At 69.0% G+C, this 54,428-nt stretch carries 57 protein-coding genes (2 of these 57 running past the window's edge); 30 read left to right on the forward strand and 27 right to left on the reverse strand.

The genetic code is table 11. The features are described 5' to 3' along the window. The 3 genes from AB5S17_RS09400 to AB5S17_RS09410 form a co-directional block, all read left to right on the forward strand. On the forward strand, positions 1-80 hold the final stretch of the coding sequence (locus AB5S17_RS09400) for a chemotaxis protein CheB (RefSeq protein WP_369238560.1). Its footprint begins 946 nt before the window's first position; only the last 80 of its 1,026 coding nucleotides appear in the window; the start codon falls outside the window, past its left edge; the stop codon is at positions 78-80. A gap of 130 nt (positions 81-210) precedes the next feature. Then, complete coding sequence (locus AB5S17_RS09405; protein WP_369238562.1) at positions 211-3,750, forward strand: CheR family methyltransferase; 3,540 nt, start codon at positions 211-213, stop codon at positions 3,748-3,750. Beyond that, on the forward strand, positions 3,747-4,118 hold the full coding sequence (locus AB5S17_RS09410) for a response regulator (protein ID WP_369238564.1): 372 nt from the start codon (positions 3,747-3,749) through the stop codon (positions 4,116-4,118). Before AB5S17_RS09405 ends, AB5S17_RS09410 begins: the two co-directional genes overlap by 4 nt. Before the next feature lie 12 nt (positions 4,119-4,130). Here AB5S17_RS09410 and AB5S17_RS09415 read toward each other — a convergent pair whose 3' ends face one another. Further along, positions 4,131-5,492: a sensor histidine kinase gene (locus tag AB5S17_RS09415; protein ID WP_369238566.1), complete on the reverse strand. Its 1,362-nt coding sequence runs from the start codon at positions 5,490-5,492 to the stop codon at positions 4,131-4,133. Beyond that, entirely contained in the window at positions 5,479-6,156 is a 678-nt protein-coding gene (locus AB5S17_RS09420; protein ID WP_369238568.1) for a response regulator transcription factor, read from the reverse strand. The genes AB5S17_RS09415 and AB5S17_RS09420 overlap by 14 nt, the downstream gene beginning before the upstream one ends. 251 nt (positions 6,157-6,407) lie before the next feature. Between AB5S17_RS09420 and AB5S17_RS09425 the strand changes: the two genes are divergently transcribed. Both AB5S17_RS09425 and AB5S17_RS09430 read left to right on the forward strand, forming a co-directional pair. After that, positions 6,408-7,115, forward strand: coding sequence for a manganese catalase family protein (locus AB5S17_RS09425; RefSeq protein WP_369238570.1), 708 nt, complete (start codon positions 6,408-6,410; stop codon positions 7,113-7,115). An 81-nt stretch (positions 7,116-7,196) separates the two neighbouring features. Beyond that, positions 7,197-7,658, forward strand: coding sequence for a hypothetical protein (locus AB5S17_RS09430; RefSeq protein ID WP_369238572.1), 462 nt, complete (start codon positions 7,197-7,199; stop codon positions 7,656-7,658). Between the two features lie 33 nt (positions 7,659-7,691). Here the strand turns inward: AB5S17_RS09430 and AB5S17_RS09435 are convergent, their stop codons facing one another. Then, complete coding sequence (locus AB5S17_RS09435) at positions 7,692-8,168, reverse strand: MarR family winged helix-turn-helix transcriptional regulator (RefSeq protein ID WP_369239084.1); 477 nt, start codon at positions 8,166-8,168, stop codon at positions 7,692-7,694. Positions 8,169-8,475: 307 nt separating this feature from the next. Here AB5S17_RS09435 and AB5S17_RS09440 point away from each other — a divergent pair, with 307 nt between their 5' ends. The 3 genes from AB5S17_RS09440 (at position 8,476) to AB5S17_RS09450 (ending at position 10,473) form a co-directional block, all read left to right on the forward strand. Then, positions 8,476-9,198, forward strand: a complete 723-nt coding sequence (locus AB5S17_RS09440; protein ID WP_369238574.1) for a DUF899 domain-containing protein — start codon at positions 8,476-8,478, stop codon at positions 9,196-9,198. Positions 9,199-9,252: 54 nt separating this feature from the next. Further along, on the forward strand, positions 9,253-10,023 hold the full coding sequence (locus AB5S17_RS09445; RefSeq protein ID WP_369238576.1) for a VOC family protein: 771 nt from the start codon (positions 9,253-9,255) through the stop codon (positions 10,021-10,023). Positions 10,024-10,221: 198 nt separating this feature from the next. Then, positions 10,222-10,473: a SemiSWEET family sugar transporter gene (locus AB5S17_RS09450; RefSeq protein WP_369238578.1), complete on the forward strand. Its 252-nt coding sequence runs from the start codon at positions 10,222-10,224 to the stop codon at positions 10,471-10,473. Positions 10,474-10,486: 13 nt separating this feature from the next. Here AB5S17_RS09450 and AB5S17_RS09455 read toward each other — a convergent pair whose 3' ends face one another. Together AB5S17_RS09455 and AB5S17_RS09460 are read right to left on the reverse strand one after the other, a co-directional pair. Then, the gene (locus AB5S17_RS09455) at positions 10,487-10,714 is read right to left on the reverse strand and encodes a YrhK family protein (RefSeq protein ID WP_369238580.1); all 228 of its coding nucleotides are present in this window, start codon (positions 10,712-10,714) and stop codon (positions 10,487-10,489) included. 225 nt (positions 10,715-10,939) lie between these two features. Next, a complete protein-coding gene (locus AB5S17_RS09460; RefSeq protein ID WP_369238582.1) occupies positions 10,940-11,341 on the reverse strand; it encodes an acyl-CoA thioesterase in 402 nt (133 codons plus the stop codon). A 212-nt stretch (positions 11,342-11,553) separates the two neighbouring features. On the opposite strand from AB5S17_RS09460, the gene AB5S17_RS09465 reads away from it, so the two are divergent. After that, the gene (locus AB5S17_RS09465; protein WP_369238584.1) at positions 11,554-12,531 is read left to right on the forward strand and encodes an NAD(P)/FAD-dependent oxidoreductase; all 978 of its coding nucleotides are present in this window, start codon (positions 11,554-11,556) and stop codon (positions 12,529-12,531) included. 2 nt (positions 12,532-12,533) lie between these two features. Here the strand turns inward: AB5S17_RS09465 and AB5S17_RS09470 are convergent, their stop codons facing one another. Both AB5S17_RS09470 and AB5S17_RS09475 read right to left on the reverse strand, forming a co-directional pair. Next, entirely contained in the window at positions 12,534-13,448 is a 915-nt protein-coding gene (locus AB5S17_RS09470) for a DMT family transporter (protein WP_369239086.1), read from the reverse strand. A gap of 185 nt (positions 13,449-13,633) precedes the next feature. Then, a complete protein-coding gene (locus AB5S17_RS09475; RefSeq protein ID WP_369238586.1) occupies positions 13,634-14,158 on the reverse strand; it encodes a DUF1499 domain-containing protein in 525 nt (174 codons plus the stop codon). A 251-nt stretch (positions 14,159-14,409) separates the two neighbouring features. Here AB5S17_RS09475 and AB5S17_RS09480 point away from each other — a divergent pair, with 251 nt between their 5' ends. Together AB5S17_RS09480 and AB5S17_RS09485 are read left to right on the forward strand one after the other, a co-directional pair. Then, positions 14,410-15,450 (forward strand): mechanosensitive ion channel family protein, encoded by a 1,041-nt coding sequence (locus AB5S17_RS09480; RefSeq protein WP_369238588.1) that lies wholly within the window; start codon positions 14,410-14,412, stop codon positions 15,448-15,450. A 66-nt stretch (positions 15,451-15,516) separates the two neighbouring features. Further along, positions 15,517-16,377: an MBL fold metallo-hydrolase gene (locus AB5S17_RS09485; protein ID WP_369238590.1), complete on the forward strand. Its 861-nt coding sequence runs from the start codon at positions 15,517-15,519 to the stop codon at positions 16,375-16,377. 91 nt (positions 16,378-16,468) lie between these two features. Here the strand turns inward: AB5S17_RS09485 and AB5S17_RS09490 are convergent, their stop codons facing one another. Beyond that, positions 16,469-17,086, reverse strand: a complete 618-nt coding sequence (locus tag AB5S17_RS09490; RefSeq protein WP_369238592.1) for a glutathione S-transferase family protein — start codon at positions 17,084-17,086, stop codon at positions 16,469-16,471. 289 nt (positions 17,087-17,375) lie between these two features. Between AB5S17_RS09490 and AB5S17_RS09495 the strand changes: the two genes are divergently transcribed. Next, entirely contained in the window at positions 17,376-18,578 is a 1,203-nt protein-coding gene (locus tag AB5S17_RS09495; RefSeq protein ID WP_369238594.1) for a pyridoxal phosphate-dependent aminotransferase, read from the forward strand. Positions 18,579-18,971: 393 nt separating this feature from the next. Here the strand turns inward: AB5S17_RS09495 and AB5S17_RS09500 are convergent, their stop codons facing one another. Both AB5S17_RS09500 and AB5S17_RS09505 read right to left on the reverse strand, forming a co-directional pair. Beyond that, positions 18,972-19,421 carry an MgtC/SapB family protein gene (locus AB5S17_RS09500; RefSeq protein ID WP_369238596.1) on the reverse strand — a complete coding sequence of 150 codons (450 nt, stop codon included), beginning with the start codon at positions 19,419-19,421 and terminating at the stop codon, positions 18,972-18,974. A 115-nt stretch (positions 19,422-19,536) separates the two neighbouring features. Beyond that, positions 19,537-20,475 carry an alpha/beta fold hydrolase gene (locus AB5S17_RS09505; protein ID WP_369238598.1) on the reverse strand — a complete coding sequence of 313 codons (939 nt, stop codon included), beginning with the start codon at positions 20,473-20,475 and terminating at the stop codon, positions 19,537-19,539. A gap of 194 nt (positions 20,476-20,669) precedes the next feature. Between AB5S17_RS09505 and AB5S17_RS09510 the strand changes: the two genes are divergently transcribed. Together AB5S17_RS09510 and AB5S17_RS09515 are read left to right on the forward strand one after the other, a co-directional pair. Further along, positions 20,670-21,794 (forward strand): ribonuclease, encoded by a 1,125-nt coding sequence (locus AB5S17_RS09510; protein WP_369238600.1) that lies wholly within the window; start codon positions 20,670-20,672, stop codon positions 21,792-21,794. A gap of 349 nt (positions 21,795-22,143) precedes the next feature. Next, positions 22,144-23,094 (forward strand): diguanylate cyclase, encoded by a 951-nt coding sequence (locus AB5S17_RS09515; RefSeq protein ID WP_369238602.1) that lies wholly within the window; start codon positions 22,144-22,146, stop codon positions 23,092-23,094. A 30-nt stretch (positions 23,095-23,124) separates the two neighbouring features. On the opposite strand, the gene AB5S17_RS09520 is transcribed toward AB5S17_RS09515, so the two are convergent. From AB5S17_RS09520 to AB5S17_RS09555, 8 genes are all read right to left on the reverse strand, one after another. Next, positions 23,125-24,033 carry a hypothetical protein gene (locus tag AB5S17_RS09520; RefSeq protein WP_369238604.1) on the reverse strand — a complete coding sequence of 303 codons (909 nt, stop codon included), beginning with the start codon at positions 24,031-24,033 and terminating at the stop codon, positions 23,125-23,127. Between the two features lie 135 nt (positions 24,034-24,168). Next, positions 24,169-24,951 carry an ABC transporter permease gene (locus AB5S17_RS09525; protein WP_369239088.1) on the reverse strand — a complete coding sequence of 261 codons (783 nt, stop codon included), beginning with the start codon at positions 24,949-24,951 and terminating at the stop codon, positions 24,169-24,171. Positions 24,952-25,028: 77 nt separating this feature from the next. Continuing rightward, positions 25,029-25,796: an ABC transporter ATP-binding protein gene (locus AB5S17_RS09530; protein WP_369238606.1), complete on the reverse strand. Its 768-nt coding sequence runs from the start codon at positions 25,794-25,796 to the stop codon at positions 25,029-25,031. A gap of 115 nt (positions 25,797-25,911) precedes the next feature. Then, positions 25,912-26,541: a hypothetical protein gene (locus AB5S17_RS09535; protein WP_369238608.1), complete on the reverse strand. Its 630-nt coding sequence runs from the start codon at positions 26,539-26,541 to the stop codon at positions 25,912-25,914. 60 nt (positions 26,542-26,601) lie between these two features. Next, positions 26,602-27,576, reverse strand: a complete 975-nt coding sequence (locus tag AB5S17_RS09540) for a PQQ-dependent catabolism-associated beta-propeller protein (protein ID WP_369238610.1) — start codon at positions 27,574-27,576, stop codon at positions 26,602-26,604. 235 nt (positions 27,577-27,811) lie between these two features. Continuing rightward, positions 27,812-28,450, reverse strand: coding sequence for a response regulator (locus tag AB5S17_RS09545; RefSeq protein ID WP_369238612.1), 639 nt, complete (start codon positions 28,448-28,450; stop codon positions 27,812-27,814). After that, positions 28,447-29,850 (reverse strand): histidine kinase, encoded by a 1,404-nt coding sequence (locus AB5S17_RS09550; protein ID WP_369238614.1) that lies wholly within the window; start codon positions 29,848-29,850, stop codon positions 28,447-28,449. The genes AB5S17_RS09545 and AB5S17_RS09550 overlap by 4 nt, the downstream gene beginning before the upstream one ends. A gap of 122 nt (positions 29,851-29,972) precedes the next feature. Further along, positions 29,973-31,217, reverse strand: coding sequence for an ABC transporter substrate-binding protein (locus AB5S17_RS09555; RefSeq protein WP_369238616.1), 1,245 nt, complete (start codon positions 31,215-31,217; stop codon positions 29,973-29,975). A 144-nt stretch (positions 31,218-31,361) separates the two neighbouring features. On the opposite strand from AB5S17_RS09555, the gene AB5S17_RS09560 reads away from it, so the two are divergent. The 12 genes from AB5S17_RS09560 (at position 31,362) to AB5S17_RS09615 (ending at position 41,824) form a co-directional block, all read left to right on the forward strand. After that, entirely contained in the window at positions 31,362-31,910 is a 549-nt protein-coding gene (locus AB5S17_RS09560; protein WP_369238618.1) for a DUF3280 domain-containing protein, read from the forward strand. Then, the gene (locus tag AB5S17_RS09565) at positions 31,907-32,989 is read left to right on the forward strand and encodes a (5-formylfuran-3-yl)methyl phosphate synthase (protein ID WP_369238620.1); all 1,083 of its coding nucleotides are present in this window, start codon (positions 31,907-31,909) and stop codon (positions 32,987-32,989) included. Before AB5S17_RS09560 ends, AB5S17_RS09565 begins: the two co-directional genes overlap by 4 nt. A gap of 200 nt (positions 32,990-33,189) precedes the next feature. Further along, the gene (locus AB5S17_RS09570; RefSeq protein ID WP_369238622.1) at positions 33,190-33,846 is read left to right on the forward strand and encodes an amino acid kinase; all 657 of its coding nucleotides are present in this window, start codon (positions 33,190-33,192) and stop codon (positions 33,844-33,846) included. 88 nt (positions 33,847-33,934) lie between these two features. Then, positions 33,935-35,335: a DUF6513 domain-containing protein gene (locus AB5S17_RS09575; protein WP_369238624.1), complete on the forward strand. Its 1,401-nt coding sequence runs from the start codon at positions 33,935-33,937 to the stop codon at positions 35,333-35,335. A 53-nt stretch (positions 35,336-35,388) separates the two neighbouring features. Next, a complete protein-coding gene (locus tag AB5S17_RS09580; protein ID WP_369238626.1) occupies positions 35,389-35,973 on the forward strand; it encodes a DUF447 domain-containing protein in 585 nt (194 codons plus the stop codon). Between the two features lie 88 nt (positions 35,974-36,061). Next, positions 36,062-36,322, forward strand: coding sequence for a DUF2171 domain-containing protein (locus AB5S17_RS09585; protein WP_369238628.1), 261 nt, complete (start codon positions 36,062-36,064; stop codon positions 36,320-36,322). Positions 36,323-36,473: 151 nt separating this feature from the next. Beyond that, entirely contained in the window at positions 36,474-36,752 is a 279-nt protein-coding gene (locus tag AB5S17_RS09590; RefSeq protein WP_369238630.1) for a hypothetical protein, read from the forward strand. A gap of 3 nt (positions 36,753-36,755) precedes the next feature. Then, positions 36,756-37,229 (forward strand): PIN domain-containing protein, encoded by a 474-nt coding sequence (locus AB5S17_RS09595; protein ID WP_369238632.1) that lies wholly within the window; start codon positions 36,756-36,758, stop codon positions 37,227-37,229. A 165-nt stretch (positions 37,230-37,394) separates the two neighbouring features. After that, positions 37,395-37,934 (forward strand): 2Fe-2S iron-sulfur cluster-binding protein, encoded by a 540-nt coding sequence (locus AB5S17_RS09600; protein ID WP_369239090.1) that lies wholly within the window; start codon positions 37,395-37,397, stop codon positions 37,932-37,934. Beyond that, positions 37,931-38,917: a xanthine dehydrogenase family protein subunit M gene (locus AB5S17_RS09605; RefSeq protein WP_369238634.1), complete on the forward strand. Its 987-nt coding sequence runs from the start codon at positions 37,931-37,933 to the stop codon at positions 38,915-38,917. The genes AB5S17_RS09600 and AB5S17_RS09605 overlap by 4 nt, the downstream gene beginning before the upstream one ends. After that, a complete protein-coding gene (locus AB5S17_RS09610) occupies positions 38,917-41,151 on the forward strand; it encodes a xanthine dehydrogenase family protein molybdopterin-binding subunit (protein WP_369238636.1) in 2,235 nt (744 codons plus the stop codon). The genes AB5S17_RS09605 and AB5S17_RS09610 overlap by 1 nt, the downstream gene beginning before the upstream one ends. A 217-nt stretch (positions 41,152-41,368) precedes the next feature. Further along, positions 41,369-41,824 carry a GFA family protein gene (locus tag AB5S17_RS09615; RefSeq protein ID WP_369238638.1) on the forward strand — a complete coding sequence of 152 codons (456 nt, stop codon included), beginning with the start codon at positions 41,369-41,371 and terminating at the stop codon, positions 41,822-41,824. Positions 41,825-41,999: 175 nt separating this feature from the next. Here the strand turns inward: AB5S17_RS09615 and AB5S17_RS09620 are convergent, their stop codons facing one another. Together AB5S17_RS09620 and AB5S17_RS09625 are read right to left on the reverse strand one after the other, a co-directional pair. Beyond that, complete coding sequence (locus AB5S17_RS09620) at positions 42,000-42,212, reverse strand: cold-shock protein (RefSeq protein WP_369238640.1); 213 nt, start codon at positions 42,210-42,212, stop codon at positions 42,000-42,002. Positions 42,213-42,510: 298 nt separating this feature from the next. Beyond that, a complete protein-coding gene (locus tag AB5S17_RS09625) occupies positions 42,511-43,545 on the reverse strand; it encodes a hydantoinase/oxoprolinase family protein (protein ID WP_369238642.1) in 1,035 nt (344 codons plus the stop codon). 158 nt (positions 43,546-43,703) lie between these two features. On the opposite strand from AB5S17_RS09625, the gene AB5S17_RS09630 reads away from it, so the two are divergent. Beyond that, positions 43,704-44,408, forward strand: coding sequence for a HisA/HisF-related TIM barrel protein (locus AB5S17_RS09630; protein ID WP_369238644.1), 705 nt, complete (start codon positions 43,704-43,706; stop codon positions 44,406-44,408). A gap of 269 nt (positions 44,409-44,677) precedes the next feature. On the opposite strand, the gene fae is transcribed toward AB5S17_RS09630, so the two are convergent. The 7 genes from fae to AB5S17_RS09665 form a co-directional block, all read right to left on the reverse strand. Further along, complete coding sequence (gene fae, locus AB5S17_RS09635; RefSeq protein ID WP_369238646.1) at positions 44,678-45,187, reverse strand: formaldehyde-activating enzyme; 510 nt, start codon at positions 45,185-45,187, stop codon at positions 44,678-44,680. A gap of 239 nt (positions 45,188-45,426) precedes the next feature. Then, complete coding sequence (locus tag AB5S17_RS09640; RefSeq protein ID WP_369238648.1) at positions 45,427-46,305, reverse strand: triphosphoribosyl-dephospho-CoA synthase; 879 nt, start codon at positions 46,303-46,305, stop codon at positions 45,427-45,429. Beyond that, positions 46,302-47,234, reverse strand: coding sequence for a RimK family alpha-L-glutamate ligase (locus AB5S17_RS09645; RefSeq protein WP_369238650.1), 933 nt, complete (start codon positions 47,232-47,234; stop codon positions 46,302-46,304). The genes AB5S17_RS09640 and AB5S17_RS09645 overlap by 4 nt, the downstream gene beginning before the upstream one ends. Positions 47,235-47,240: 6 nt before the next feature. Next, positions 47,241-48,212: a methenyltetrahydromethanopterin cyclohydrolase gene (mch, locus tag AB5S17_RS09650; protein WP_369238652.1), complete on the reverse strand. Its 972-nt coding sequence runs from the start codon at positions 48,210-48,212 to the stop codon at positions 47,241-47,243. Then, positions 48,209-49,333 carry an ATP-grasp domain-containing protein gene (locus AB5S17_RS09655; protein WP_369238654.1) on the reverse strand — a complete coding sequence of 375 codons (1,125 nt, stop codon included), beginning with the start codon at positions 49,331-49,333 and terminating at the stop codon, positions 48,209-48,211. The genes mch and AB5S17_RS09655 overlap by 4 nt, the downstream gene beginning before the upstream one ends. Continuing rightward, positions 49,330-50,226 (reverse strand): NAD(P)-dependent methylenetetrahydromethanopterin dehydrogenase, encoded by an 897-nt coding sequence (locus AB5S17_RS09660; protein ID WP_369238656.1) that lies wholly within the window; start codon positions 50,224-50,226, stop codon positions 49,330-49,332. The genes AB5S17_RS09655 and AB5S17_RS09660 overlap by 4 nt, the downstream gene beginning before the upstream one ends. 81 nt (positions 50,227-50,307) lie before the next feature. Beyond that, positions 50,308-51,282 carry a beta-ribofuranosylaminobenzene 5'-phosphate synthase family protein gene (locus AB5S17_RS09665; protein ID WP_369238658.1) on the reverse strand — a complete coding sequence of 325 codons (975 nt, stop codon included), beginning with the start codon at positions 51,280-51,282 and terminating at the stop codon, positions 50,308-50,310. A gap of 72 nt (positions 51,283-51,354) precedes the next feature. Here AB5S17_RS09665 and AB5S17_RS09670 point away from each other — a divergent pair, with 72 nt between their 5' ends. The 3 genes from AB5S17_RS09670 to AB5S17_RS09680 all read left to right on the forward strand — a co-directional run. After that, positions 51,355-51,726 (forward strand): 4a-hydroxytetrahydrobiopterin dehydratase, encoded by a 372-nt coding sequence (locus tag AB5S17_RS09670; protein ID WP_369238660.1) that lies wholly within the window; start codon positions 51,355-51,357, stop codon positions 51,724-51,726. A 129-nt stretch (positions 51,727-51,855) separates the two neighbouring features. Further along, positions 51,856-52,929 (forward strand): hypothetical protein, encoded by a 1,074-nt coding sequence (locus tag AB5S17_RS09675; protein ID WP_369238662.1) that lies wholly within the window; start codon positions 51,856-51,858, stop codon positions 52,927-52,929. 28 nt (positions 52,930-52,957) lie between these two features. Beyond that, positions 52,958-54,428: the 5' portion of a formylmethanofuran dehydrogenase subunit A gene (locus AB5S17_RS09680; RefSeq protein WP_369238664.1), read on the forward strand. It continues 170 nt past the right edge of the window; the window shows 1,471 of its 1,641 coding nt (coding positions 1-1,471); its start codon is at positions 52,958-52,960; its stop codon lies off the right edge, out of view.

Here is a 54,428-nt window from a genome sequence, read left to right on the forward strand (position 1 = left end):
ACACGATCCGACGGGTGGTCCTGCGGACCATGGCTCGCCCGGCCGGCGGAGGCGCAGACGACGTGACGGAGCAGGAATGACCGGCGGAGCCCGATGTGCCGGGCCGCGCCACAATCGGTTTCGGATTGCTTTTCAAGGGGCTTATCCCGCCTATACGAAGATGAGGAAGAGGAATCGTCCCACCGGGCTCGCATGGAGATGCTCTGAGCAATGACTGCACTGTTTGTCGCGGCCGCTGCATCCGCGGCCGCTACGCAATCGCTTGAGCTGTTCCTTCGGCAGCTCGTCCTGCGCGACGACATGGCGGTCGTCGTGGCGCTGCAGAATCGGGAGGCGCTGGACGAGGAGCGTTTCCGCCGCGTCCTTTCCGAGGCGGACCGTGCGCCGAGCCCCGTGCGTGACGGAGCGCCGATCGAGCCCGGCCACATCTACCTCTCGTCCCCGAATGCGCTGGTCACGGTCGAGAACGGCACGTTTCGGGTTCGGGACTCGCAGGAGGAGCCCGGCGAGCGGGGCACGATCGACAGCCTGCTCGTCTCTGTCGCCAAGGCGGAGGAGGGACATTCGATCGCCGTCCTTTTTGCCGGGATGGGCGGGGACGGCACGCTCGGCGTCACCGCGGTCAAGGAGGCGGGCGGCGTGACGCTCGCGGAAGCGACGGCGGACCTTGCGGAGCACGACCTGGCGGCCAGCAACCTGCCCTCGGCGATCGCCGACTTCCTGGTGCCGGCAGCCGAACTCGCCGGAACGGTCGACCGCCACGCCCAGACCTTCGCCGAGCAACGGCGCAAGCTGGAGACCTCCGAGGAGAGCGACCTGTCGGCGACGCTCTCGGCGGTCGCGACCGTCCTGCGGAACAAGACGGGACACGACTTCCACGGATACAAGCGCGGCACCTTCCTGCGGCGCATCCAGCGTCGCATGCAGGTCGTCCAGATGCCGGATCCGGCCGAATACCTGGAATTCCTGCGCGCCGACGGCGAGGAGGCGCAGAGCCTCTTCAACGACCTCCTGATCGGCGTCACGCAGTTCTTCCGCGACCGCAAGGAGTTCGAGTTCCTGGAGGCGAACGTCGTCCCGCGGCTCTTCGAGGGCAAGGCACGGGCCGACCAGCTGCGGGTCTGGGTGATCGGCTGCTCGACGGGGGAGGAGGCCTATTCGCTGGCGATCCTGCTGCGCGAGCACATGGCGACGCTGGACGAGGTTCCGCAGGTCCAGATCTTCGCCACCGACCTCGACGGCCGGGCGCTCGCCTCGGCCCGGGTCGGGCGCTACCCCGAGACGATCGCGCGCGACCTCTCGCCCGAGCGCCTCGCCCGCTGGTTCGTGAAGGAGGGCGCCACCTATTGCGTGGCAAAGGAGATCCGGGAGATGTGCATTTTCTCCCAGCACAGCGTCATCAAGGACGCGCCGTTCTCGCGGCTCGATCTCGTCTCCTGCCGCAATCTCCTGATCTATCTCGACGCCGACCTGCAGAGCCGGGTGATCCCGCTGTTCCACTTCGCGCTGAAGCCGGACGGCTATCTCTTCCTCGGCAATTCTGAGAACGTCTCGCGGCACACCAATCTCTTCGCACCGGTGGAAAGCCGGCTGCGCATCTTCCAGCGCCTCTCCACCGGCGTACGGGTCCTGCCGGACTTTCCCTTCACGCCGATCGACCGGCGTCTGGTCTCGCCGCCGGCGCAGAATCGCGCCCGGCCCCCCGAAGGCAACGTCGCGCGGGGCGCGGAACGGATCGCCGAGCGCTACGCGCCCGCCTATGTCGTCACCGACACCAGCCTCAACGTCCTGCACTTTTCCGGTCGCACCGGCCGTTATATCGATCCGGCGGGCGGGGCGGCGACGCTCAATCTCCTCAACCTCGTCCATCCGGACCTGCGCCTCGACCTGCGCGTCGCGCTGTCGCGGGCCCTCGAGGAGAACGAGACCGTGCAGGTGAGCGACCTGCGCATGGGCGTCAACGGACACCGCGTGTCGGTCGACGTCGTCATCGAGCCGGTGTCGGAAGGGCCGGCCTCGGCGCACTTCCTGGTCGTCCTGTTCAAGGAGGTGCCGGTCCCGCCGGAGCCGGCCGCCAGCGACAACGCGAACGGGTCGCAGCTGAAGGACCAGCGGGTCCAGCAGCTGGAGCGCGAACTGCGCACCACCAACGAGCGGCTGCAGGCGACGGTCGAGGAACTGGAGAGCACGAACGAGGAGCTGAAGTCCTCCAACGAGGAATACCAGTCGCTGAACGAGGAGCTGCAGAGCGCCAACGAGGAGCTGGAGACCTCCAAGGAAGAGCTGCAGTCGGTCAACGAGGAACTGACCACCGTCAACGGCGAGCTGGCGCACCGGGTGCAGGAGCTCGGCCGCGCCAACAGCGACCTGAAGAACCTCCTCGAAAGCACCCAGATCGCCACTGTGTTCCTCGACAACCAGCTGCGGGTGATGAACTACACCCCCGCGGTGACGGAGCTGTTCCATCTGGTCGAGACCGACCTCGGCCGGCCGATCAGCCACATCAAGTCGCGGATCGCCTACGAGGAACTGCAGGACGACGTGCGGCGCGTCCTGCGCACGCTCGGCAGCGTCGACCGCGAGATCGCCAGCTCGACCACCGGCAACCGCTACATCGTCCGGGTGCTGCCCTATCGCAGCGTCGACAATTTCATCGGCGGTGCGGTGATCACCTTCACCAACACGACGCCGCTGACGCGCGCGCAGGAGGCCCTGCGCGACAGCGAGAAGCGGCTGCGGCTGCTGATGGAAGGCATCCCGCAGCTGGTCTGGCGATCCGGCGACAACGGCCACTGGACCTGGTCGAGCCCGCAATGGATGCGCTTCACCGGCCAGACCGAGGCGCAGAGCCTTGGCCTCGGCTGGCTCGACGCCGTGCATCCGGAGGACCGCGACCGCTTTCTCGAAGCCTGGTCGCGCGCCGGGGAGAAGGGCGCTCTCGACGTCGAGCACCGCGTGCTGCGCGCCTCCGACGGCGCCTGGGTCTGGCATCATTCCCGTTCGATGCCGGTGCGTTCCGAGCCGACGCCGGACGATCCCGAGGGGCGCATCCTCGAATGGCTCGGCACGACGACCGACGTGCAGGAGCTGAAGCAGCTGCAGGAGAGCCAGGCGGTCCTCGTCACCGAACTGCAGCATCGCACGCGCAACCTGATCGGGGTCGTGCGCTCGCTGTCCGACCGGACGCTGAAGAGCAGCGAGTCGATGGACGACTTCAAGGTGCGGTTCAACGACCGTCTGGCGGCGCTGTCGCGCGTCCAGGGCCTGCTGTCCCGCTCCGAGCAGGAGCCGATCACCATCGGCGCGCTGGTGCAACTCGAGCTCGACGCGCTCGGGGCGGAAATCGACGGCGACCGGGTGAAGGTCGAGGGGCCGGACGTCGTGCTGCGCAGCCGCATTGTGCAGACCTTCGCGCTCGCCCTGCACGAACTGGCGACGAACGCCCGCAAATACGGCGCGCTGTCGGGCCCGCGCGGGCGCCTTGCGGTGCTCTGGCGGACCGAGCAGGCCGACGGCGCCGGAACACTACTCCGGCTCGAATGGCTGGAAAGCGGCATCACCCATGGCAGCGCCCTCCGCGACGGGGACGGCGCGGAAATGATCGGCGGCTATGGACGGGAACTCATCGAGAAGGCTCTGCCTTACTCATTGGGAGCCGAGACGGGCTTTCAGTTCAGTGAGACGGGTCTGACATGCACGATCAACTTGCCGCTTTCTGGGCTGCGAGGCGAACAACGAGACGAACCATGAACCGAGGAGGACAGGCACCGAGCCTCGAAGGCCGCCGCATGCTGGTCGTCGAGGACGAGTACATGCTGGCCGACGACATGGCGCTGGACTTCAAGTGCTTCGGCGCCGAGATCTCGGGGCCGGTCCCCACGATCGCCGAGGCGCGGGCGCTGCTGGACGATGATGGTCCCATCGACGGAGCCGTGCTCGACATCAACCTCAACGGGGAGATGGTCTACGAGTTCGCCGATCTTCTGAACGAGCGGGGCATCCCCTTCCTCTTCGCCACCGGTTACGATCGCCATTCGCTGCCCGGACGGTTCAAGGGCACGCTGGTCTGCGAAAAGCCCGTCGACGCGGCGCAACTCGCCGCCGGGCTCTTCGCCTGAGGCAGGCGGCCGCTACGTCGCCGCCGGGCAGTCGATCGCGATGCTGCAGCCGCGCTCGCTCGGCTGGATCGACACGGCGAAGCCGTGCAGGTGGGCGATCGCCGCGACGAGGCTGAGGCCCAGCCCGTGGCCGGGAGCGTCGCGCGCCCGCGAGCGGTGGAAGCGCCGGAAGACCGCTTCCCGCTCGCCCGGATCGATGCCCGGCCCGTCGTCGCTGACCAGCACCCGCAGCCCGGATGGCGTCTCCGCCAGCTCGGCGCGAACCGAGCCGCCGGCGGGCGTGAACTTCACCGCGTTGTCGAGGAGATTGGCGAGCGCCTCCATGAGAAGGTCGGGGTCGCCCCGCACGATGCGATCCGGCGCGATCCGTTCCGACAGGGCGACGCCCTTGCTCTCGGCGATCGGCTGGTAGAGCTCGACCGCGGTCCGAAGGACGCTGCCGAGGTCGACCGGCTCGAAATTGCCCCGCCGCACGCCCTGCTCGATGGCCCGGATGCGCAACAGGGCGCCGATCACGTGCAGCGCCTGATCGATGTCGGAGATCGCGCCGTCGACGAGGAGGCGAACGTCTTCCGGGCTCGAAACGGCGTCGCCGCCGCGCTCGAGCTTGGCGCGCAGGCGCGTCAGCGGCGTGCGCAACTCGTGGGCGATGTCGTCGCCGACCCCGCGCAGCTCCGCCATCAGCGTCTCGATCCGGCCGAGCATCTGGTTCACCCCGGCCGAGATCAGGTCGAACTCGTCCTCGCCGCCGCGGACCGGCAGCCGCGCCTTCAGTCCGCCATCCGTGATCTCGTCGAGATGAAACCGGAACCGCCGCACACGCGCCTGGCCGCGGCGCGCGAGGACGATGCCGCCGAGGACAGCCAGCGCCGCTGCCGGCAAAATGCTCAGCATGAGCGCGCGCCAGACCAGATGCTGGATCATCTGGTAGAAGTCGAGGTCGCGCCCGATGACGAGGAGATCGCCGCCAGCCGTGCGGCAGGCGACGGCCTCCGCCTCGTCCGGCGCAACCCCCGCCGGATCGGCGCGGCGCAGCGTCACGCGATGCGGGCCGGTTCCGGCGCGAAGCTCCGGCGGCGGCGTGAGGATGTTGCCCATGGTCGGCCGCCCGTCCCGGTCGAACAGGCCGATGAAGCCGGTCCGGTGCAGGTCGCCGTTCACCCGGTCGCCGATCGCGTCCGCCAGCCGGTCCGCGGAGAGCCGCGACAGGGCTGCGCAGTCCTCGGACAGCTCCCGCCCGAGGTCGGCCTGCCCCGCACTCACCGTCTGCCACCAGAACAGGGCGGAGAGGAGGATCGCCTGCAGGGCCAGCGCGGCCGCAATGCCCGCGCTCCAGCGGATGGTGATCTTGTCCAGGACGTCAGCCCGGCGCATCGATGCGGTAGCCCTGGCCGCGCACGCTGCGGATCAGCGGCGTCTCGTCGTCGAGATCGACCTTGTGGCGCAGCTTGCCCATGTGGACGTCGACGACGTTGCTCCGCGGCTCGAAGCGGTAGCCCCACACGTCCTGCAGCAGCATCGAGCGCGTGACGACGCGGCCGCCGCGGCGGACGAGATATTCCAGCAGCTGGAATTCGCGCGGCAGAAGCTCGAGCGCGCGCTCGCCGCGAAAGGCGGTGCGCCGCAGGAGATCGAGCTCGATCGGGCCGAGGCGCAGGGCCGTCTCGCCCGCGCCGAGGGGCCGCCGCAACAGCGCCTCCAGCCGCGCCACCAGTTCGACCAGCGCGAACGGCTTGCAGAGATAGTCGTCGCCACCGATGTCGAGGCCCCTGACGCGCTCGCCGAGGTCGGACAGGGCGCTGAGGACGAGGACGGGCGTGCGGTCGCCGTTTTCGCGTAGCCGGCGGACCACTTCCAGCCCGTCGATGTCCGGCAGCATCCGGTCGAGGATGATGGCGTTCCACGAGCCCGCGGAGGCCGCCGCGAGCGCGGTCCGGCCGAAGCGCTCATGCTGCAGCCGGTGCCCGGCCCGCCGCAGCTCCAGCGCGATCTCCTCGGCCGTGCCGGCGTCATCCTCGATCAGCAGAACCTGCGACATCGCCCGCCAACTCCCTCCGTTTTGCCGGCACCTGAAAGTATATCGCCGGCAAACGATCCCGCGGACTGGGTAAATCCGTCGTGATTACTGAAATTGCCTTCATGATATGAAGCAGTCTTTAGCGTCGTCAACGTTGCATGCTGCAGCATCGACGCCAGAATGAACCGTGGTCCTTTGACTTTCTCTTTGCGAGCCGAGCGCGGCGCAGGGAAGTGCAAAGCCGATATCGCCAAGATCAAAGGAGACGCGGCGTGTTCATCCACAAGAAAGAGATCATGGTTCCCGTGGATATCAAGGAGCCGGATCCGCATTTCGGGCAGTACCTGCTCGAGCAGTTCGGCGGTGCAACCGGGGAACTGACGGCGGCGCTGCAGTATTTCACGCAGGCCCAGCACACCGACGACCCGCAGCTGCGGGACATGCTGCTCGACATCGCGACCGAGGAGTTCAGCCATCTGGAGGTCGTCGCCCATCTGATCGAGGCGCACACCAAGGGCGCGCAGCAGGCGAAGGCGTTCGAGAGCACGCTGTTCTCGATCCGCGGCAAGGGACCGCACCTGCTCGACAGCCAGGGCCAGCACTGGACCGCCAGCTATGTCAACGAGGGCGCCAGCCCGGTGCGCGACCTGCGCGCCGACGTCGCGGCGGAAGCCGGGGCGCTCGCCACCTACGAGGCGCTGCTCGACAAGGCCACCGACGAGGGCTCGAAGAAAGCGCTGCATTTCCTGGCGACCCGCGAGGTCGCGCATACCCAGATGTTCATGGACGCGCTGAAGGCGATGAACAAGCTGGACGAGCCGAACTTCGGCAACTTCAAGCCGGACGACACGGTCGACCTCTATTTCAACCTGTCCTCGACCGGCAATCCCTCCGACGACAAGCCGGCGCCCTGGATCGAGAACTCCTCGTTCAAATACATCGCGGATCCCGAGAACGCGAAGCATCCGCGCCAGAAGTAGCCGGACCGCCGCAACGGGCCGGCCGCGGGCGCGAAAGGGCGCGGCGGCCGGCCGATTTTTCCCGGCTCGACGGAGACCTTCATGGCCGACGCCTTCACACTCCACCGGCGCAACCTGCTCAAGGCGGGCGCGATCGGCTCGCTCGCCGCCGTGGCGACGAAATCCTCCGCACTCGCGGCCACCATGCCGGAAGGGCTCGGCAGCGACGCTGCCGCGCTCGCGGCCTGGATCCGCACCAGCCCCGACGGGCGCATCCTGATCAGCATCGGCCAGACGCAGGGCGGCCGCCGGCCCGGCGAGTGGCACACGGCGGGGACGATCGAAGCGCCCGCCGCGGCGGAGGCCGCCGCCCTTGCGCCGCGCCTGGCGCTGACCTCCTACGAGGCCCGGCGGGAGGCGCACGCCTATGCCCGCGACCTGCTGATGGCGGTCGCGGCGCGCGGCTGGAGCGTGCCGCATGGCGAATGCGTCACGCGCTGCGGGCGCATCCTGCACGAGGCGACGGGCCGCCAGATCCCATACCGGCTGTGGATGACGCTCTGAGCGGGCCGGCGCTTGAGGCCGGCGACATCGTCCCTAGCCGAGCGCCTTGAGGTCGTCCCGCAGGCGGTCGAGGTCGCGCCCTTCCAGTTCGGCGTCGATCGCCGCATGGGTGTCGCGCCAGACCGGCAGGGCGTCGGCCAGGCGCCGGCGCCCTTCCTGCGTCAGCGTCAGCAGGCGGCCGCGCCGGTCTCGCGGGTCGACGGCGACCGTCAGAAGACCCTGCCGCTCCAGCGGCTTGAGCGCCGCCGTCAGGGTCGTCCGGTCCATGGCGAGGACGTCGGCGACGGCGCCGAAGGGCGCCGGCTGCGGCCGGTTCAGCGCCATCAGCAGCGAGAACTGACCGTTGGTGAGGCCATGCGGCTTCAGCGCCCTGTCGAAGCGACGCGCCAGCGCCCGCGCCGCCCGCTGCGCATGAAGGCAGAGGCAGTGGTCGCGCACATGCAGCGTGGTCTCGTAGGGGACCGGCGATCCCGCATCATCCGCGCCGTCTCGCGTCTGGAGGAGGGGCAGGGGCCCGCCCGAAGTCTTCGGCTGAGTGGTCACCTCCCGGTCCGTCTCCTTTCCCCGTCGTCGGCAGGGGCGCAAGCCGCCGCTCTGCAACCAGCGCCGCCACGCGCCGTCCGCCGCGCCATACCCCCGCCTACGCGCCCGGCCGCCGCTCGGCAATGCGGTCTTTTCGTCGCCTCCCGCGGGCGCCGCCGCCGGAGCCGAAGCCTCTCGCCGCGGGAGGGGAGGCAGCCCCTTTACTTCCGACGGAAACGTTGATATCAACTTTTCCGTCCATTGAACATACGCTTCGGGGATCAGGGAGGTCGTCATGCCCGATCATGCGGTGGTGTCGCGGGAGGAATGGCTGGTCGCGCGCAGGGCGCTGCTGCAGCGGGAGCGGGAGGCGACGCATCTGCGCGATGCGGTCAATGCCGAACGCCTGGCGCTGCCCTGGGTGCGCGTCGACGTCGACTACCGATTCCAGACGCCGGACGGCGAAAAGACGCTCGGCGACCTGTTCGACGGGCGCAGCCAGCTGGTCGTCTATCACTTCATGCTCGGCCCCGGCTGGAAGGCCGGCTGTCCCGGCTGCTCGTTCCTCGCCGATCATCTGGGTGGGGCGCTCGTCCATCTGAACCACCACGACGTGACCCTGACGGCGGTGTCGCGCGCGCCGCTGGCCGAGATCGGCCGCTACAAGGAGCGGATGGGGTGGCAATTCCCCTGGGTCTCCTCCTTCGGGACGCGCTTCAACCGCGACTTCGGCGTCTCCTTCGATGCCGAGGACCATCTGAGCGGCAAGGTCCGCTACAACTATGCCGACCTGCCGGCCGGCGACGGCACGTCGGAGCTGCCTGGCCTCAGCGCCTTCTACCGCGACCCGGACGGCACGGTGTTCCACACCTATTCCAGCTATGCGCGCGGGCCGGAGGAACTGATCGGCACGCTGATGATCCTCGACCGCGCACCGCTCGGGCGCAACGAGACCTCGACCATGGATTTCGTGCGCCGCCACGACGAATACGACCGCCCCGCCGCCGCGGCGGAATAGCCGGGCCCCGGGCCTTCCAACGCTTTCGCTCATCGACGGAAGGAGATGGATCGCATGACCCCCACACCCGCCCAGTTCGTCTGGTACGAGCTGACGACGACGGATTCGGCAGCCGCCGGCGCATTCTACAACGGCGTTATCGGCTGGGAGCGCCGCGACTCCGGCATGCCCGGCGTCTCCTACACGCTGTTCTCCGCCGCCGGCCGCGATGTCGGCGGCATGATGGAGATCTCTGCGGAGATGCGCGACGCCGGCGTCTGCCCCGCCTGGACCGGCTATGTCCATGTCGACGACGTCGACCGCGCCGCGGAAAGTTTCCGGTCGCATGGTGGCCATGTGCGGCGGGAGCCCGGCGATATTCCCGGCGTCGGCCGCTTTGCCGTCGTTGCCGACCCGCACGGCGCGGTCATCACACTCTTCAAGAGCGAGGGGCCGGGCGAGGGACCGCCGCCGCAGGGCACGATCGGGCACGTCGGCTGGCGCGAGCTCCTCGCAGGGGATCTGGACCAGGCCTTCGGCTTCTACAACAGCGAGTTCGGCTGGCAGAAGGGCGAGGCGGTCGATATGGGCGCCATGGGCGTCTACCAGCTCTTCACGGCCGGCGCCGACGCCATCGGCGGCATGATGACCAAGCCGGCCGCCGTCCCCGCGCCGTTCTGGCTCTACTACTTCCAGGTGGATGGGATCGACGCGGCGGCAGCCCGCGTCACCGCCGGCGGCGGGACGATCGCGAACGGCCCGCACCAGGTGCCGGGCGGCAGCTGGATCGTCCACTGCCGCGATCCCGAGGGCGTGATGTTCGCGCTGGTGGCCGCTGGCCGCTGATCCGCGCCGTCCGCAGCGACGGCGCGCGCGGCACGCTTCGGCCGCCTTGCTCCATGCTTGCGACGCGGCCGTCCTGGGCGCATCCACCCACTTCCCCGGCACCGGCTGTTGGCGTATGGAGAGAGCAAAGCGCGCCGTGCCGTTCCGGGGGGAGAGGGGCGGGCCGCTCACCGGCTCACTTTTCGGAACTGGCCCGACATGTCGCTCGAATGGGTCGGCGCGCTCGCCGCCGCCATGACCACGCTCTGCTGGCTCCCGCAGATCATGCAGCTCGCCAAGACCCGGCAGACCGCCGGCATCTCGCTAGCGACCAACGCCTTCCTTGCGGCGGGAATCGCGCTCTGGCTGATCTACGGCCTGTCGATCGGCTCGGCGCCGGTCATCGGGGCGAACGCACTGACGCTCGTCTTCATCCTCGTCATCGTCGGCTTCAAGCTGCGCTACCACTGACGCCCGTCGCCGGTCAGCTCCGCTGCGTCTTCTCCCGCCGCTCGTAGACGAACTTCACGAGTTCGCCGAGCGAGCCGATGAACATGCCGACCGAGCCGATGACGAAGAGCGAGACGGCGAGCGTGTACCAGGAATCGAAGGTCTTGAAGAACAGCACAGAGCCGACGACGAAGCAGAAATTGCCGAGCAGCCCCAGCCCGAGATGAATCCAGGAATAGTCGCGGACGAGGGTTTGCAGCATCGGGGCGGGGATCTCCTAAGGCGGGACACGGGAACGTTTGCTGGCTGCAAAGTCCCCCGGCGTCCGATGGAAAGCAGGGCGCTCTTCGGCTGCGTCAACCCATGGGCGGTCCAGGTGAGCGCCGTCGCCGGCTGCTGCAGACCGGCCCTGTCTGCCGCCTTCGCCGTCCGGCCGCCGCCCGCAGACCCACTGCGGGACGGCTTCCGCGCGGGTTCGCGAGCGGACTCAGTCGGCCGCCGTCTCCGCCGGCACCGCGGTCGGCCGTCCCTCGTCGTCGATCGCGACCATGACGAAGATCGCCTCCGTCACCTTCGCCCGATCCTGGCGCGCCTGCGGCTTCGCCCAGGCCTCGATCGAGAGGGTGATCGAGGTGCGACCGACCTTCTCGATCTTGGAATAGACGCAGAGCGTGTCGCCGATCTTCACCGGCCGCTTGAAGGTCAGCGCGTTCACCGCGACCGTGGCGACGCGGCCCCGTGCCCGCTCGGCGCCGCGGATGCCGGCCGCAAGGTCCATCTGCGACATGACCCAGCCGCCGAAGATGTCGCCGTTCGCATTGGCGTCGGCCGGCATGGCGGGGATCCGGACCGTGAGTTCGCCCTTCGGCTGCGCGTCGCTTTCGTCCATCTGCAACTCTCCGCAATCTGACATCGAGAGCCATATCAGACGCCTGCGGCTTTGGAAGCCGGCAGCCGCGCCTGTTGCGCCACGCGGGCATCGTGCTCGCCGGATGAGATCAATCGCGTAGCCTCGTCGAGGTTGGTTCGCCGTCGACATTCTTGCCCGGGGCGTCAGCCTGCGACTTTCCGGCGGCCGGCGCGTTGCCCCCGCGAAACCCGATGCAAAGGACGACCATGGACGACCGGACGACACTCGACTGCCTGGTGATCGGCGGCGGGCCCGTGGGACTGACTGCGGCGCTCTACCTCCAGCGCTTCCGCCGCTCGGTGCTGGTGGTCGATGCCGGCGCGAGCCGCGCGCGCTGGATCCCCGAGAGCCACAACATCCCGTTCTTCGCCCGCGGCATCGCCGGGCCCGAGATCCTGTCGCGCGAGCGCGAGCATGCGAGCCGCTACGGCGTGAGGACCCTCGCGGGAAACGTGACCGCGCTGGAGCGCACCGCCGACGGCTTTGCTGCGACCGTCGCGGCAGCGGATGGCGTGGCGGCGGATGGCGCGGCGGGAGACGCCGGGCCGCGCCGCATCCTTTCCCGCAAGATCCTGCTCGCGACCGGCGCGAGGGATGTCGAGCCGGATCTGCCGGACATTGCGAGCGCGGTGCATGACGGGCTGGTGCGCTACTGCCCGATCTGCGACGGCTATGAATCGATCGGCAAGCGGGTGGCGGTGATCGGGCGCGGCGACCGCGGCGTCGGCGAGGCGCTGTTCATCCGGCGCACCTATTGCCGGGACGTCACCCTCCTGTCGCTCGGCAGTCGGCTTGAGTTGAGCGACGACGATGCACGGGAGCTGCGCGAGCGGGGCGTGTCGGTCGTCACCGCGCCGGTCGCCCGGCTGGACCGCGACGAGGCGGGCGTCCGGGTGCTGCCGCGGGACGGGGAGGCGCTGAGCTTCGACATCCTCTACGCCGCTCTCGGCATCACCTATCGCTCCGACCTCGCCCTCGACCTCGGAGCCGCCTGCGACGACCGTAAGGCGCTGATCGTCGACGCGCATGCGCAGACGAGCGTCGAAGGGCTCTACGCGGCCGGCGACGTCGTGACGGGGCTCGACCAGATCGTTGTCGGCATGGGCCAGGCGGCGCTCGCCGCGACGCACATCCACAATCGCTGCGAACCGCGCACGCAGGACGAATAGGCTCAGCCGGTCGCGCGCCGCGGCGAGCTTGCGCGGTTCCTCTCCTTGGGCAGGATAAGCGGAACCAGTTCCACCGCCAGCATGGCCGCAAAGATCAGCGCGCAGCCGAGGAAGCCGATCGGGGCGATCCGCTCGCCGAGGACGAGGCCGCCGAACAGCGCCGCGAAGAGAGACTCCGAGGAGAGGAAGATCGAGGCCTGCGCGGCGCTGGTATGTCCCTGGCCGAGCACCTGCAGCGTGAAGGCAAGGCCGGAGGAGAAGACGCCGCCATAGACGATCTCGGGCCAGACCGCGGCGACGGCGGCGGCCGTCGGCGTTTCCAGGAGGACCGCGCCGATCGCGGCGAGGAGGGCGGTGACCGCGAACTGGACGAAGGAGAGCATGTAGGGGCGGTTGCTGGAGCCGGAGAAGACGCCGACGAAGAGGATCTGCAGCGCCCAGAACAGCGCGCAGACGATCGTCCAGATGTCGCCGGGGCCGAGCGCCGACAGGCTTCCGCCCCCGAGGAGCACGATGCCGCAGAAGGCCGCCAGCGCCGCCGGCCACACGACCCAGTGCGGCCGGTGCTTCAGGAACAGTAGGGCGAGCACAGGCGTCAGCACGACATAGAGCCCGGTCAGGAAGCCCGAATTCGTCACCGTCGTCGTCACGATGCCGATCTGCTGGGTGATCGCGGCGACGAACAGCGCGGCCCCGATCAGCAGGAAGCCGCCGAGCGTCGCGCGCGGGAGCGGCCTCGCGGCGCGGCGGCTCTCGAACCAGGCGAAGGGCAGGAGCGTCAGCGCCGCGAGCGCGAAGCGCACCGCGACGAAGGTCCAGGGACCGAGCGCGCCCATGGCGGTGGACTGTGCGACGAAGCCCATGCCCCAGACAGCACCGGCGAGGAGCAGGAGAAAGTTGGCGCGAAGACGGGACAGGAGAGTTCTCGGCGGCTGAGAGATCGGGAGGCGGATGAACCGGCAGCAGGGGCGTCGGCGGTCTGTCGAGCGCGTCCGCGGCGGGCCGGTGTCTGCGGTTCGTCCGGCTCGTAGCAGAGCAGCCGAGCGTCTGGCCAGAGCTGCCGTGCGTCAGGTCGCCGGCGAATGGCGGGCAGACCCCGTCGTCATCCGGACGGCGCTGGCTGACCGTCGCCGAGCCGCGCGATCCAGGCCTCGAGCCGCGCCCTGTTGGCGCCGAAGTCGCCCCGGCCGAGCAGCGAGCGGGAATAGAGGCGGAGCCCGGTGCCATCCGGCGAAGCGACGGCTTCGGCGTCGACGGTATCGGGAAATTGCAACAGTTTCGTGCGGGCGACGTAGCGGCGATAGTTCGGCCGCGACCGGTTGTCGACGCGGGCGACGTTCCCGTCGTGAAGCGCGGCGCGGTCGAGCCGGTACATCAGTGCGGCGGGCGCTGCGGAGTAGGCCGGAAGCGTCAGGTCCACCGTCAGCCCCCGGCAGAGGCCCGGCGAGCAGGCGAGGGCGTCGTTCGGCACGCTGCGGCGCGTCAGTGCAGCGAAGTCAACCGGCCCCTGGTCGGCGGGCCCGCCGATCCATTCCCAGACGCGGGAAGGTCCGATCACGAGGAAGCCGCCCGACACGATGGCGCCGGCGAGAACCAAGAGGACAAGGATTCGCAGAAGCGTTCGCATCGCCTAGCAATCGTCATCGTCGGGCTTCTCCGCAAGAGCCGGATGGCGCGCGAGCCACATCCGGGACAGGAGGCAAACGACCGGGGAGCGCATCCGTTGCGGGGAAGACCCCGGCGAGGCCGGCCCTGCGACCTCTTCGCGCCCCATCGTCGTCTCCCGCAACCAATTCTCCTCGCGTGGCATTCCCAAACGGCCGCGCCGGGGGAGCGGCGCAGCCTCGCTAAGTTCCGGACCGCAGCATCGGAGAGTTCATGGCTCAAGCATTCGCGCAAGGGGCAAAGCCGGCCCCCGGGGCGCCGCATACGGTCGACCAGGCGGTCAATCTGAATCCGGCCTACGCCCTGTCGAAGGTGGAGAGCTGGGTCGTCGGCTTTCAGAAGCTCCTGCCGAACATCGCCGTCGCCATCGTGGTCCTCGCGCTGATCTGCCTTGCCGGCTGGCTGGTGAACCGCGGCTTCCGCCGCTGGGCGAGACGCCGCAACCGCGACAATCTCGGCGAGGTGCTCGGCTCCTTCCTGCAGTGGATCATCATCCTCTTCGGCGTACTCGTCGCGCTGACGATCGTCATCCCCTCGCTCAACCCGGCCGATCTTCTCGCCGGCCTCGGCGTCGGGTCGGTGGCGATCGGCTTTGCCTTCAAGGACATCCTGCAGAACTGGCTGGCCGGCCTCCTGCTCCTGATCCGCCAGCCCTTCCATGTCGGGGACCAGATCGTCGTCAACGGCTATGAGGGGACGGTCGACTGGATCGAGACCCGCGCGACCATCATCACGACCTACGACCGCCGCCGGGTGATCATCCCGAATGCCGACGTCTATTCCAACGCCGTCACCGTCAACACCGCCCATACCGTGCGGCGCTCGCAATACGACATCGGCATCGGCTACGGCGACCGGATCGACCATGCGCGCGAGGCGATCCTTTCGGCGCTCGCCGAGACACCGGGCGTCGAGGCAGATCCGCAGGCGGAGGTGCTGGTCTCCGACCTCGCCGCCTCCTGGGTGACGCTGCGGGCGCGCTGGTGGACGAACTCCAAGCGCACCGACGTCGTCCACACCCAGGCCGCGGCGCTGGAGCGGATCAAGGCGGCGCTGGACGCGGCCGGCATCGACATGCCGTTCGAGACGCAGGTGCATCTCTTCCACGACCAGACCGAGGAGACCGACGGCATGCGCGGTCGCCAGCGCGAAGGCTGGCCGAAGCGGCCTCAAGGGGAGCAGCCCCGTCCGGCCCGCCTCGCCGACCGCAGCGACCAGGGCCGGATCGCGGAAGGTCGGTCGCCGGCTGCCTGAATTCTGAAGCGGCGTCCGGAACTGCCGGCAGGGCCGCCGGTTGCTGGCCAGCCAAGGAGGTTCCGCATGCCAGACCAGATCCCGCTCAGCAGCGACGCCCGCGCCGAGGAAACCGTCGAGGACGGCCTGCACGAGATCGCCCCGGACATCGCCTATCGCCGGCTGGTGTTCGTCAACATCGTGTTCTTCGGCCGCCCCGATGCCGGCGACCGCGGCTTCGTGCTGATCGACACCGGCATTCCCGGCACGCGCGCCGACATCGTCGCGTCCGCCGAGGCTCGCTTCGGCAAGGGCGCGCGGCCCTCGGCGATCATCCTGACGCATGGCCATTTCGATCACGTCGGCGATCTGCGGGCGCTGGCAGAGGAATGGGACGTGCCGGTCTATGCCCACCCGATGGAGCGGCCCTTTCTCGACGGGAGCCGGCCCTACGCGCCGCCGGACACCAAGGCCGGCGGCGGCATCATGCCGAAGCTTTCGCCGCTGTTCCCTCGCGGCCCGACCGACATCTCGGACCGGCTGAGGACGCTGCCGGAGGACGGCAGCGTGCCGGGCATGCCGGGCTGGCGCTGGCTGCACACGCCGGGTCACGCGCCGGGTCATGTGAGCTTCTGGCATGCGGACAGCAGGACGCTGATCGCGGGCGACGCCATCGTCACGACGGGCCAGGAATCGGCCTACGAGACCGCGGCCCAGAAGCCGGAGATGCACGGGCCGCCGGCCTATTTCACCCCGGACTGGGCCAGCGCACGCGCCTCGGTGCAGACGATCGCCGGGCTGAAGCCCGAACTGGTCGTCACCGGCCACGGCCGCGCGATGCAGGGGCCCGAGATGCAGGCTGCCCTGCAAAACCTCGCCGAGAACTTCGACGAGATCGCCGTGCCGAAGGGCGGACGCTATCCCGACACGGCGGCCGGCGGCAACTGACAGCCACGGCCTGCGGAGCCTCGGGCCGCCGCCCGCGATCTGCGGCTGACAGCAGGGGAAGCCGTAAGCGCCGTCCCGAAGGGCAGAGGTCTCAGTCCTCCGGCAGCCAGGTGATCGGCCGGTAGCCGGGTAGGGTCGCGACCCGGCCCAGCCAGGCGCGGATGCCGGGATAGGGCTGGAGATCATAGCCGCCCTGCGGGCCGAGATGGGTATAGGCGTAGAGCGCGATGTCGGCGAGGCTCGCTCGGTCCCCGGCCAGCCAGTCCGCCTGCGACAGCCGGTGCTCCATGACGCGGAACGCCTTCTCGCCGCCGGCGAGCGTCTCGGCCAGCCGCCCCGGCGTCGCCTTGTCCTTCAGGTGCGGATAGATCATCAGCGAGCGGCGCACGGCGACATGGGGCTCGTGGCTGTACTGCTCGAAGAACATCCAGCCCAGCATTTCGGCGCGGGTGAAGGCGTCCTCCGGCACGAAGCGGCTGCCCTCGCCGAGAAAGGCGAGGATGGCATTCGATTCCGGCAGAGTCCGCCCGTCGTCCAGCTCCAGCAGCGGCACCTTGCCGTTCGGGGTCTTGGCGAGGAAGCCCGGCTGTCTGGTGCCGCCGTCGATCGTCGACACCTCCACATGCCGGAAGCGCCGCCCGAGAAGCGCTATCAACAGCCGCGGCTTGTAGCAGTTGCCGGAGTCGGACATTCCGTAGATCGTGACCATGCGGGCTCCCGTTTTCGATGGCGCCAGTCTGGTGAGGAGCCGCCCCGCCGTCCAATGCAATTTGCGGCGGCGGTCCATCAATCTCCTTGATGTCCGGGATCGCAGCCCCGCCTCGCCGGCGTGTTCTGCCGGCCGTTGCCGCGCGGGTCCTCCAGCCGCCGCCCGCCGCCGGAACATCGTGAAGCGGCGCGTCTGTTCTTGCGCGTGGGAAAGGACGGTTCTAGGGTCCCGCCCGCCTGAACGGGCTTGAAACCTTCAGGCACTTCTTGAGAACCGGAGCATGAGACCCATGGCATTCCTTGCCGACGCCCTCGACCGCGTGAAGCCGTCCGCCACCATCGCCGTTTCGCAGAAAGCGCGCGAGCTGAAGGCGAAAGGCCGCGACGTCATCGGCCTCGGCGCGGGCGAGCCGGACTTCGATACGCCGGACAACATCAAGAAGGCGGCGATCGACGCGATCAACCGCGGCGAGACGAAGTACACACCGGTCTCCGGCATTCCGGAGCTGCGCCAGGCGATCTCGGCGAAGTTCAAGCGGGAGAACCGGCTCGACTACAAGCCGGAGCAGACCATCGTCGGCACCGGCGGCAAGCAGATCCTGTTCAACGCCTTCATGGCGACGCTGAACCCCGGCGACGAGGTGATCATCCCGGCACCGTACTGGGTCAGCTATCCCGAGATGGTGGCGATCTGCAACGGCGTGTCGGTGTTCGTCGAGACCAAGATCGCCGACAACTTCAAGCTGACTCCGCAGGCGCTGGAAGCGGCGATCACGCCGAAGACCAAGTGGTTCCTGTTCAATTCGCCGTCCAACCCCTCGGGCGCGGCCTATACGCATGACGAGCTGAAGGCGCTGACCGACGTCCTGATGCGCCACCCGCAGGTCTGGGTGATGACCGACGACATGTACGAGCATCTCGTCTACGGCGACTTCACCTTCGCCACGCCCGCCGAGGTCGAGCCGGCGCTCTACGACCGCACGCTGACGATCAACGGCGTCTCCAAGGCCTATGCGATGACCGGCTGGCGCATCGGCTATGCCGGCGGGCCGCTGCCGCTGATCAAGGCGATGGACATGATCCAGGGCCAGCAGACGTCGGGCGCCTGCTCGATCGCCCAGTGGGCGGCCGTCGAGGCGCTGAACGGCCCGCAGGACTTCATCGCGAAGAACCGGGAGATCTTCCAGGGCCGCCGCGATCTCGTCGTCGGCATGCTGAACCAGGCGCGCGGCATCGAGTGCCCGTCGCCGGAGGGCGCGTTCTACGTCTACCCGTCCTGCAAGGGGCTGATCGGCAAGACGGCGCCGTCCGGCAAGGTGATCGAGACCGACCAGGACTTCGTCACCGAACTGCTCGAAGCCGAGGGCGTGGCGGTGGTGCACGGCTCGGCCTTCGGCCTCGGCCCGAACTTCCGCATCTCCTACGCGACCTCCGAGGCGCTTCTCGAAGAGGCCTGCGCCCGCATCCAGCGCTTCTGCGGCAGCCTCGACTGAGGGCTCTGCCTTCCTGGCCAGATTATCGCGGGCGGTCCTCGGGCCGCCCGTTTGCGTTCGTGCGCTCTCGGATTCGGCGGCTGGCCGTGACGCCCGCTGGCTCCGGCCGACGGAGAACAAGAAAAAGGCCGGGCTCCGAAGAACCCGGCCGAAAGGGAAGGGGCTTTCGAAAAAGCAAACCCTTGGGAGGAAACAGCCGGAGAACCAATGGGAGGAGGTATCGATCCGTCCGACTAGTTGAAGAACTAGCCGCCGGCCGACCGCGGAGCAATTGCCGATCCGGTATGGCAGCCATGCGGAGAGGGAATAGCTATCGTCTATCGACAGACGGGAATCGCTCCGGTTTTTCCGAATGCTTAATAGGAAATATCTATCGAAACGGCCCGTTCGCTTCTACTCCAGCAGCTTCACCAGCCGCAGGACGATCAGCGTGATCACGACAGCGGCCGCGGCCAGCGCATATTCGCCGAGGCCGCAGCAGACCCCGACGGCGCCCACGAGCCAGAGCGAGGCTCCGGTCGTGAGCCCCTTCACCTCGCCGCCGCGTGACTGGATGATGACCCCGGCCGCGAGGAAGGCGATGCCGCTGGTGACTGCCGAGACGATGCGGATCGGATCCGCTCTGACGCCGGACCTGTCGGTGAAGCGCTGGATGATCACCGTCATCAGGATGGTGAAGAGGCAGGCGCCGATCCCGACAAGCATATGGGTCCTGAGGCCGGCGGAATGGTCGTGCCGCTCCCGCTCGAAGCCGATGGCGCCGGTGAGGACCGCCGCTGCCGCGAGGCTCCCGACCTCGTAGAGCAGGCCCCATCCGCCTTCGGTCCCCAACACACCGTCCATGATCGCGCTCTGTGTTCCGCCCGTTCGCCGCCGCCGCCCGTGCGGGGCCATCGTTGCATGCGAAACTTGCGGCCGCCGCCGCATGTTCCCCCGGGTCTTCCTCCGGCCGTTCCGCCTATGGCGGCGCGAGGCGGTCGAGCCAGGCGAAGAGGCTGCCGACGCCGTTCCGTCGAAATTCCGGCGTCTCGTGCAGCGTCTCGTGCCGTGCGCCCTCGACGAGGGTCAGCGTCACATCCGCAAGGCCGGCTTTCCCCAGGCGGGCCTGAAGCCAGGTCATCGCCTTGCCGCCATCGGTGACCGGGTCGGCCGTGCCGCCGAGGAGATGCAGCGGCAGAGCCTTCGGCAGCATGGCGAGGCCCGCCTCCGATCCGCCCTGGAAGATCAGTTGCAGGATGTCCTCCATCATCGAGACGCTCGGCGTGAAGCCGCAGAGCGGGTCGGCGAGATAGGCGTCGACGGCGGCGGGATCGTGCGACAGCCAGTCCGCCATCGTCCGCCGCGGCTCGATCGCCTTTCCCCACGCGTCGAAGGTGGCGCGCCGGATCAGCGCGCTCGGCACGTCCGAGCCCTTCAGCGCCTTTTCGATCCTGAGGGCGACACGGCCGACGCGTTCTTCCAGGCCGACGTCGAAGTTCGCGTTCCAGATCGCGGCGCCCGTAAGGTCCCGCCCATGCCGTTCGGCATAGTTCAGCGCGATCAGCCCGCCCATCGAATGGCCGAGGACGAAGACCGGCAGGCCGGGATGTCTCGCTTCGGCATGACGATGCACGGCGCGGCAGTCCGCCAGAACCCTGTCCGCGCCTCCGGCCTTGGCGAAGCGGCGCAAGGGGGCATCCGGCGCGACGGTCGAGCCGTGGCCGCGGTGGTCGTGTGCATAGACGTGGAAGCCGGCATCTGCGAGTTCGCCAGCGAAGCGGCCATAGCGTCCGGCGTGCTCGGCAAGGCCATGAAAGAGGAGGAAGATGCCGCGGGCCGGACCGCGGGCCGATCGGGAATACAGATGCAATGCCGCGCCCGATCGGCTGTCCAAGGTCTCCTCGCGATCGAACGCCACCGCATCTCTCCCCGTCTTCCCGATCGCCCGACAATAGCGTCGCGAACGGCGTGCGGGAAATGCGGCCGGTCCGGCGATCGCGCGAGCCGTGCACTCGTTGGTCTGAACCAGGCTGCGAATTCGGCTTGCGATGCAATCGTCACGCCGGCACGCTATCATCCGGAGAAAAAGGCCGGGGACGGCGGGAGGTTTTCATGGCGTGGACGTCTCGGATGATACTGGCTGCGGCTGCCGCCGCGGCGATTGCGGTCTCGCCCGCTGCGGCCGAGGAGCCGCTCAGCGGCTACGTCATCGCCCGCAGCGCCTGTTCGGCGACGCCGTCGATCCGCAACGCCGCCACCGATCCGGCGCTGCCGCTCCAGATCGATCGCGCCTACAGGCTGATCGCCGAGAACAGGGCGAACGGCACCCACTACCTGATCGAGGTGCCGGGCGCGCAGCCGGAACGGCGCTGGATCGAGAAGCGCTGCGGCATCCGCGTCGCCGCGGTGGACGAGCAGCCGCCGGGCGGCGGCACGAGCCAAGGCGGCAGCCCGGTTGCCGGGAATGCCGAAAACGCCTCCGCTACTCGCTCGGGAACCGGTGCAGGCGAGGGCACGAGCGCGCACTCCGGCCCATCGGGCGGCACCAGCTCCGGCGGCGGCATGGCGAGCGGCGGAGCCGCGCATCGCGACCTCCTGCTGGCGATCAGCTGGGAGCCGGCCTTCTGCGAAACGCACAGCGGCAAGCCCGAATGTCGGGCCGAGACCGCCAGCAGCTTCGAGGCCACGCATTTCTCGCTGCACGGCCTCTGGCCGCAGCCGCGCGGCGTGGAATACTGCGGCGTTTCGGCCGCCAACAAGGCCGCCGACCGCGCCGGGCGTTGGGACCAGCTGCCCGAGCCGCAGCTCGACCCGGAGGTGAAGGCGAAGCTCGACCGGGTGATGCCGGGCACGCAGTCGCTGCTCGAACGTCACGAATGGCTGCGCCACGGCACCTGCTACGGCACCAGCGCCAACGAATACTTCTCGGACGCGATCGCGGCGCTCGCCGCGATCAACGCCTCGCCCGTCGGCGCGCTGTTCGCCGGTGCGCTGGAGCGGCCGCTGACCTCCGACAAGATCCGCGGCGCGTTCGACCAGGCCTTCGGCCAGGGCGCCGGCGCCCGCGTCAGGATCGCCTGCGACAAGGACGGCAGCCGGCGGCTCATCGGCGAGCTGACGATCGGCCTCGTCGGCGAGATCACGCCGACGCCGGACATGCAGAAGCTGATCATGGCGGCAAAGCCCACCAGCCCGGGCTGCACGGACGGCATCGTCGACGCGGTCGGGCTGCAATAGACGGGGCAAGGCGGCACAGACGGGCTGCCGCCGCGGCAAGCTGCCGCAGGCCGCCGTCTCGGCTGACACCGCGGGAAATCGCATAGCTGCTTTATTATCAGCCCGCTAGCAGGATGCGCCAAGATGCTTTCGGCGGGCTTCGAGGAGCCGTCGCACGGCCCAATCGCGTCTTGGGACTGTCGTTCCTCCGTTTGCGAAGCTCGCGGATAGGAAGTCTTAAACGCAACGGCATACTCTTTTCGCGCGATCATGCGCAAAGGGAATGCGTCCCCAGATGGATCTCAGTTCACCGAGACGATCGTCGCGGGCGGCCGCCGGATCTCCGTCGGCCGAAGGCGGGAACGCCGCATTGGAGGCGAAGATCGCGGCTCAGGACAGCCTGATCCGCGCCCAGGCAGCGGAACTCGCCCACAGCCGCAAGATCTTCGAGCGCGCCTCCGCCGTCGCCCGGATCGGCGTCTGGGAGTGCGATCTCCACACCCAACAACTCACCTGGACGAACGTCCTCTACGACATCTACGACCTGCCGCGCGGCGCCGAACTCGATCGCGGGGCGATCCTCCAATGCTATCCGGAGGCGACGCGCGCCGAACTGGAATCGGTGCGGGCGAAGGCGATCGAGGCGCGCAGCGGCTTCACGCTCGACACCGAAATCGTCACGGTGAAGAACAACCGGCGCTGGGTCCGGATCACCGCCAGCGTCGAGTGCGAGGGTGGCGAGCCGGCGCGGATCTTCGGCATGAAGCAGGACATCACCGAGGAGAAGCTGCTGGCCGAGCGCACTCGCTATCTGGCGGAATTCGACGTGATGACCGGCCTCGCCAATCGCAGCCAGTTCCAGGCGCGGCTCGCGGCGCTCGCCAGGAGTGGCGGAGCGGGGGCGCTGCTTCTGGTCGATCTCGACGCCTTCAAGCAGATCAACGACACCTATGGGCACTCGTTTGGCGACAATTGCCTGATCGAAGCCGCACGACGCCTGCAGGTGGCCGCCGCCGAGGCGGACCTGGTGGCGCGGATCGGCGGCGACGAATTCGCCGTGCTGATCGAGGGTCGGTGGAGCCGGGCGGCTCTCGAACGGCTGGCGGGACGCATCGTCGGCGCGTTCCAGAGTCCCCTCGACTGCGGCGGCGAGACCCTGGCGATCGGCGCGACGGTGGGCATCGCCAGCGCGGCCGCCTGCACGCCGTCCGAACTCTTCGTCAAGGCCGACATCGCGCTTTACGCGGCCAAGGCCGCCGGCCGGGGCCGCTCGCAGATGTTCTCCGCCGATCTCGACCGGCGCGCGATCCGGGCGGCGTGACGGCGGCGTCGTCGGCCGCGCGCTGCCGTGTCAGAGCGCCTGCTGCAATGCCCGGCCGAGCCCGAATGCGCGCTGCTCGATCAGCGTCGGCACTTCGCAGACATAGCCCAGCGACTTGCGCCGCTCGTCGAAGATCCGCGTGTCCCACATGATCTGCTGACGCGCCTGGTCGGGCTCGGTGGGGACGGTGGTCGTCGCGCGCTGCTGCGCGTTGATCTCGGCGCTCTCCTTGCGGATTCTGGCCGCCATCGCCTTCTGCTTGGCGCCATAGCGCTCGATGCCGTTGACGACGTCGTTCCGCTCGGCGTTCAGCCGCGCCAGGATGTCGGTGAAGATCGCCGTCGTCTTGGCGGCGCGCTCGCCCTTCGGCAGCGACGTCACGAACTCCTTCACCTTCGCCTCGGCCTCGTCGAGCGGCAGGCGGCGCACCACGACTTCGTCGACCAGCGCCTGCATCGCCGGGGTCCGCGGCACGTCCTTCGCCTGCGAGAGGTCGGGCCCGGCCCAGATCTGCGCCGGGGTGATGGTGTCGACGAGACGCTGGGCGCAGGGCCAGTTGGTCGTGCCCTTCTGCGGCCCGCGGGCAAAGGCCATCGGACTTGCCGCGGCGGTCTCGCCGGGCCCGACGACCGTGGTCGGCGCGGGCACCATGGCGCCGCCCTGCGAGGTCACCGCCGGGGCCTGCGATGCGCCGGGCGGCTCGGCCGGAGCGGCCTCTTGCGTTGCGGCGGCTCCGGGCGAGCGCTGCGGGGCACCGCCCGGCTTCCAGTTCGGCGCGTTCTTCGGCGCCGGGCCGGGCAGGACGAAGCCCTTCGGTATCGCGCGCGGCTGCGCGCCGTCCTGGGCGAAGCCCGGCTGCGACAGGACCATTGCGACGCAGAGCGCCGGAGCGCCGACGACGACCGTGCCCGCAGCGCGGAACATCATGCGTGCGAACATGTGAAACCTCCCAGTTTCCTGCAGCGTCCTCCGGCCTGCCGAAGGACGCTCGAACTCATTGGACCTGCGCATCACACTTGCCGACGGTCGCTGCCGGCCCGCGGACGGATGCGGGTGCGTTGCGCACGCGCCCTCTCACGACTGGCGCTTGCGGCTGATGACGCCCCTCGCCGGATCGTAGGCGAGGATCGCGCCCCCGAGGAAGACGATGGTGCAGCCGAGGACGACCAGCAGCGCCGTGAGGTTCAGCTGTTCGTAGAGGGCGAAGCGGATCAGCTCGACCCCGTGAGTGAAGGGGTTCGCCAGGCAGATGTCGTAGAGCAGCGGGCTGCCCTCCTGCACCCGCCACAGCGGATAGAGCGCCGAGGAGGCGAAATACATCGGGAAGATCACGAAGTTCATAACGCCCGCGAAGTTCTCGAGCTGGTTGATCAGCGAGGACAGGAGCATGCCGAGGGAGCCGAGCATCAGCCCGGTCAGGACGATCGCCGGCAGGGCGTAGAGATAGCCCGGCCAGTCCGGCTTGACGTCCCAGAACCAGGCGATCCCGAGGAACACGTAGACCTGCAGCACGCCGACGGCGACGCCGGCGCAGAGCTTGGACACCAGCAGGAACCAGCGCGGCAGCGGCGAGACGAGCAGCGTCTTCATCGTCCCGGTCTCGCGGTCGTAGACCATCGACAGCGAGGACTGCATGCCGTTGAAGAGCAGCACCATGCCGGCGAGGCCGGGGACGATATAGACCTCGTAGAGAATGTAGGTCTGGTAGGGCGCGATGATCGACACGCCCAGAACCTGGCGGAAGCCGGCGGCGAAGATGAACAGCCACATCAGCGGGCGCACCAGCGCCGAGACGAAGCGCTCGCGCTGGTGCAGGAAACGCAGCCATTCGCGCCAGACGACGCCCTTGAGGCAGATCCAGTAGGCGAAGAGCGGGAAGCCGCGCCGCTCGGCGGCGCGCGGAGGATCGACGCGCGGATCGAGGGAAGCGGTGGTCACGAGGCCATCTCCAGTTCCACCGGCCGGCCGGCGAGGCCGGTGAGGCGCGAGAAGGCCTCGCGGATCGAGCCGGCGCTTTCCCGCGCGACGATCTCCGGCACCAGGCCCTCGGCGAGCACCTTGCCGTGATGCAGGACCACCACCCGGTCGCTTTCGTCGATCTCGTCGATGAGATGGGTCGCCCAGAGGACGGAGACACCTTCCTCCTTCACCAGCCGCCGCACCTCCGCGACGATGTCGGCGCGCGAGCGGATGTCGAGGCCGACGGTCGGCTCGTCGAGCAGGATCAGCCGCGGCCGGTGCATGAAGGCGCGCACGATCTCGATGCGGCGCAGCTGGCCGCCGGAGAGGTTGCGGGCCTTGTCGCCGAGCCGGTCGATGAGGTCGGAGCCCTTCAGGATCTCCCCGATGCGCTGCTTCGCCTCCGCGCGGGGGATGCCGTGCAGCGCGGCGTGGTAGACGAGGTTCTGCCGGATCGACAGGTCGAGATCGAGGGTGCGCGCCTGGAAGACAATGCCGAGGCGCCGGAGCGCCTCGCCGGGGTCGCGGTTGAGGTCGTGGCCGAGGACCGAGATCGACCCCTCGCGCACGTTGAACAGCCGCGTGATCAGCGAATAGAGCGTCGACTTGCCGGCGCCGTTCGGGCCGAGGAGGGCGGTAAACGAGCCCTGCGGCACGGTGAAGGAGACGTCGTCCAGCGCGCGCCGCGGGCCGTAGGAATGGCTCACATGGCGCACGTCCAGGGCTGCTTCTGCGTCGCTCATCCTCACGCCTTGCCGATTCTTCCTGCGCTCACGCACTGCTCCCTGAGACGGCGGACGCGGCGCGATCGCCGCCGCAGGCCGCCACGGCCACGGTCCGCCGGCGGCCGGTCACGCGTCAACGCACGATCAGGATCGTGCCCTGCATGCCCTTGCCGCTCTTGGCGTCGCCGACATGCCAGGAATAGCGCCCCGGCTGCACCGCCTTGAAGTAGACCGATATGGTCCCCTTGTCGTCATATTCGAGCCAGGCCGGCGCCCCGGCCATGTGGACCTCGAGATCGTCGACGACGATCTGGTCGATCCAGATGTTGCGGAAGAAGTCCGATGCCTGGAATTTGTACTCCAGCCCGCCGTTCGAGGTGATGTCCATCCGGTAGGCCTGGCCGGCGCGCAGCACGTAGTCGTTGCGGCTCGCCGCATAGTCGTCGCCGGGCTTGCCGAGCACGAGCGGCGGCAGGATCCGGCTGGTCAGCGAGACCTTCGGCAGGCCCAGCTGGTCGCCCGACATGGCGTTCGCGGGCATCATCGCCATCTTCTTGGCCGCTGCGACGGCCTTGTCCTGCGTGGCTGCGGCTGCCGCCTCCGCCTTCGTCTGAGCGGCACCGCCGGCCGCGTCACCGTCGTCGTCTCCCGCCTTGCCCTGCTGCTGGGTGTCGGGACCGTTGCCCTGCGCGAACGCTGCGGGGACGCTCATGGGGGCGAAGGCGAGCGTTGCCGCCATTAGCTTGAGCCAAAGGGGTCTCATCGGCAAAAATCCTCCCGGTTGCCGTTGTCCATCCGCAAGACCGCGCGCAGCGGCCGGCGCCTACTTGATGTCCGCGACCGCGGCACCCCAGGGCTGCTGCCCGACCTGCACGGTCTTGATCACCTCGTCGTCGGCGGTGTCGATGATCGAGACGTCGTTGGAGATGCCATTGGTGGTGAAGAGGTATTTTTCGTCGGGCGAGAAGGCGAAGTGCCAGACCCGCTGGCCGACGAGCAGATACTTCTCGACCTTGTAGGCCTTGGCATCGATCACCGCGACGCGGTTCGCGGGACCCAGCGCGACATAGGCCTTGGAGCCGTCCTTGGTGATCGCGATGCCGACCGCCTGGATCGCCTCGGCGCGGATGCCCGGGATCTGGAAGCTGATCGTATGCGTCACCTCCTTGGTCTTCATGTCGATGACCTTGACGGTGCCGCCGATCTCCGAGGAGACCCAGACCTCGGAATTGTCCGCCTTGAAGGCGGCGAAGCGCGGCCGGGTGTCGACGAGGACGTTCGCGGTGATCTGCTGGCTGTCCTTGTCGATGAAATGCGCCATCGACGTCGTCTCGGACGTGTTCACGATGGTCTGGCCGTCGGGCGAGACCGCCATGCCCTCCGGCTCGACGCCGACCGGGATTTCCGCCGTCATCGCGCCGGTCTGAAGGTCGATCACGGTGACGAGGTTGTCGTTCTCGTTGGCGGCATAGAGCGTCTTGCCGTCCGGCGAGACCGCCAGCAGCTCGGGGTCCGGTCCCGAGGGCAGGGTGCCGATCTTCTTGTGGGTCTTCGTGTCGAAGACGGTGATCAGGTCGTCGTCGGAGGTGCAGACATAGATCTTCGTCTGGTCCGGCGAGGTGACGATGCCGCGCGGCCGTTGTCCCGCCCGGAAGGTGTCGGTCACCTTGAAGCCATCGGAATCGATGACGGTGATGTCGTTGCCCTTCTCGTTGGTGACGAAGATCTTGTAGGCGAAGGCCGGACTGGCGGACGCCGCGAGCCCTGCGGCGACAGCCGCGATGAAAACGCGTCTCATTCTTCCTCCCGTGAGCCGTCCGGCATGCCCGGCGAACATGCCGTCGCGGCCGTCGCACGGAGGCCTGCGGCGCGACAGGCCGGCGACCCGCGTGGACGGTTCCGGCCGCCTCCGGCCTTCGTGCCGCTGGGAGGGCAGGAGGACCGGAAGACGACCGGGATGCCAAGCTACCCCGCGGTTTTCAGAGGCAGCAACGGGACAAGTTCCCGTGTTTCGAGCCGTCGGAGCGCAAGCCTCAGTCCTCGCCGTGATCGAGCATGCGTCCGCCCTTCGTCTCGATGGCGAAGCGGACGAGGTCGGAGGTCCGCTCGACGCCGAGCTTCTCCTTCATGCGGGTCGAGGTGTTGGCGATCGTCTTGTAGGCGACGCCCAGTCCCTGCGCGATCTCGGTGAGGCTCTTGCCGTCGCCGAGCATGTGGAGGATCTGCAGCTCGCGCCGGGTGAGGTCGGCGACGCTGCCGCGCGCGTTCTCGTTCTCCGCCATCAGCGCCGCCGTCTCGCTGTCGACATAGGGCTGGTCCTCGAGCGCCTTCTCGATCGCGACCAGAAGTTCGTCCGAGGGCGCGCTCTTCGAGACATAGCCGAGCGCGCCGTCCCTGCGGGCGGAGGCGGCGTAGACGATGTCCGAATACATCGAGAAGACGACGATCCGCGCCTTCGGATCGTCCGCCCGCAGCCGCCTCAGGACATCGAGCCCGCTGCCGTTCTTCAGGTTGATGTCGAGGACGGTGACGTCGGGCCGCAGCTTGCGGAAGGCGGCGAGCGCCGTGGACGGGGACTCCGCCTCGCCGATCTCGGTCACCGGCAGCGCCTCGACCAGCCGCCGGATGCCGTCCCTGACGACCGTATGGTCGTCGACGATCAGGATCTTCATGCGTCCCTCCCGCTGCCTGTGCCCGGCTCGCCGTCGTCGACCGCCTCGGCCGGGCCGGCGCCCTCGCCGAGCGGCACCCAGCCTTCGACGCGCACGCCGGGCGGCAGCGGCACCTGGACGACGGTCAGCTCGCCGCCGGTCGCCTCGACCCGCTCGCGCATGCCGATGAGGCCGAAGCCGCCGGCGGTCCCCGCCTCCGGCAGGCCGCCGCCGTCGTCGACGATCGAGAAGCGCAGCCGGCGCCCCTCCGCCGCCACCGCGACGGATATGCGCGTCGGGGCGCCATGCCGCAATGCGTTGTTCATAGCCTCGCGCACCACCCGGTGGACCAGCACCTCCACCGTGGCGCCCCAGTCGCCGTCGGGAACCGCGGCTTCCATCGCGACCTCCGGATGCCGGCGGGACAGGTCGGCGACCAGATCCTCGATCGAGGCCTTCAGCCCGAGGCCCGGCATGGTGCCGGGGCGCAGATTGGTCAGGATCCGCCGGACCTCCCTGCGGGCGCGGTGGGCGGCCCCCTTGATCGCCTCGGCGCGCGAGCGCAGGGCCACGCCGTCGCCCGGCCCGTCGCCGTTCGCCTGCTGCGGCCGGACCATCCGCCCGATGGCGGAGGCGTCGACGTCGATGGCGAAGAGCAGCGGTCCGACCTCGTCGTGCAGGTCGCGCGCCAGATCGGCCCGTTCCTCGTCCTGCAGTCGCAGCAGCTGTTCGGACAGCCGGCGATTGCGAGCGGAGATCTCGTCCAGGCGCTCGCTCATCTCGTTGCAGCCGTCGGCGAGTCGGCGCATTTCCGGCGGCCCGAACGGGCGGACTTTCGCGGCGTAGTTCCCGGCGCCGATCTCCAGGAAGGCCGCCTGGATGCCGGCGAGCGGGCGGAGCGCGCGATCGGCGACGATCCAGACGGCGACGAAGGCGATGACCACGAACAGGATCAGGATGCCGAGCCCGGTCAGGAGCTCGAACCAGGTGTCGGCGAGGATGTTGCGCGGGTCGATCAGGATCGCGACCGAGGTGATCGGCTCGGAGATCGCCGACAGCGGCATGATCGTCGTCGACGGGTCCGGGGAGAGGAGCTGGACGAACCAGTCGGGCAGCTGGTCGTAGTCCTTGGCCGGATGCGACTGGTCGCGAATGACGCCGAGGGCGTCGATCAAGATCACCTTGACGTAGCGATCGCCGTTGAAGGTGCGCACGAAGGCGGCGAGCTTGGCGGGAACGTCGGGCGTCGCGGGAAGCTCGGCGACGAGCTGCGCGACGCGGTTCGTCGCGACGCTGCGCGCGGCGCTGAGCTCGGTGACGATGTTCAGCCGCGCCTGGCGATAGGTCACGAGGCCGCCGATCACGAGGATGACCAGGAAGGCGATCGACAGCGTTGCGGCGAGGCGGGCTTTGAGCGACACGGCAGAAACGGGCACCGATGCGGGGTTGCGGCGGGCCGGGCGGCCCGAACACCGCCCCGCGCGGGACGGGTGAGACCGGGTTCTACATCCTCGCGCCGCGCGCTAACAGCATCTCGGCCGCGTCAGTCCTTGAAGACGCATTTCGTCTCCGGCCGATCGTAGCCCATGGTGTCCAGCTCGGAGACCTGGTGCAGGAAGCCCTCCTGCGGCGAGACGCTCACCACCGAGCGGCCGTCGCTGAGGAGAATCGGCTGGCGCAGCTGCCAGTCCCAGTCGCGGAAGGTCAGCTTCTGGCCCTTGAAGGCGGCGACGGAGAACTTCGGGCTCTTCAGATAGGCGATCAGCTTGGCGGGATCGGCGGAGTGCGTCCGCGTCGCCGCCTCGCCGATGCTGCGCACCGCCGTCCAGGCCTCCATGTCCCTGGCGTCCATGCGCCGGCCGGATTGGCTCTGGAAGCGGTTCTGGATCTGCTCGCCGCCCCATTCCTGGCTCGTCGGGTCCCAGGCGGTCGACCGCAGCCCGGCGGTGCCGGCGACCGGGCGCGGGATCCAGGTGCGCCAGGGGATATAGGTGCCGAACACCTCGCTCCTGTCGGCGACGAGCAGCACCTGGTGATCCGGCAGGTCCTGCAGGAATACCGGGATCTGCCGCTGCACCAGCGCCTGACCGGAATCGGTGGCGCGGGCGCCGCCCTTGTCCGGGAACACCTTCTCCCCGACGATCTTGGCGCCGAACTTCTTCGCCGAGCGCTTCAGGTCGTCGGCATAGCGCTTGTCGGCCGGATGCTCGCCCTCGACCAGCGCCCAGTTCGACCACTGCTTCCAGACGAGATACTGGGCGAGGGCGTCGGTCAGCATCGCCGTCGACGGCGCGATGTGCAGCATGTTCGAGCGGCAGTCCGCCTGCCGCAGCCGGTCGTCGGCGGCGCCGACATTGAGGACGACGGCGCCCTTCGGCTTGGCGAGATCGGCGACCTTCAGCGTGTCCTCGGCGGACAGGTCGGTGATGACGTAGGAGACGCCGCCGTCCAGCATGGTCTTCGCCGCCGCCGCGACGTCGTCGCCCGGCGCGAGCGTGACCGGCACGAGGGTGAAGTCCTGGCCCATGAAGCGGCCGGTCGTGTCGTTGTCGGCGATGGCGAGCTTGGCGCCGGCAAGGCCGATATCCGGCGGAGGCACGTCGAGCGCGGAGAGCGCCAGCGTCTTCTCATAGGTCCGGAGATAGCCGATCTTGATCTCCTGCGGCTTGGCCTGGCCGGGCACGGCCGGGGCGGCGGCGGGCTTGGCCGGCTGCGCCACGCCGGCGGCCGGAACGAGCGCTGCAAGCGCCGATGCCAGCACGAGCGGGCGCAGGGCGCGTTTTGCCACGTTCAACAAGATCCGATCCTCCCATGCCGCACTCGGCCGCGCCCTTTTGGCGAGCCTTGCCCGCGATTTCCCGTTTGTCCCGCCGGCCGCGAACGCTATGACTGGTTCCGCCGAGGTGGGCACCGCGGTCGCGGGAGAAACGAGATGATCAGGCAGACAATGAGTTGCGGACGCCGCCTTGCGAGGCAAGCGAGACTTTTTCCCGTTGTCCTCCTTCTCGCTTCGCCCTCGGCCCCGGCCCTTGCCGCGGCGAAGTCGGTCGCGGTCTTCGACTTCCAGCTGATCGACTCCAGCCTGCAGGGCTCGATGGAGGGCGTCGACCCCGCCCAGACCAAACGCCTCGAGAAGATGGCGCCGGAGCTTCGCGACGACATCGGCCACCTTCCGGGCTATCAGATCGTCGACACCGGTCCGGTCGAGAAGAAGGCGGACGCCCAGTACCTGTCGAGCTGTGGCAATTGCGCCCTCGGCCTCGCCAAGCAGGTCGGTGCCGATGTCGCGGTCGTCGGCACGGTGCAGAAGGTCTCGAACCTCATTCTGAACATCAACGCCTATGCCTTTGACGTGACATCCGGAAAGGAGATCGCGAGAGGCAGTGCCGACATCCGCTCGAACACCGACGAGAGCTGGCACCGGGGGCTCGCCTATCTCTGGAAGAACGTCCTGAAGAAGCAGTTCGAGCAAGCCAAGTGACCAAGCTCCTCGCCAGCGTCACCGGGCCGGACGAGGCCGAGACCGTCCTTGCCGGCGGGGCCGACATCGTCGACCTGAAGGATCCGGCGCAAGGCGCGCTCGGCGCCGTCTCGCCGGACGTCATCGAGGCGACGATCGCCCGCGTCGCCGGCCGGCGGCCGGTCTCCGCCGTCGCCGGCGACCTGCCGATGCGGCCGGACGCGGTCGTCCCGGCGGTCGAAGCGCGCGCAGCGGCGGATTTCGTCAAGATCGGTCTCTTCCCCGCCGGCCGAGCCGATCGGGAGGCGGTCATCGCGGCGCTGCGGCCGCTCGCGGAACGGATCCGGCTCGTCGCCGTGTTCTTTGCCGACGGCGACTTCGATCCCGGACTTCTGCCGCTTCTCGCACAGGCGGGATTTGCCGGCGCGATGATCGACACCATGGGCAAGGACCGGAGGAGGACGGGCGGCGGCGGCCTCCTGTCCCACCTGTCCTTCGCGAAGTTGTCGGCCTTCGTCGCTGAGGCGCGCGGGCTCGGCCTGATGACCGGGCTCGCCGGCTCGCTGGAGCCGGCCGACATCCCCCGGCTTCTGCCGCTGCAGCCGGACTATCTCGGCTTTCGCGGCGCGCTGACGGCGGGCGCGCGCAACGCGCCGGTCGACCTTCAGGCGGTGCGACGGGTCGCGGCGATGATCGCCGCGCAGACCACGCCGGCGCAGGAGAGCGGCGCCGGCGGATCCGGCTTCGACCGCATCTTCGTGCGCGACTTCACGCTTCCCCTCGAGATCGGAGCCTACGGGCACGAGCGCGGCCGGACGCAGGACGTGCGCTTCTCGGTCGAGGCGCTGGTCGACCGCATCCGCGGGGACGCCGAGACGATCGCCGACGTCTATTCTTACGACCGCATCATCGACGCCATCCGCGCGCTGGCCGAGCGCGGCCACACTGACCTCGTCGAACGGCTCGCGCTGGATCTGGCGGGCGCTGTGCTCTCGGACGGACGCGTCCATGAGGTGACGGTCCGGGTCGAGAAGCTGGAACTCGGCCCGCGGGCGGTGGGCGTGGAGATAAGGCGGGGCCGCTCCGATTCCGACACATAATCGTCATCCGCCCGCCGCAACCCCTTGTGCTTCGTGACGATCGGACGAACATTACCCTGGTAAGGGACCATGAATGGTCTTCGGGATGGGCCGGGCTGTCGCTCGGCTTTCCCGCGAGCGAGAGCGGCCGCGAAGGCCGCCGCGACAGGGCGGCGCGGGCAGATGCCCCGCGCCGGGGCAACGCGTCCGGGGCGGGCAGTATGGCAAGGGAAGTCGAAGGAATACTCGTCGTCAAATTCGGTGGCAGCTCGGTGGCGTCGCCCGATCTGAAGCGGTGGGTGAAGGCGGTGGAACAGGCGCGCGAGCCGGTCGTCGTCGTGCCGGGCGGCGGCCCGTTCGCCGATACGGTGCGCCGCTATCAGCGGCAGATCGGCTATGACGACGACGCCGCGCACGAGATGGCGATCCTCGCCATGGAGCAGTTCGGCTGCGCGCTCGTCAGCCTCGGCAGTCGCATGGTCAAGGCGCGCGACATCGCCGCGATCCACCAGGCGATCGGCAGCGGGCTGATCCCCGTCTGGATGCCGCGCGACACGGCTCTGGGCGCGCCGGAGATCGCGCACGACTGGACGGTGACCTCCGATTCGCTCGCCGCCTGGTTGGCGGCGCAGCTGCCGGAGGCGCGCCTCTGCCTGTTCAAGCAGATCGACCTGCCGCCCGAGGCGACGCTCGAGACGCTGCTCGGCGCGCATATCGTCGACGAGAGCTTCGGCAAGCATCTGCGCGCGTCGACCTCGGTCTATGTCGCGGGGCCTGCGGATCTTCCGGCCGCCGGGCCGCGGCTTGCCGACGGCGGCGTTCCCGGGCGGCTGATCGCAATGCACCGCGCCTTGCCCGAGATGGCGGCCGGCGGCTGACGGCCGCCCGGCGCCTGCGCGGCGACCGGATCGTCGAAGTCCGCGGCGAAGGCTTTCCAACCGCCCGCAAATGCCCGACATAGGCGGCATGGCGAGACAGCGACTGCTCTTTCTCACCGGGCACCTAGCCCGTCCCCGGCTCGAACGCGTCCTCTCCGGTCTCGGCGAGACCGAGTTCGACTGGGCGATTGCGGACATCGGGGTGAAGGTCGCGGCGCTCGCGACCGGCGACATCATCGAGCGGCGGCTGGAGCGGCCGGTGGAGGCGGACGGCGTGGTCCTGCCGGGCCGCTGCCGGGCCGATCTCGATCGTCTCTCCGAGGTCTTCGGCGTTCCCTTCACGCGCGGGCCGGACGAACTCGCCGACCTGCCGGCCTTCCTCGGCCGCAAGGGTGCGCCGCCGGACCTCTCCCGCCACGACATGCGCATCTTCGCCGAGATCGTCGACGCCTCGGCGCTGTCGGTCGAAGCGATCCTCGCGCGCGCCCGCCCGATGCAGGCGGCCGGTGCGGACGTGATCGACCTCGGCTGCCTGCCGGACACCCCCTTTCCGCATCTGGAAGAGACCATCCAGGCGCTGAAGGCGGAAGGCTTCGGCGTCAGCGTCGATTCGGCTGTGCCGGAGGAACTGCGGCGCGCGACGCGCGCCGGCGCCGACTTCCTGCTCAGCCTGACCGAAGAGCGCATGGACGTCGCCGAGGCCGGCGCCGCCGTGCCGATCCTGATCCCGAAGACGCCGCAGGACACTGCCTCGCTCGACCGCGCGATCGAACGGGCGCGGGAGATGGAGATCGACTTCATCGCCGACTCGATCCTCGACCCCATCCATTTCGGCTTCTCCGCCTCGCTGGTGCGCTATCACCAGCTGCGCGAGCGCCATCCCGCCGTCGAGATCCTGATGGGCACCGGCAACCTCACCGAACTCACCGACGCCGACACCTCGGGGATCACCGCAACGCTGCTCGGCATCTGCTCGGAGCTTGCCATCCGCAACCTCCTCGTCGTGCATGTCAGCCCGCATACGCGCGCGACCATCGCCGAGCACGATGCGGCGCGGCGCATGCTCTTTGCCGCCCGCGCCGACGGCGCCCTGCCGCGCGGCTATTCGAAGGCGCTGCTGCAGGTGCACGACGTCAAGCCCTATGCGGTCACGCCGGACGAGCTGGCGGAGCAGGCCGCCGGCATCAAGGACCGCAACTACCGGATCGAGACGGCCGAGGACGGCGTCCATCTCTACAACCGCGACGTCCACGCGATCGAGACCGACGCCTTCGAGTTCTTCCCGCACATCGACGTCGGCGGCGACGTCGGCCACGCCTTCTATCTCGGCGCCGAACTGCAGAAGGCCGAGATCGCCTGGCGGCTCGGCAAGCGCTTCGCCCAGGACGCCCCGCTCGACTTCGGCGTCGGTGCGCCGCGCCGCGAGGAAGACCGCACGCGGCTGGAGGCGGCGGGCCACACCTTGAAGGCCAGGAAGACGCCGTCGTAAGCCTCCGCCTGCGACGGCCGGACCGGCAACGACAATCCGAAAGCGAGGCGGCGATGCCCTATATCCGCGAGACCATCCTCACCACGCGCTCGGCAGCCGGTAAGGTGCACATCGCCCCGCTCGGAATCATCCAGGACGGCGAGACTTGGGTGATCGCGCCGTTCCGCCCGTCGACGACCCTGGCGAATGTCGAGGAGACCGGCATCGCGGTCGTGAACTACACCGACGACGCCAAGATCTTCGCCGGCTGCCTCACCGGCCGCAAGGACTGGCCGCTGGCGGACGTGCCGGACTGTCCGGTGCCGCGGCTGGAGGCGGCGCTGGCGCACGACGTGCTGGAGGTCATATCGGTGAAGGGCGACCCGCAGCGGCCGCGCTTCGCCTGCCGCGTCGCCGCGTCCGGCCAGCATCGGCCGTTCCAGGGCATGAACCGCGCCAAGGCGGCCGTCCTCGAAGCCGCGATCCTGGTCAGCCGGCTGAAGATGCTGCCGCCGGAGAAGATCGAGGACGAGATCGCCTATCTGAAGATCGCCATCGACAAGACCGCCGGCCCGGACGAGGAGCAGGCCTGGTACTGGCTGCTCGAAAAGGTCATCGCGCATCTCGCCGAGGTGGAAGCGGAGCGGGGAGGGAGCTGACGCCTCGACGATCTTCCGACAGTCCGACGCATCCTGTTGGCATGCTCGGCGGTTGATGGGCTGGAGTCCACGAACAAGGAGGCCCGCCATGGCCGACACCAGTCGCATCAAGGAACATATGGAAGTCATCGGCGCCGACGGCGCCCATGTCGGCACCGTGGACGGCGTCGACGGCGACCGTATCAAGCTCACAAAGGCCGACAGCGGCGAAGGCTCGCACGAGGGCCACCACCACTTCATCCCGCTCGGCTTCGTCGCCGACATCGAGGGAAACCGCGTCAGGCTCTCGGCGAACGGCGACGTCGCCGTCTCCTATGAGGAAGAGGCGGACTCCTCGCCGACGAACTGAGCGACGCCCCTGCCACCTCCGCCGCTTCGGCGGGGGTGGCTACTGCGCCATCCGGCCGCGCATCTTCCGGGCAGCATCCGTCGTTCAGCCGATTCCAGTGCGGCGCCTGCGCATGGTAGGATTGGCAGCCGAGACGGACGGAGGCACGGCAATGGACGTGAAGCAGGCGGTCAAGATCGCGAAGGATTACGTCAACGAGCTTCTGGCCGAGGAAGGACTGACGAATCTCGGCCTGGAGGAAATCGAGTTCGACCAGGCCGACCGCTCGTGGAACGTCACCCTCGGCTTCTCGCGACCCTGGAACAGCATGCGGAACGGCTTCACCGCACTCAGCGGCAACGTGCCTCCGGGACGGTCGTATCGGGTCGTCAAGGTTCGCGACGAGGACGGGCAGGTTGTCTCTCTGAAGAAGCACGAGCTGGCGGACTGACTCGTGGCTTCGCGCCCGATCCTCGTCGACACGAATCTTCTCGTGCTCCTGGCGGTTGGGTTGATCAGCCCGTCTCACATCAAGAGACACAAGCGGCTGCAGCAGTATGACGAGATCGACTTCCGGGCGCTGGAGGAACTGATCGCCGCCTCGTCGGGAGCCATCTTCTGCCCGAACGTCTCCACCGAGACGTCCAATCTCGTCCGCTATGTCGCAGAGCCGCTACGGTCCCGAGTGGGTCTTGTTCTGGCTGAACTGATCCGGCGTGCCGAGGAGTCCCTGGTTCCGAACCGCGACGCGGTCGACCATCCGGCCTATGCACGCCTCGGACTGACGGACGCCGTGCTCCTGATGCTCGCCGCCCGAGGTGCAACCCTGGTCACGGACGACCTGCCTCTCTACCTGGCCGCGGTTGCCGCTGGGCAGGAAGCCATCAATTTTGCACATGTTCAGGCCCGGCGCCCCGACTTTCCCTGAGCGATTGCCGTTTCCGGCGCTCATCGCCAGCACTGCGGTCGGTTCCAGCCTAACCAGACGGGCCGCATGAACAGACCGTCGCACCCTCGAACCTTTCCTGCTCTTCCTTAGTTCCCCCTCCGATTTCGAACCGTTCCAGACTGGCGGCCGCGTGCCGGCGGCGGTCTGGCGCCGAAACCGAAGGGAACACTCGTGATCACACTCACCATCAACGGGACCGAGCACCGGATAGATGCCGATGTCAGGACGTCGCTGCTCGACGCCCTGCGCGACCATCTCGCGATGACCGGGACCAAGAAAGGCTGCGACCACGGCCAGTGCGGCGCATGCACCGTCCTCGTCAACGGCCGGCGCATCAATTCCTGCCTGACGCTCGCCGTGATGCACGAAGGCGACGCGATCACAACGATCGAGGGTCTCGGCGAGCCCGGCAACCTGCATCCGATGCAGGAAGCCTTCCTGCATCATGACGGCTACCAGTGCGGCTACTGCACGCCCGGCCAGATCGTTTCGGCCGTCGGCATGCTCGGCGAGGTGAAGGACGGCTGGCCGAGCCATGTCAGCGACCACCTCACCGGCGAGCAGGGTCTGACGCCCGAAGAAATCGCCGAACGCATGAGCGGCAATATCTGCCGCTGCTCGGCCTATCCGAACATCGTCGACGCCATCCGCACCGCCAGCGACAAGACCAAGGAGCCGGCATGAGAGAGTTCCAGTATTCGCGAGCCGGCGACATCGCCGAGGCGGGCCGCCTCGCTAGCGCCGGCGCCGCGCGCTTCATCGCCGGCGGCACCAACCTCCTCGACCTGATGAAGCTTGAGGTCGAGGCGCCGGAGACGGTCGTCGACATCACGCGCCTGCCGCTGAAGGAGATCGAGGAGACGCCGGAGGGCGGGCTCCGGATCGGGGCGCTGGTCCCGAACGCCGATCTCGCCGCCGACAGCCGCATCGCCCGCAACTATCCGGTGCTCTCCCGGGCGCTCCTCGCCGGAGCCTCCGGCCAGTTGCGCAACAAGGCGACGACGGGCGGCAACCTGCTGCAGCGTACGCGCTGCTACTACTTCTATGACACGACGACGCCCTGCAACAAGCGCGAGCCGGGCTCCGGCTGCGGCGCCATCGGCGGCTTCAACCGCATCCACGCGATCCTCGGCGCGAGCGACAAGTGCATCGCCACCCATCCGTCGGACATGGCCGTCGCCATGCGGGTGCTCGACGCGACGGTCGAGACGCAGAAGCCCGACGGCTCCAAGCGCACGATCGCGCTCGAGGACTTCTATCGCCTGCCCGGCGCGACCCCGGAGAAGGAGACCACGCTCGAGCCGGGCGAGCTGATCACCGCGGTCGTTCTGCCGGCGCCGGTGTCCGGCACGCACATCTACCGCAAGGTTCGCGACCGCGCCTCCTATGCCTTCGCATTGGTGTCCGTCGCGGCGGTGATCCGGACCGAGGCCGGCAGGATCACGTCGGCGCGGCTCGCCTTTGGTGGCCTCGCCCACATGCCTTGGCGCAACAAGGCGGTCGAGGACGCGCTGGTCGGTCAGGCGCCGACCAGGGCCGTGTTCGAAAAGGCCGCCGACATCCTCCTCGCCGACGCCAAGGGGCAGGGCGGGAACGATTTCAAGATCCCGCTCGCGCGCCGCACGCTGACGGCGGTTCTTCGCGACGCAACGGAAGGAGCGGTCTGATGAACAAGCACGTCATGGACAAGTCGGTCGGGGAAACGCGCCTCGATCGCGAAACGCAGGGCGTCATCGGCAAGCCCGTCGACCGCTACGAAGGCAAGCTCAAGGTCTCCGGCCGCGCGCCCTATGCCTATGAGCATCTCCTGGAGGAGAAGAACGTCGGCTACGGCTTCGTCGCCACCGCCGGCATCGGCAAGGGCCGCATCAAGTCGGTCGATACCGGCGCGGCGCAGGCGGCGCCCGGCGTCCTCGCGGTCGTCACCGGCGACAAGATCCTGCGCTCGTCCGCGCAACCCGGCAGCCCCGCCGCCCAGACGATCGACGGCCAGGTCTTCCATTACGGCCAGCCGGTCGCGGTCGTCGTCGCCGAGACGTTCGAGCAGGCGCGCCACGCGGCCAGGCTGATCAAGGTCGATTACGAGCCGGCCGCGAGCGGCCGCTACGACCTCAGCCAGGTGAAGGACAAGGGCGTCGCGTCCGACCAGGGCGTGATGCCGGCCGACACCGAGCGCGGCAACTTCGAGAAGGCGTTTTCCGAAGCCGACGTGCAGTTCGACCAGACCTATACGACGCCCAGCCATCACTCCTCGGCCATGGAGCCGCAGGCGAGCGTCGCCAAGTGGGACGGCGACATGCTGACCGTCTGGTCGTCCTGCCAGCTCTTGGAATCCAACGTCCAGCAGATCGCCCACGGGGTCGGCGTGCCGGTCGAGAAGGTGCGGCTGCTCAGCCCCTATATCGGCGGCGGTTTCGGCAACAAGCTGGGCATCGGCCCGGACGCGGTCTTCGCCGCGCTCGGGGCGCAGGCCGCGGGCCGTCCGGTGAAGCTGGCGCTCGCGCGTCCGCAGGTCTACCAGGTGACCTCGCGCCGCTCCGAGACGATCCAGCGCGTGCGGATCGGCACGACCAAGAACGGCAAGATCACCGCCTTCGCCCACGAGACATGGGCGGCCAATTCGCCGGGCAACGGCTTCTTCGAGCCGGCCGGCGTCTCCAGCGTCTTCCTTTATGGCGGCGAGCATCGGCGCGTGTCGCACCGCCTGTCGGAGACCGACGTTCTGATGACTTCGGCCGTGCGCGCGCCCGGCGAGGCCGTCGGCATGCTCGCGACCGAGAACGCGATGGACGAGATGGCCGAGAAGCTCGGCCTCGACCCCGTCGAGTTCCGCCGCATCAACGAGCCGAAGCAGGATCCGCAGAACGATATCCCGTTCTCCTCCCGCAAGCTCGTCGAATGCATGGACGACGGCGCGAAGCGGTTCGGCTGGGCCGACCGGCCGAAGACGCCGGGCTCGCGCCGCCGGGGCGAATGGCTGATCGGCTACGGCATGGCCTGCGCCTCTCGCAAGAACCAGCTGCAGAAGTCCTCGGCCGAGATCGAGATGTCGCCGGCGGGCCACGCCACCGTGCGTACGTCGATGACGGATATCGGCACCGGCACCTACACGATCCTTCAGCAGATCGCGGCGGAGATGCTCGGTCTCCCGCTCGATCACGTGAGCGTCGAGCTCGGCGACACCTCGCTGCCGCCATCCTCCGGTTCCGGCGGCTCCTGGGGCGCCAACAGTGCCGGTTCGTCCGTCTATGTCGCAGCCGAAGCGGTGATCGAGGAATTCGCCAAGCGCCTCGGCGTCGATGCCGACACGCTGACGCTCAAGGACGGCCATGCGATCGCCAACAACCGCCGGATCCCGTTCTCGGAGATCTTGAAGGGCGAAGCCTACAAGGTGACGGGCACGGTCGAGCCGGGGGAGACGTCCGAGAAGTTCACCCAGTCGAGCTTCGGCGCGCATTTCTGCGAAGTGGCGGTCAGCTCGGTGACGGGCGAAACGCGGGTGAAGCGCCTGCTGACGGTGGCGGCCGCCGGCCGCATCCTCAACGAGAAGACGGCGACGTCGCAGTGCTATGGCGGCCAGATCTGGGGCATCGGCTCGGCGCTGGAAGAGGAACTCGTCATCGACAAGCGCAGTGGCCTGCTCGTGAACCACGACCTTGCCGAGTACCATGTGCCGGTGAACGCCGACGTGCCGAAGCTTGAAGTGGTGCTCCTGCCGGAGCGCGATCCGCATGCGAGCCCGCTCGCGGGCAAGGGCATCGGCGAATTGGCCCTCGCCGGCGTCGGCGCGGCGATCACCAACGCCATCTACAACGCCTGCGGCGTGCGCGTGCGCGATTATCCGATGACGCTCGACAAGGTCATCGCGGGCATGCGCGACGACCTGACGGACGCCGCCTGAGCGGCTGTCCCGGCCGGTAATCGTTGAGACAGGCACGGGGTCGGCGTTTCGCCGGCCCCGGCGCGTTTCGGGCTCCGGTTTGTGGTGCCCTGCAGAGGCCGATCGCCTACGCTGTCGGCAGGTCCGGATGAGTCGGCCTGCCGGGGTCTGTGCAAGGAACCCGGATCCGAACGCGGCGGCGCGTCGCGCTGCTCGGGAAGCGCGAAGGGGGCGGAAGATGCGGAATGTCGAACCGGTGCGCGAAGGCGGTTGCCGCTGCGGGCGGCTGCGCTTCAGGACGGCGGGGAAGCCGATCGTGACGCTCGCCTGCCATTGCAAGGGCTGCCAGAGGATGACCGGCAGCGCCTTTTCGCTCAGCGCGCTCTATCCGGCCGCAAGTTTCGAGGTCACCGAGGGGGAGCCGGTCATCGGCGGGCTGCACGGTGCGAACCGGCACTTCTTCTGCGGCTGGTGCATGAGCTGGATCTTCTCGCGGCCGGACGGCATGGACGATCTCGTCACCATCCGTGCGACGATGTTCGACGACGCCTCCTGGTTCGTGCCGTTCGCCGAGACCTATACCAGCGAAAAGCTTCCCTGGGCGACGACGCCGGCCCGCCACAGCTTTGAGTGGTTTCCGCCGCGAGAGGACCTGCCGGCGCTGGCGGCGGAATTTGGCGGCCTCGCCGGCTGATCGCGGACGGGACCCGCTGAATGACAAAAGGCCCCGCTCGTGAGAGCGAGGCCTTGCGAGCGCTGAGCGCCCGATCGATCTGTCGCCGCACCGAAGGAGCGGGTTCGCCAGTACATCCGTGGTCGACCCGGCTTCGATGCGGTTGGCCGGCGGCCCTCAGGCCGCCGGAAAGGCGTTAGCCGACGAGCTGCAGCTGATCGGCCGACTTCTTGCCGGTGCGGCGGTCGGCGACCAGCTCGTAGGAGACCTTCTGGCCGTCCTTGAGATCGCTCAGACCAGCGCGCTCGACGGCGCTGATGTGGACGAAGGCATCACTGCCGCCGTCGTCAGGCGCGATGAAGCCGAAGCCCTTTTGTGCGTTAAACCATTTCACGGTTCCCGTAGCCATGGGAAACCCTTTCCAAGACGTAGTTCAGACCGGTTCGCGAACGTCGCGAGCCGTTGTAGATCGATCGTGAAGGAAGAAAATCAGAACAAGCGCTGTTAACGCGCGGGGCCCAAAGTCCGGCCGTCTATCGACATCCCCTATATGGAGGAATATTGGATGAACCACAAGGGGCACAGGATCGAATTATTCGGTCGGTGCCTGTGACTGCTGCCTGGCGGGTTCGCGCGATCCCAGGGACGAGCGCTGCTGCGATGCCGCGACCGATTGCTCCCTCACCTGATACGGTCGGCCGCTCCCGTCACGACCGCGCGGCGAGGAGCGCCAGCGCGGCTGCGGGGGCGGCGCGGCAGGCCGCATCGCGCAAGTCCGCCGGGCAGTCGAAGAGGTCGGAGAAGTCGACCACGCCCCGGTCGAGCCGGGCGGCGAGGCGCCGCAGCACCGGCCGGCCCGCCCCGGCGATCACCACCGAGGCGTCGTCGGAGAGTTCGTCGCGCGAGAGCACCTGCAGCGCCGCGTCGTGGATCAGCCGCAGCTGCGCCTCGGCAAAGGCGTGCGCCAGCCATTCCCAAGCGCCGTCGCTCGCCTCGTGCGCGTCCATGCCGACCATCCGCGCCAGCCGCCGGCGCGAGCCTTCGGGCGTCTTCTCGCCATTGTCCGCGGCGGGATAGAGGTCGTCCTCCTCTTCGAGCGTCTCGATCACCCGCTGGACGTCGGCCATGGTGGCGAAGAGCTCGTTCATCACCGGGATCGTCCGGCCGGCCATGGGCACGCGGCGCGCGACCGCCATCAGTGCGGTGCGCGTATAGCCCTGGTAGACGAGTTCGCCCGCGGCGAGGCGCTCGGCATCGCTCGTCGCCGACGCCCGCACCGCCCCGTTCAGGACGGGCAGGATGTCGGTGGTGGTCGATCCCATGTCGAGGAACAGCGCTTCCTCGATCGAGGACGCCGCCAGCGCGGCGCTGGCGTGCCAGTTGGCCGAGGCGATCTCGCCGGCATGCGCGCGTGCGTGCCCGGCCGACAGGAAGCCGGCCGCCCCGCCATAGAGGACGATGTCGCCGGAAAGCCGTTCGCAGAAGATCCGGGTCAACTGCTCGACGCCCTCGCGCCGCGAGGCGAAGATGTCGGAGAGTTCGCCGGTCATGGTGATGGCGTGGCGTTCGGCGCCGCCGGCGGCCTCGGACTCGGCGAGGATGGCCGACAGCGCGGTCTCGAGATGCTCGAGGCCCTGCCAGATTGGCGTCGGCTTTTGCCAGACCTTCAGGAGCCGATCGTCCTCGGCGAGCGCCGCCTTCAGATGCGCGCCCCCGACATCCCAACCGAGCGTTCTTGGCATTTCGTTTCCGTTCGTACCTCACGCGGCCCGGGCGCCGCAATGTCCGGCAGCGGCTCCCCGCCCACCGGCTCCGGCGGCAAGCGCTCTCCCGCTCGCCGCGTCGATCGTCTAGGGGAAGTCCTATAGCATCGAAAATCGGAACGGCGCGAGAACACCTCATGCAGATCATCCCGGTACTCGACATCAAGGGCGGCCTGGTGGTGCGCGGCGTCATGGGAAACCGCGCCGAGTACCGCCCGATCGAGACGCCGCTCAGTGCCGGGCCGGAGCCGGTCGCGGTGGCGAGGGGACTGGCGACGCTGGCGGATTTTCCCGCCTTCTACATCGCCGATCTCGACGCGATCGAGGGCAGGGCGCCGCCGGACGCCGCGGTGGTCGCCGCCCTGGCAGAGGCGTTCCCGGGAAAGCGCTTCTGGGTGGATGCCGGCGTGCGCACCGCCGCGGACGTGCAGGCGGTCGCCGCCCTGCCGCAAAGCGCGGTCGTGATCGGCACGGAATCGGTGTCGGGGTCCGATGTCGTCGCCGGGTGCCGGGACAATCCGGAGGTCGTCCTCTCGCTCGACTTTCGTGGCGACGCGTTCCTTGGGCCGCCGGAACTCGCAGCCGATGCCTCCCTCTGGCCGCAGCGCGTGATCGTCATGACGCTGGCGAAAGTCGGCAGCGGCGCAGGGCCGGACATGGACCGGCTGCGCGAGGTCAAGGCGATGGCGGGTGCGCGCGAGGTCTTTGCCGCGGGCGGCGTGCGCGGGCCGGAGGACCTCGCGAGGCTTTCCACCGGCGGCATGGCCGGAGCCCTGGTCGCGACGGCCCTCCACGACGGCCGGCTCGGACGCGAGGTGCTGGCCCGGGGCTCAGGGGGCTGAGACTGGCGGTTCGCGCCGAGGGCCATCGGCGCCAGGAGGTCTCGCGGCGCCGGGGGCATCATCCGATGGCGGACGCGAAGGAATTGCCCGAAGATGCGTTCTGCACTGGACGACCACGCATGAAAAAGGGGCCGCACCGGCCCCTTTTCCGCGTCCGTTCTCCCGCGGGAAAACGTGGATCCCTATTGGAACCCAAACTTGGCGGCCAATCGCCGGAGAAGGCCGGCAGGCATCGCCGGCTTTTCGTCTTCCCCGGGATGGTTCCTTGTCTAGGCGCCGGCGAACGGGTGAGCCGCGGAGCCCTTCTTCTGAACGACTTCCTGGGCCGTCGGCGTGCCCTTGATGGCGCGCTCGATGGATTCCATCGTGGCCTGGTAGTTGTAGTCGCGGATCTTCGCGTCGTCCTCGGCTTCCCAGTGGATGAAGACGCCGACGCAGATGAACAGGTCGTCGGCCTCGGCAGCCGGGATGATGCCCTTCTCGACCGAGTCGGCGACGGCGCGCGCGACGGCGGTCTGGGCCGGGCCGAACATCTGGACGGCCTGCTTGGCGCCCTTGATGGTGACCTTGTTGAACATCACCGTGTTCGGCTTGCAGGGCAGGTTCGGCGCGACGACCGCGAGGAGCGTCGTGAAGCCGTCCTTGTTGTTGGTCAGCGAGTTGCAGAACGCCGCCTCGGCCGCCGAGCCGCGCGGTCCGATGATCAGGTCGATGTGGGCAACTTCGTTGCCTTCGCCGACGAGCGACTCGCCGACCATCACCTTGTTGATGGTTGCCATGAGCAATTCCTCCAAACGTTGCTAGGACTGGCCCGGCGTTTGCGCCGGTCCGGTTGAAGAACTTCCGAACCTGGAAGGAGTCCAGCCCGAGCGCGCTGCGCGCGTAAGCATCGATCGACCTCCCTCCCGGCCGCCGGGCCTCACGCCCGGCTCACGGCTATCCTTGTTGGCGGCGTCCTGGTGGGACCGGTTAGCCAGATAGCTTCGGGGCCACATGGACCCCGACGTGCGACAGTCAATCATCCCCCAACATGTTCCGCAAGCTGTTTGGAAAACAGCGATGCGACGGTGAGATCGGCGGACGTCCCGGGATTGATTCTCCGGCGCTTCAACTCGCCGTCGAAGTTGAGCGCGAGCGTCGCGGCCTCGGGAGAATTACCCTTCATCTTCAGGCGCTTGGCAAATTGCATGAACTCCCGGCGTACGGCTTCGGCGACGTCGGGCCCGTACTTTCGACCGATGTGGCTGTCGGGGAAGCGGGTCGCGAATTCCAGGAAGCAGTCGAGCGCCGGTCCGAGACCCTCGGGCCGCTCAGGCAGGCGGGCGCCCGAATCGAGCGCAGGCAATCCGACACCGAAGATTTCCGCGAAGCCGTCGCTGTACTGCCGGGCGACGAGGTCGCGGCCCGCGGCAAGTCGCATCGCCCCGACGAGGCCGATCGCCGGGGGCTGGCGGACATCGTGCTCATCGGCATCGCCGAGGCCGCCCGGCGATGCGCGTGCGATCGCCGCGAAGGCATCGCGGGCGTCGGTCGGCCCGAGGCCGCTCAGCACCGCGCGGACGGCTTCGTGGAGCCGCGCCGGGCCGATCGGAAGACCCTTGGCCGCGGCGTGCTCGGCGGCCGCTGCGAGCGGCGCGCAAAGGAGGACGATGCCGAGATTGGTGTTCAGGCCGACAGCTGCCCAGCTCGCCTCGGTGGCTCTGAGGATGCGGGTACCCACCGGTATGTTGGGATCGGCGATGTGCGGTGCCGCGGCGACCGCGCTCGCCTCGAACAGCGCAACGTCCATGCCGTGTCCTGCGGCGAAGCGATGGACGTTGCCGGGCTTCACGACGTCGAGCTCGGCCCGGCAGGCCGCGACGAAGGCGGCGGAGACGGCGTCGCGGGACCGGCTCAAGCCGAGACCGGCAGCGGCCCGGCATGCGCTGCCGTCCGCCGGGCCTCCAGCCGCGCGAGGAGATCGCCGGTGCGGATGGCCGCGATGTCCTTGCCGGTCGCCTTCTTGAGGCCGGTCCAGGCCGGCATCGAGTTCACCTCGATCACCTGCGCCGCCCCGTCCGGATCGCGCAACAGGTCGACGCCGCAGAAGTCGCCGCCGACCGCCGCGGCCGCGGCGACCGCCAGCGCTTCCATTTCCGCGTCCGGCGTCATCGGCAGCGCCGTCGCGCCTTGCTTGATATTGGTGATCCAGTTGGTCGCCTCGCGCCGCATGGCGGCGACGACGCGGCCCGACGAGACCAGGATCCGGTAGTCCGTCCAGCGGCCGGACGCGGCGAAGCCGGCGAAGCGCTGCAGGTAGTAGACGCCGCCGGCGACCGCCTCGTGCGGCGGAAGGTCGTCGGCGGTGCCGATCAGCTTCAGGCCCTTGCCCTGCGCGCCGAACAGCGGCTTCAGCACCAGCGGGCGCCGTTCGGCCGCGACGATGCGCTCGGCCTCCCGGCGCGATTCCACGGCATAGCTGCGCGGGCTCGGCAGTCCGGCCCGGGCGAGGAGGAAGCTCGTCATCGACTTGTCGACACAGTTCTCGATGGCGCGGGCGTCGTTGGAGACGAGCACCCCCAGCCGCTCCAGCGCATGCAGGAGACCGAGCCGCCGCGTCACCGCCTCGAAGCTGCCGCCGTCCATGGTGCGCACGCAGACCGCGTCCGGCAGCACGCCCTCGACATGCGGGATGAGAAGGCCCGTCGGGGAGGCGGTGTCGAAACCGATCTCCGCGAGGCCCATGGCATGGACGTCGGCGCCTTTGGCGCGGAACGCCGCCAGCATCTCCCGGGCATGGCGGTCGATGCCCGCGGTGATCAGCAGGATGCGTGGTGCGGGCTGCATGGCGGATCAGTCGAAGGAGGCGTCGACGAGCTTCGGATCGACGGCGCCGCCCCGGAAGGTCTCGCCGGATTCCAGCGAGACGACCTGCACCTCGGCGGGCGAGAACAGCATCGGGTCGATCTTGTAGAAGTCTCCCTCGTACTGCCGGAACACCTCCGCGAACGGCCGGCCGTAGTCGTTGGAGTTCGAGCTCGGCAGCTTCTCCGCCAGCGCCTTGGCCTGCGCGGCGGGGCCGGTGACGTGGAGGATGATCCGGCCGCCGTAGATCACCGCGTCGTTGGTGCGGCCCATCGCGGTGATGAAATCGGGATGCGGGGGGCTCAGCGGCGCCGTGCCCATTCCCTCGACGATGCGCGAGAGGTCGAAATGCAGCTCGTGCGCCTTGTGCAGCGCGACCTCGACGACGCGACCGACGATCTGGATAGAGCCCGCGAGCGACTGGGTGGGGGCGAAGACGATGGTGAGGTTCTCCGGCGCGACGTCGCAGTCGGCGGCGATGCGGCGCACGAGCTCCTCCGGCGGCGGGCTGGCGGCTTCGAGCACGATCGTCGCGTGGTCGCTCCGGTCGGCATAGGCGATGTCCTTGAACAGCGCCTCCTTGCCGGCGAGCGCCCGGGCCGGGCCGGAGCCCATGGAGAAGTAGCTGCTCTCGCCTTCGCCGGCGGTCAGCTGCCAACCGGCATACTGGCTGCCGAGGCAGGCGACGACGGGGTTGGACGTGCGCACGGTCAGCGTGAAGGGCCAGCGGGCGAGATAGGGCGCCGAGCCGACCTCGACGGTGCCGAGCCCGCCGAGGCAGATCGCCGTCATCAGCCGGCCGGCCTCGATCGAGCCGGGCACGCCGGCGCCGGCGTCGATCACCGTCTCGCCGGCCGCCCCTTGCGAGACGGCGACGCGCAGTTCGTCCGCCCGCAGGCGCATTTCCTCAACGAGGGGAAGCACCCCCGCATTCACCGACAGCACGCGTGACTGGCTCATGCCGCTTTCCTTCCCAGAGTGGTTTTGATCTCCGCGACCCGCTTCCTGAAAGACGCTTCCGCGGTTGCTGCATCCCTGGCCTCCGCGACCACTGTGCAGAGCGGCTGGCCGGCGACGAAGGCGGCCGGCGGCGCCGTGCGGTCGCGCGTCCAGTCCGGCCAGACGAAGCCGGCGGGGAGGGTCAGATCGGTGTCCGCCCAGGCGAGGCCGCTCGCCCGCACTTCACCGGGGTAGAACACCCGGTCCGGCAGAACGCCCCGGCAGGCGTCGAGGTGCAGTGCCAGAATCGGCTGACGGTCGCTGTCGAAGACGTCGAGCGTCGCGCCGGCGCGCGCGTTGATTTCCAGGAGAACCGGGCCGTTCTCCGCCAAGACGAAATCGGCGCTGCCGATCCCGGCGAGCGGGATCTCCCGCAGCATCGCGGCGAGCGCCGCCTCCATCGCCTCCGCCATCGGCACGTCGCCGGCAGCCAGCGGACCGACGGCACCACCATAGCGAAAGGGCTCGGCCGCGGAGGGATCGGTCCACTGCCGGGTGAAGCCGAGCGTGACGTGGCGTCCGCCCGCCGCGACGAAGGCGGCGGAGACCCGCGGTCCGGCGACGAAGCGCTGGTAGTAGCGGTCCGGCTCGGGCGCGGCCGTCCCGAAGAGCACATGGCTGCCGCCGGCACCGCCGATCTTCTTCGACAGCCAGTTCTCCGGGTCCGGCGGCACCTCGCGCCGGATCGGCGGATGCGCGACGCCGGCGGCGGCACACAGGCCCGCGAAGGTTGACGGGTCCTTCAGCCGCCGCTGCGTCGCGGCGTCCGTGCCGAGGATCGGCCAGCGCTCGCCGATCGCCTCCAGAAGTTCCGGACGGTCCTCGAAGCCCGCGCCATAGACGAAGCCGAGCGGCTCTGCCCCCTCCGCCAGCCGTTCCAGCGCCGCGATGAGCGCGCCCGCGTCGAAGCCGTCGGGATAATGGCCGTGCAGCACCTCGCTGCGCCGCGCGGCTTCGGCGAGATCCATGTCGCCGAAGAAGTCGAGCGCGAGGCAGTCGATCCCCGCCCGCCGCGCGCTCGCGGCGATCTGCCGGGCGGAGAAGGCGGCGGCGAGGATCGCCGGCCGGTCGGGCGTCGTCACTGGACCAACGTTCGCGCGAGCTGGAAGGCGTCGCGGAAGTCGAGCGCCTGCGGCTCCTCGGCCTCGATCATCCGCTTCAGCAGGCCGTATTCGGTCTTCGACTTCATCGGGCCGATCGCCAGCGCGCCGATGCCGAGGGCCCGCGTCCCCGCAATTTCCTGCTCGTCGGCCATCACGTCGATGCCTTCGAGGCCCATCGGCGGCACGGCGTTGACGTCGGCGGCGACGAGGAGCTTCGAGGCCGCCTTCAGCTGGTCGGCGGAGAGCACCTGCACGCCGGCCTTCGCCGCCGCGAGGATCACCTCGACGTCCCCGACGATCGCGGTGTTCTTCTCCGCGCTCGATCCGTCGACCGGCTCGACGTCGACGCCGAAGCGGTGCTTCATCTCCTCGGCGCGCTTGGCGACGCGCTCGCGGCCGTCATGGCCGACAATCTTCACGCTCGCCCCTTCCATCGCGGCGATCACCGCGGCGCAGTAGCCGACGACGCCGGTGGCACCGAAGACGGCGATGGAGACGTCCTTCAATTGCCGCTGCTTCTTGGTCTTCAGCGTCCGCTCGACGCAGGCGACCATCGCCGCGGCGGTGGTGAAGGAGCCGGCGGGATCGGCCATGATGTTGCAGCCGAAGGGCGGCACCAGCGCCTTCTTCGCCGCCTCGATCATGTCGAGCGCGAGCACGGCGTCGTCGCCGCCGAAGAACACCGCCGACTTCACGCCGAGATGGGGCGGCCGCGAGAAGATGACGTCCTGGACGAGGTCGGTGATCTCGTCCAGCTCGACCTCCTCATAGGGCGTGACGGAATCGTAGCCGGCGTCGAGCGCCATGTTCACGTCGAACGGGCTGACATGCTTGTGCGGCGTCAGCATGTGCAGAATGTTCTTGTCGGCCATCCTCGTCTCCTCCGAAATCTTGTCCTGGTCTCTCCGTCCGCAGCGCGGACGGTGCTGTGCTCAGCCGGCCGAATGCCTGGCTCAGCCGTTGACGGTCAATCTGTGGCTGGTTTGGCGCTCGATCAGGGCGCCGCGATTGCGGCCCCGGACGATGCGGATGTCGAGGCCGCGGGCCTCGGCGCTCACCGCCGCGACGAGCCGCGCCGCCTCGGCCTGCGATCCGGCGAAGGCAAAGCCCGTCGGTCCCCAGGAGCTCTGCCCGATGCCGTGGGCTCCGGCCGCCGCCAGCGCCGCGCAGGTCCGGGCGACGCGCGGGCTGGTGAAGACGCCGCCCTGTGCCGCCGCGAAATGTGCCCCGACGCGCTCCTGGATCGCGGCGATCGCCTCGCCGAAGGCGGCGACGTCCGCCTCCGCCAGCCCCGGCAGCGCCTTCAGCAGCACCAGCTGGCAGATCTCCGCCGCTTCGGCCTGGGGAAACGCCGGCAGCGCCGCGAAGGCGTCGAGTTCGTCCTGGCCGTGAAAGCCCTCGCTCTCCCGATCGAGCACCAGGATGACGCGCCAGGCCTCCGGGAAGGGCAACTGCGCGACGATCGGCGGTGGACGGTCGGCGGCGCCCTTGCCGCCGTCGACGGCGACGCCGCCCGAGGTCAGGAAGGCCGCGCCGAGGCCGGACCGGTTGCCGCGCCCGAGCAGGGCGGCGTCGCCCGAAAAATCCTGCGGCAGCCGCTCCAGGGTCCGCACGGCCGTGGCGACGGCGAGCGCCAGCTGGGTGCCGGAGCCGAGGCCGGCATGGGCGGGGATCGTCTCCTCGACGGTCAGCCGATAGGCGCGGTCGATCCCGAGCGCGTCCCTGATGGTGCGAAGATATCGTCCGGTCCGGTCGGCCTCGGGGCCGGTCACGGCATCCCGCGGCGCGCGGGCCAGCCGGATCCGGGTCGCCGGCGCATCCAGCGCCAGGCCGATCCCGCCGAACCGGCGGCCGAGACTGCCGCCGGGATCGAGAAAACCCAGATGCAGACGGGCGGGCGCGGAGACGGTGACGACGTCGTCGGTCAAAATTCATCCTGCCATCGAAGTGCCCAGACCCTATTATTGCGGCGGACGGGATCCGGGCAAGGGAGAAATGCCATGGCCGCAGGGACGTTTTCCGACGCCGAAGTCGCGGCCCGGCTCGCGGCCGAACTGCCGTCCTGGCGGATCGAGGACGGCCGGATCGGCCGCACCTACAGGACCCACGGCTGGAAGGGCACGCTGATGGTGGTCAACGCCATCGGCCATCTCGCCGAGGCGGCCTTCCATCATCCGGATCTCGGCGTTTCCTACGCCTCGGTCGAGGTGCGGCTGATGAATCATGCCGCAGGGGGAATCACCGAATCGGACTTCGCCCTCGCGAAGATGATCGAACAGGTGGTGATGTGGCAGCCGGGCCGGGAGGAGGGGCCGCTGTCCGGAACGCCTGCGGATCCGCGATTCGCCTATATCAGATACGAGGAATCGTGAGGCGGACGAGGAAGGGCTTTGACCTCGCCGCCCGAGATTGTAATTTCCACTCCAGGGCACAGAAAGCGTAGCGTCGTGGACACAGCATGGATCGACGGGCAGCCGGCATCCCAGGGGGAGGCTGTCCGCATGGCGGCAAACCTCGTCCGTGCCAGCCGTCTTCCCGTCATCACAGGACTTCAGGCGGATCTGTCCGCCATCCGGGCGGCGATTGAACTCGCGCGCATCGCAGGCGCCGTGGTCGACCACCGGTCGTCGCAGGCGATCTATCCGGCGATCCGGGCGATCCGCGATTGCGGCGCCTTCCTCGGCGCTCCGGCCGAGATGCGGCGTCGCGCCGACCGGGTGCTCCTCGTCGGACGTGAACCGTTCGCCGGCGATCCGGACCTGGCGGAATTTCTCCTCAAGAGCGAGCCGGATCTCGGCGTCAGGACGCGCGGTCATGGGCGTGCGGTGGTCTGGCTCGGCGGCGAGCCCGGCGCCACGCTTCCCGGCGCCGCGTCGGTCGAGATCGTCGAATGCGCCGAGGCGGCGATCCCGGATGTCCTGGCGATGCTGCGTGCGGGCGTTGCCGGTCACCGCTTCGGTCCGGGACCGCTGCCTGCCGAGACGATCGCCGACCTCGCGGATTGGCTGAAGGGCGCGGGCTTTGGCTGTGCGGTCTTCGCCGCGACCGAAATGGACGAGCTGACGGCCGAGATGCTGCTCGGCCTCGTCGGCGATCTCAATGGCGAGACGCGCTTTTCGACGCTGCCGGTCTTTCCGGGCGGTGAGGCCTATGGCGCCGCGCTCGCCGCGACCTGGTCCACTGGCTTTCCGCTGCGCGTCTCCTTCGGCCGCGGCGAGCCGGAGCACGATCCGCAGATCTTCGCGGCCGAGCGTCTGGTCCGGTCCGGAGAGGCGGATCTCGTCGTCGACATCTCGACCCTGACGACGACCGGCCCGGCTTTGCCGGACTGGACGCGAGGCGTGCCGCTCATCGCGCTGGGCTCCGCTGAGGTGGTGGCCGGACTGCCGGCCAGGGTCGCCTTCGGCGTCGGCACCGCCGGCCGCGACCATGACGGCGTGCTGTTCAATGCCCGCTTCGGCAGCTTCGCGCCGGTGAGCGCGAGCGGCGAGGGCTCCGGCGCGCCGAGCGCGGCCGCCGTCCTCCATGCCGTTTCGGCGCTGCTCCTGTCGGCGGAGGCGAGTGCCGCGGCATGACGAGCGAACGAGGAGAAGGAGCGTCGTCATGCTGACGCAGCTGAAGGGCGGCCATGTCGTCGATCCCGCCAACGACCGCGACGGCGTCGGCGACGTCTTCATCGAGGACGGCCACGTCGTCGAGGCTCCCGGCGAGGGGCGGCGGCCGGACGAGGTGATCGACTGCACTGGCCTGATCGTGATGGCCGGCGCGATCGACATCCACTCGCACATCGCCGGCGGCCACGTGAACACCGCGCGCCTGCTCCTGCCGGAGTTCCACCGCGCGCATCAGGCGCGCCCGGCGCTGACGCCGCTCGGCCAGGTCGGCTGGACGACGGAGGAGACGGGCCTGCGCTATGCCGCGATGGGCTTCACCACCGTCGTCGAGCCGGCGATGGCGCCGCAGAGCGCGCTGCATGCCCACATGGAACTCGCCGACACGCCGATCATCGACAAGGCGACGCTGGTCGTCCTCGGCAACGACGACCTGCTGATGCGGATGATCCGCGACGGCGAGAGCGAAGCGGCCATCGAGGACTACGTCGCCTGGACCGTCTCCAACTCGCGCGCCCTCGGCGTCAAATGCATCAATGCCGGCGGTTCGGCGGCCTTCAAGGAGAACGTCCGCAAGTTCGACTTCGACGATGTCGTGCCGGACTACGGCGTCTCCTCGCGGCGGATCGTCAAGACGCTGCAGGGCGCGGTGAACCGGCTCGGCATCCCGCATCCGCTGCATGTCCACTGCAACAACCTCGGCGTTCCCGGCGATTCCGCCGCCTCGATCGAGGCGACGATCAAGGCCGCCGAAGGCCTGCCGCTGCATCTCGCCCACATCCAGTTCTACGGCTACGGCGCCGAAGGCAGCCGCAAGTTCTCCTCGCAGGGGCAGCACCTCGCCGACCTCGTGAACTCCACCAGGGAGGTCACCGTCGACATCGGCCAGGTGATGTTCGGCCCGACGGTGACGATCTCCTCGGACGAGTTGCGCCAGTTCGCCGGCCGCGGCCAGGCGAGCCCGAAGAAGTCCATCATCATGGATCACGAGGGCAATGGCGGCGGCGTCGTGCCGATGGAATACAAGCAGAAGAGCTACTTCAACGCCCTGCAATGGGCGATCGGGCTGGAGCTGTTCCTGCTGATCGAGGACCCGACGCGGGTCTTCTTCACCACCGACCATCCGAACGGCGCGCCCTTCACCACCTATCCCGACATCTTCGCGCTGCTGATGGACCGCGGCGTGCGCCAGCGCTGGCTCGACGCCCTGCCGAAATCGGTGGTGAAGATGACGACCCTGCCGGAGATCGAACGCGAATATACGCTCAAGGAGATCGCGACGATGACCCGTGCGGCGCCGGCGAGGCTGCTCGGGACGCCCGATCGCGGCCATCTCGGCAAGGGCGCCGTCGGCGACGTCGCTGTCTACCGCCCGGGCGAGGACAAGGCCCAGATGTTCGGCCGGGCGGCCTACGTCCTGAAGGACGGCCAGCTGGTGGTCAAGGACGGCGCCGTCGTGCGGC

Origin of the sequence: Jiella sp. M17.18, from assembly GCF_041027365.1 — a bacterium.
Lineage (GTDB): Bacteria > Pseudomonadota > Alphaproteobacteria > Rhizobiales > Rhizobiaceae > VKMB-3413.

What these genes read in the sequence shown, in the direction of transcription:
- AB5S17_RS09575 (WP_369238624.1), top strand. Translation starts at nt 33,935, where the DNA reads ATGGCGAGACAGCGACTGCTCTTTCTCACCGGGCACCTAGCCCGTCCC.
- AB5S17_RS09570 (WP_369238622.1), top strand. Translation starts at nt 33,190, where the DNA reads ATGGCAAGGGAAGTCGAAGGAATACTCGTCGTCAAATTCGGTGGCAGC.
- AB5S17_RS09645 (WP_369238650.1), bottom strand. Translation starts at nt 47,234, where the DNA reads ATGCAGCCCGCACCACGCATCCTGCTGATCACCGCGGGCATCGACCGC.
- AB5S17_RS09405 (WP_369238562.1), top strand. Translation starts at nt 211, where the DNA reads ATGACTGCACTGTTTGTCGCGGCCGCTGCATCCGCGGCCGCTACGCAA.
- AB5S17_RS09475 (WP_369238586.1), bottom strand. Translation starts at nt 14,158, where the DNA reads ATGCGAACGCTTCTGCGAATCCTTGTCCTCTTGGTTCTCGCCGGCGCC.
- AB5S17_RS09545 (WP_369238612.1), bottom strand. Translation starts at nt 28,450, where the DNA reads ATGAAGATCCTGATCGTCGACGACCATACGGTCGTCAGGGACGGCATC.
- AB5S17_RS09610 (WP_369238636.1), top strand. Translation starts at nt 38,917, where the DNA reads ATGAACAAGCACGTCATGGACAAGTCGGTCGGGGAAACGCGCCTCGAT.
- AB5S17_RS09415 (WP_369238566.1), bottom strand. Translation starts at nt 5,492, where the DNA reads ATGCGCCGGGCTGACGTCCTGGACAAGATCACCATCCGCTGGAGCGCG.
- AB5S17_RS09670 (WP_369238660.1), top strand. Translation starts at nt 51,355, where the DNA reads ATGGCCGCAGGGACGTTTTCCGACGCCGAAGTCGCGGCCCGGCTCGCG.
- AB5S17_RS09450 (WP_369238578.1), top strand. Translation starts at nt 10,222, where the DNA reads ATGTCGCTCGAATGGGTCGGCGCGCTCGCCGCCGCCATGACCACGCTC.
- AB5S17_RS09580 (WP_369238626.1), top strand. Translation starts at nt 35,389, where the DNA reads ATGCCCTATATCCGCGAGACCATCCTCACCACGCGCTCGGCAGCCGGT.
- AB5S17_RS09460 (WP_369238582.1), bottom strand. Translation starts at nt 11,341, where the DNA reads ATGGACGAAAGCGACGCGCAGCCGAAGGGCGAACTCACGGTCCGGATC.
- AB5S17_RS09585 (WP_369238628.1), top strand. Translation starts at nt 36,062, where the DNA reads ATGGCCGACACCAGTCGCATCAAGGAACATATGGAAGTCATCGGCGCC.
- AB5S17_RS09430 (WP_369238572.1), top strand. Translation starts at nt 7,197, where the DNA reads ATGGCCGACGCCTTCACACTCCACCGGCGCAACCTGCTCAAGGCGGGC.
- AB5S17_RS09465 (WP_369238584.1), top strand. Translation starts at nt 11,554, where the DNA reads ATGCAAAGGACGACCATGGACGACCGGACGACACTCGACTGCCTGGTG.
- AB5S17_RS09625 (WP_369238642.1), bottom strand. Translation starts at nt 43,545, where the DNA reads ATGCCAAGAACGCTCGGTTGGGATGTCGGGGGCGCGCATCTGAAGGCG.
- AB5S17_RS09530 (WP_369238606.1), bottom strand. Translation starts at nt 25,796, where the DNA reads ATGAGCGACGCAGAAGCAGCCCTGGACGTGCGCCATGTGAGCCATTCC.
- AB5S17_RS09615 (WP_369238638.1), top strand. Translation starts at nt 41,369, where the DNA reads ATGCGGAATGTCGAACCGGTGCGCGAAGGCGGTTGCCGCTGCGGGCGG.
- AB5S17_RS09535 (WP_369238608.1), bottom strand. Translation starts at nt 26,541, where the DNA reads ATGAGACCCCTTTGGCTCAAGCTAATGGCGGCAACGCTCGCCTTCGCC.
- AB5S17_RS09590 (WP_369238630.1), top strand. Translation starts at nt 36,474, where the DNA reads ATGGACGTGAAGCAGGCGGTCAAGATCGCGAAGGATTACGTCAACGAG.
- AB5S17_RS09455 (WP_369238580.1), bottom strand. Translation starts at nt 10,714, where the DNA reads ATGCTGCAAACCCTCGTCCGCGACTATTCCTGGATTCATCTCGGGCTG.
- AB5S17_RS09445 (WP_369238576.1), top strand. Translation starts at nt 9,253, where the DNA reads ATGACCCCCACACCCGCCCAGTTCGTCTGGTACGAGCTGACGACGACG.
- AB5S17_RS09500 (WP_369238596.1), bottom strand. Translation starts at nt 19,421, where the DNA reads ATGGACGGTGTGTTGGGGACCGAAGGCGGATGGGGCCTGCTCTACGAG.
- AB5S17_RS09440 (WP_369238574.1), top strand. Translation starts at nt 8,476, where the DNA reads ATGCCCGATCATGCGGTGGTGTCGCGGGAGGAATGGCTGGTCGCGCGC.
- AB5S17_RS09490 (WP_369238592.1), bottom strand. Translation starts at nt 17,086, where the DNA reads ATGGTCACGATCTACGGAATGTCCGACTCCGGCAACTGCTACAAGCCG.
- fae (WP_369238646.1), bottom strand. Translation starts at nt 45,187, where the DNA reads ATGGCAACCATCAACAAGGTGATGGTCGGCGAGTCGCTCGTCGGCGAA.
- AB5S17_RS09620 (WP_369238640.1), bottom strand. Translation starts at nt 42,212, where the DNA reads ATGGCTACGGGAACCGTGAAATGGTTTAACGCACAAAAGGGCTTCGGC.
- AB5S17_RS09540 (WP_369238610.1), bottom strand. Translation starts at nt 27,576, where the DNA reads ATGAGACGCGTTTTCATCGCGGCTGTCGCCGCAGGGCTCGCGGCGTCC.
- AB5S17_RS09485 (WP_369238590.1), top strand. Translation starts at nt 15,517, where the DNA reads ATGCCAGACCAGATCCCGCTCAGCAGCGACGCCCGCGCCGAGGAAACC.
- AB5S17_RS09675 (WP_369238662.1), top strand. Translation starts at nt 51,856, where the DNA reads ATGGCGGCAAACCTCGTCCGTGCCAGCCGTCTTCCCGTCATCACAGGA.
- AB5S17_RS09630 (WP_369238644.1), top strand. Translation starts at nt 43,704, where the DNA reads ATGCAGATCATCCCGGTACTCGACATCAAGGGCGGCCTGGTGGTGCGC.
- AB5S17_RS09510 (WP_369238600.1), top strand. Translation starts at nt 20,670, where the DNA reads ATGGCGTGGACGTCTCGGATGATACTGGCTGCGGCTGCCGCCGCGGCG.
- AB5S17_RS09520 (WP_369238604.1), bottom strand. Translation starts at nt 24,033, where the DNA reads ATGTTCGCACGCATGATGTTCCGCGCTGCGGGCACGGTCGTCGTCGGC.
- AB5S17_RS09605 (WP_369238634.1), top strand. Translation starts at nt 37,931, where the DNA reads ATGAGAGAGTTCCAGTATTCGCGAGCCGGCGACATCGCCGAGGCGGGC.
- mch (WP_369238652.1), bottom strand. Translation starts at nt 48,212, where the DNA reads ATGAGCCAGTCACGCGTGCTGTCGGTGAATGCGGGGGTGCTTCCCCTC.
- AB5S17_RS09480 (WP_369238588.1), top strand. Translation starts at nt 14,410, where the DNA reads ATGGCTCAAGCATTCGCGCAAGGGGCAAAGCCGGCCCCCGGGGCGCCG.
- AB5S17_RS09420 (WP_369238568.1), bottom strand. Translation starts at nt 6,156, where the DNA reads ATGTCGCAGGTTCTGCTGATCGAGGATGACGCCGGCACGGCCGAGGAG.
- AB5S17_RS09560 (WP_369238618.1), top strand. Translation starts at nt 31,362, where the DNA reads ATGATCAGGCAGACAATGAGTTGCGGACGCCGCCTTGCGAGGCAAGCG.
- AB5S17_RS09495 (WP_369238594.1), top strand. Translation starts at nt 17,376, where the DNA reads ATGGCATTCCTTGCCGACGCCCTCGACCGCGTGAAGCCGTCCGCCACC.
- AB5S17_RS09410 (WP_369238564.1), top strand. Translation starts at nt 3,747, where the DNA reads ATGAACCGAGGAGGACAGGCACCGAGCCTCGAAGGCCGCCGCATGCTG.
- AB5S17_RS09660 (WP_369238656.1), bottom strand. Translation starts at nt 50,226, where the DNA reads ATGGCCGACAAGAACATTCTGCACATGCTGACGCCGCACAAGCATGTC.